Source organism: Thermosulfurimonas dismutans, assembly GCF_001652585.1.
Taxonomy (GTDB): Bacteria; Desulfobacterota; Thermodesulfobacteria; order Thermodesulfobacteriales; family Thermodesulfobacteriaceae; genus Thermosulfurimonas; species Thermosulfurimonas dismutans.
Genome location: NZ_LWLG01000011.1, coordinates 1 through 55,639, shown reverse-complemented (window position 1 = coordinate 55,639; position 55,639 = coordinate 1). Strand labels below are relative to the sequence as shown.

Sequence of the window (55,639 nt, the reverse complement as noted above, 5' to 3'; positions counted from 1 at the left end):
GAGACCGCCGGCCTTTACGATCGACCGCAGCTTACCGAGAAGGAAATGGAAGAAATTCTCAGGAAATGGGCTTACGAGGACGTCATTCGCAGCCGCCGGAGATGAAATTTTTCTATAAAGACAACCCCCCCTTTTTTACGGAAATTGGGCCTTGCCCTGGTTAGGTTTTTCCGAGGGGTTGAAGGATAAGCTCTCTGAGGCCTCGGGTTCGTCGTCAAGATAAAAAACCTCTACCGTGATGCCCGCTTCGGAAAGCTCACGGATCAAAAGGTCCACTTGATGGGCTCTAAGGAGATTCTTTTCAGAATGAGCCGGGATCTTCAAGGCCGTTCGGGGGGGCTGATGAGAAAACACTCTTATTTCGATTTTGAAATCCGGGGGGAGGCCTTTTAATTTCTCTTTTAAAAAGCGTTTCAAAAAAAGCCGCAAATCTTTTTCCGAGAGGAAATTTTTTCTTTTCATACTCAAGGGATTTACAGGAGAAAAAAAATTTAGTAAAGCCAAGGAAGATCTTAAAATCTAAAATAACAGAGGAGATGCGCCATGAAGAGATGGTGGCTCCTGTTTGTGGTTTCCTTTCTATGGCTAGGAGTCCTGAATTCTTTTGCGTCCACGGATAAGCTTTATCTCCATATTTCCGGTCGAGTGCTCGATTCTCATAAGGAACCGGTAAGCGAGGCCGAGATCAAGATTTTGCTTGATGGGAAGCCTCTAGCCTTTCGTAAAGGAGCCCACGGACACCAAGAGATTGAAGCCATCGAGACTGAAAAGGACGGTTCCTTTCAGGTGGTGGCCGAAGTCCCAGAGAGGGCCCTGCGTGAGGGGAAGCTGGAACTGGAGATCTTTAAGAGCAGTTTTAAACCTGTGATTTTGCACATCGAGCCTTCGGAGCTGGCCTTTCATGGGCAAGATGTATTTGTGGTCAAAAACGTGATCCTTGAGCGGCATCTGGGGCCGGCTTTCTGGATCTCAACTATAATTTTTGTGCTGGCCTACATTCTCATAAGCTTCGAGCTTTTGCATCGGACAGTGGCCGCCCTCCTTGGGGCCGCCATCATGCTCATCGTAACCTATACCCTAGGAGTTTGGGATCCGGCCTTCCGAATCATTTCTTACGAGCGGGCCATCGCGGCCATAGACATGAACGTCATTTTCCTCCTCATGGGTATGATGATCATCATAGGGGTTCTCAAGCGAACGGGGATCTTCCAGTGGTGTGCCTACAAGAGCTACCAGCTGGCCCGAGGTAACGTTTTCCTCCTCTGTGTAATTCTGTGCTCTTTTACGGCGGTGGCTTCGGCTTTTCTGGATAATGTGACTACCATGCTCCTTTTGACACCGGTGACCATAGAAATAGCCCTTTCTCTGGGGATTTCGCCGCTGGTCCTCCTCATCCCGGAGATCCTGGCTTCCAACGTGGGCGGTACGGCCACCCTTATCGGAGATCCCCCGAACATCATGATTGGTTCTTATACAGGGCTTACCTTCATGGATTTCGTAAAGAATCTTACCCCGGTGGTAGTCCTTTCGATGGTGGTCCTCTTTTTCTTCTCCAAGATCGTATATGGCCGGGACTATGCCAAAGCTAAAGTGGACGATGTGGAGGCCTTTATCGCCAAACTTCGTGAGGAATACCGTATAACGGATGGCACGCTTCTTACGGTGGGGCTTATAATCATGTTGATAGTCATCTTTTTCTTCGTAACTCACGGTATCTTTCATATGGAAGTCTCCGTAGCGGCCCTTTTCGGGGCTTCTCTCCTCTTTACCTATGCCTTGGTGACCAAAAAAGTGGATCTCCTAGAGGTGGTAGAAAAAGATATTGAATGGACAACGCTCCTCTTTTTCATGTTCCTTTTTGTGCTGGTGGGCTCGGTGGAAGAAACCGGCCTGCTCGCCATCATCGCGGATGGTGTTTACAAGCTTTCGCAAGGCTCCCTTACGGTGGCCATCTGTCTTATTCTATGGGTGGCGGCCATCATGAGTGCCTTTGTCGACAACATTCCTTTTACGGCCACCATGCTGCCTATCACGGCCTATCTTTCTCGGGTGATTCCCGGGGCCGAAAGCAATGTTCTTTGGTGGGCCCTGGCCTTAGGGGCCTGTTTTGGCGGCAACGGCACCATGATTGGGGCCAGCGCCAACGTGGTTACTTTAGGAATTGCAGAGGCCGCCGGGCATAAGATCAAATTTTTCCAGTACATGAAGGTCGGTTTCATCTATATGATCATAAGCGTGGCCATAGCCAATGTCTGGCTACTAATTTTTTACTAGGAGGCCGACTATGCCTCAGAGGTTTTTGCCCCATCTGGAAAAAATTTTGGTTCCTTTGGGTAAGGACGGTTCTTACGAAGCCCTTCTGAACTTTGTGGTCTGTATGCTCAAAGGACTTCCGGAAGGGATTGTGAAGAAGGTCTATCTTCTGCACGTAGTTTCCTCGGATGCCCTCAAGAAAGCCTCCCGCCGAGATCTGCGGCTTGAGAGCTTGGTCAAAGATAGCAAGCTCCTTAAGGAGTTGTATCAAGAGTATCTTAAGAAAGAGGCCGAGCCCTTCTTGGCAGAGGCGTCTGAGAAGTTGAAAAAAGAGCTCCCCAACCTCCCAGTGGAAGAGGTGGTTTTGAGTGGCGATCCGCCCGCAGAGATAGCCCGTTTTGCCTATGAAAAGGCCTGCGGTGCAGAAATCATAGCCCGTAGAGCGCGCTCGCACATTTCTGAAATTGTTCTGGGAAGCTGTACGCAGGCCTTAATTCATCGTCCGGGTGAGCATTCTACTTATGTGGTTGGTAGACTTTTTGCCGAAAGCGGTCACTGTGGTCCCCCTCGCATCTTGGTCTGTTTAGACGGATCTTCTTATGCCTGGAAAGCCCTTGAGGAAGCTGCGGGGGTAGCTCTTTTATGGCAGGCTAAAGAGATAGTTCTTTTCCATGTAGTGGATTTCTTGCCGGTGTTGGAAAAGGGGACCCCTGAAGAAAGCGATGCCATTTTGGTTGCAGCGGAGAAGTTTCTTAGGGAGGCCGGAATCCAAAGTACGATTACCAAAAAGCTGGCCTTGGGTAGTCCGGCGGAAGAGATTATTGAAGAAGCGGAATCCGGACAATACGATCTAGTCTTTTTGGGGCGTCGGGGGATAGGTCATATAAAGGAGCTCCTTATGGGGAGTGTGTTTGAGAGGGTCCTCCATCGTTTGACTTCTCCCACCCTGGTAGTAGTTAACCGGAGTTGAGGGTTGCAAAAAAAGGGAAGAGGTGTAGAAAAGTTTCAAATCTAGGCTAAGGAGGGAGGTGTTATGAGGGTTAAATGGTTATGGCTGTTTTTGGGTTTCCTGGTTTTGGTTTTTGGACTGGGAGGGGAGGCTTTGGCCTCGGAGGCAGCCGCTAAAGGCGGGGGTCTTCCCTGGTGGGCCTGGCCTCTTATTCTTTTTGGATTTACTTTTATTATTGGTCTAATTGCTCCTATGTCAGGCGTAGGGGGTGGAGTGCTATTTGTACCTCTTTCGACGGCTTTTTTCCCTTTTAGCGTTGATTTTATTCGGGGAGCCGGTCTGATTATGGCTTTAACCAGCGCTCTTTCCTCGTCTCCTCAGCTCATTCGCAAGGGATTGGCCAACATCAAAGTCATGGCTCCAGTGGTTTGTGTTTCGATGGTGACTTCTATTATTGGTGGTATCGTAGGCCTTTGGATCACCAACGCCTTTCCTTCTGGGAAATACTACATCACTATTGCTTTGGGGCTGGTGCTTTTCGTTATTTTCGTCGTGATGCTCACTTCTAAGAGGGTGGAGTTCCCGGAGGTCAAGGAGCAGGACGGACTTTCCTCAGCTTTGGGGCTTACGGGGAGCTGGTTTGAGCCCACCTTAAACAAGGTGGTGGAGTACAAGATTACTCGTCTTCCGGTAGGTATTATCTTTTTCGCCTTAGTGGGTTTCATCGCTGGAATGTTCGGTTTGGGAGCTGGTTGGGCCAATGTGCCTGTCCTGAACCTCCTTATGGGGGCCCCCATCAAGGTAGCGACCTCTACGAGTATGGTTATCATTGGGGTCAACGACGCGGCGGCGGCCTGGATTTACATCGCCAAAGGGGCAGTGCTTCCCATGATCGTGGTGCCTTCGGTGATAGGTATTTCCATCGGAGCGCGGATCGGAGCCAAGCTTGCGGTGAAGGCCAAACCGGTCTTTGTAAAATATCTTGTGATGGCTATTATGCTATTGGCGGCGGTTCTTAACATTATCAAGGGCCTCAAGGGCCTCCACGTGATTTAAAAATTCCTAAAAAGGAGGGAAACGATGGAAAAGCAGGTCTATATTGATCCCTTAAATATTAGCTTCGCAAGAGCCATGGAAATAACTACTTATATTGGTCTAGCGGTCATGGTGATCTTCGGTCTGCTTTATCTAGTTGGGCTTTCAGGTTTTGTGGACATGAAGCAGGCCATTGCCAATTGGAACCTCCCGGTAAGCGAATTTTGGAAGGAGGTCAAAGGGATAGAAATCCATGGATATGCTTGGTTCCTTTCTAATCTTAAAGGGATGGACTGCCTGAGCATGCTCGGTATTTGTATACTGGCTTTGGCTCCTTTGTTGGCTTTGGTGGCAGCCCTTGCGCGAGCCGGCGGACAGAAGGCTTATATTATCTTCTTCTTGATCATGATAGCTGAGTTTGTCTTTGCCATTATGAAGCCTATTATCTTGCCGGGCGTAGGAGGCCATTAAGATTAGTTGAGGACCTGCGTACATTCACTCTGTTGACAGGCTAAGCCACCGCCTGAGGCCTCAGGCGGTGGCTTCTAGCTGGTGAAGGGAGCGAGATCCTTTTTGTGCCCTACGAGGTAAAGAAGGTCGTCTTTTTCTATTACATAGTCGGCCGGGGGGAGTAGTTGAATCTTATCTGAAAAAGCCCTCTTGATGCCTATTACATAGACCCGATACCTCTTCCGAAGGTCAAGTTCCTTGAGGGTTTTCCCGACAAAGTCTGCCGGAGGGTAAACCTCGGCGATATAGAAGTCGGGAAGAAGAGGAAGAAAGTCTAGGAGGTTGGGCATCACCAAGGAACGGGCCAGTCTCACCGCCGAGTCTTTCTCAGGGATGATGACCCGATCGGCCCCGATAAGGGAAAGGATCTTCGCCCCCTCTTCGTTGAGGGCCTTGGCGATGATGTAAGGGGTCTCCAGTTCCTTGAGAAACAGAGTTACCAGCACGCTCTGAGCCAGGGCCCCGATGGCCACGATGGCGGTGTCTATTCTATGAAATCCCAGGTGTTCTAGGGTTTCCTTTTTGGTGGCGTCGGCCACCACGGCCTGCGCCACAAGCGGGCTTATTTCCTCAACCGCTTTTTCAGATCGATCGATGCAGATGACCTCCTGCCCCTGCTCGGCCAGGGTGCGGGCTAGATAACTCCCGAATCGTCCCAACCCGATGATACCGAAACGCTTCTTGGTCATTAACCCAGAAGGACCTCCTCTTTAGGATAATAAAACTCTTTGTGGCCAGCGGAAAGGCCCGTAAGAAGTATGGCTAGGGATAAGACCCCCACCCGTCCAATGAACATGGTGCCTATGATCACAAGTTTTTCAAAGTTGGAAAGTTCTGGGGTTAAACCGATTGAAAGTCCCACCGTCCCTAGGGCCGAGGTGACCTCGAAGAGCCTGGCCAGGAAATCAGAGCCCAGGTCCGAAAAGGGGCGGTGGGGTAGAGAAGAGACCAGCAAAAACTGAGCGGCAAAAATGACGAGGGCGTAAAGAGTTACCAGGGTAAGGGCTTTATGGAGGAGCTCTTCCGGGATGGTGCGTTTGAAGGCCATGGTTCGGGAGAGGCCCCTTAAACGACTCACGACCGAGGCCAGAAGGACCCCCAGAGTGGTGGTCTTGACACCACCACCAGTGGAACCGGGACAAGCCCCCACAAACATGAGAGAAATTAAAAGATATAGAGAGGCTTCACTGAAAGCGGTTAGATCTATGAGGTTGAAGCCGGCCGTTCGGGCACTGACACTAAGGAAGAGCGCGTTCATCAGCTTAGAAGGTAAGGGGAGGTTTTGGAAGGCCCCGGCGCGTTCAAACCAAAAAAAGAAGAAGCCTCCCATTAGTATCAGGACCAGGTGTATCGAGAGCGTGAGTTTTAGGTGCAGGGACCAGCTCCGGGGGCGACGGGAGCGTATGCGGTTTACGGTCTCAAAGATGATGGGGAACCCCGTATTCCCGGCTAGGACGGCCAGCATGATAACTCCCGGAAGGTAGTAGTTCCTCCTATAAGCGAGAAGGCCGTCCGGAAGATCTGAGAAGCCGGCGTTACAGAAGGCCGAGACCGCGTGAAAGGCGGCGTGAAACAGGGCTGAAGAAGGAGCAAAAAGCGGCATGAAGCCTAGAAATAATAAAATGGTTACCACGGCTTCTATAATCAAAGTATAGGAAATGATGGTCAGGAGCAGAGGTTTTAATCTTACTCCTTGATAAGGCGTAAAACTTTCCTTGAGGGCCAGACTTTCCTCGATGGGAACAGCCCTTCCAAAAAGGAGAAAAAACAGGGTGGAGAAGGTCATGATCCCGAGTCCACCCACCTGGATGAGCGCAAGCAGGACGATTTTGCCCGGAAGGGTGAAGGTATCGGCGGTATCTACCACTGTGAGACCAGTCACGCAGACGGCCGAGGTGGAGGTGAAAAGGGCGTCGAGAAAGGAGAGATGCCCCCGATGCATCCCAGGGAGAACCAGTAGGAGGCTTCCTAAAAGGGAGGCGATCGCGAAAGAGAAAACCAGATAGAAGGTCGAGCGTATAGGGGGCCGGACGGTAAACATCAGGTTTTCAGGGTCTTAAAGAAGTTTTGTACTTCCTGGAGCTTTTCGTAGGCCTTTCCGGATTCAAGGATCTCACGGGCAAGCTTCACCCCCCCTTTTAGATCCAAGGTCTTTTCCGCGGCGTAGAGGGCCGCTCCAGCGTTCAGTAACACCATGTCCCGCCGGGGCCCCGTATCCTTTCCGGAGAGTATGTTTTTTAGGATCCGGGCGTTTTCCTCTGCATCTCCGCCCTTAAGCTCCTCGGGGTCCTCGCAGCGCTCAAGCCCTACCTCCTCCGGGGTAACATAGTAGGTGGTGATCCGTTCGTCTCGGAGTTCAGAGACCTTGGTCCAGCCGGTCACGGTGAACTCGTCATAGCCTCCCTCTCCGAAGACCACGAGCGCCCGTCTCACCCTCAGGGCATCCAGGGCGTAGGCCATCTTCTCCGTGAGCCGGAAGTCAAAGACCCCGAGTACTTGGGTGTTTGCCAGGGCGGGATTGCAGAGAGGGCCCAAAAGGTTAAAGAGAGTCCGGAATCCCAGTTCGCGTCTTGGTCCCATGACGGCCTTTACCGCTGGGTGATAGGCTGGGGCAAAGAGAAAAGTAAAGCCTACCTCGGAAAGGGCCCTGGCCGCAAATTCCGGCGGGAGTTCGAGCGGGATACCCAAGGCCTCGAGCACGTCTGCGCTTCCCGAGCGGCTGGTGACGGAACGGTTTCCGTGTTTGGCCACCGGAATGCCCGCAGCCGCCACTACAAAGGCCGCTGCCGTAGAGACGTTGAAGGTACCCTTGGCGTCCCCTCCGGTTCCACAGGTATCCACCAGGGGCTGATCCTCAGGAAGACCGTGAGGCACCTTTACCATGCGTTTTCGCATAGCTCGGGCCGCTCCAGCTACCTCCTGCCAGGTTTCTCCCCTTATGCGCAGAGCACAAAGCAGGGCTCCGATCTGGGCCGGAGTGGCCCGGCCGTCCATGATGAGCCCAATGACCTCTGCAGCCTCTTCCTCCGTAAGCTCCTTCCCCTCGACCAGCTTGGCTAGATAGGGCTTGAGGTCTTCCATAAGTCCTTACCTCCCGCTCTTCGAAGTGTGAATAGTATTATAAAAGGTGTTAGCGACTAGTTTAAGTTGCTATCCCAGATTTCCGTTTAAGTGGGAATCTGGGGAACGAAACGATTAAGTGGGGTTCAGGGATTGCTATCTCAAATCGTGGTAAGTTAAGGAAAAATATGGATTTTGGGAAATATAGGTAGGTATGATTTAATAAAAAATTTTTTGAGAATTTGCGAGGTCCTGAAGAAAGTGATAAGAAGGAAGTAAATCCCGCAAAGGGGGGGAACATGGGTAAAAGAATCGTGGTGATCGGGGCGGTGGCTTGCGGTCCTAAGGCCGCTAGTCGGGCCAAAAGGCTTATGCCCGAGGCCGAGATAACTCTTATTGATAAGGACGATCTCATTTCTTACGGGGGATGTGGAATACCCTACTATGTCTCCGGCGATATCCCGGATGAGAACCAACTGCGAGAGACCTCCTTTCACATGTTGAGGGACGAGCACTATTTTCGCAATGCCAAGGGCCTGAACGTGCTGACCAAGACCCAGGCCACCGATATCGATCGGGAACGAAAGGTGGTTAAGGTAAAATGCCTCGATTCCGGTAAACAAGACGAGATTCCTTACGACAACTTGGTACTGGCTACGGGCTCTACCCCATTTATGCCGCCCATTCCGGGAAGAGATCTTGACGGGGTTTTTGCTATCTCCAATCTGCACAAGGCCATAGAGATCAAAAGCAGGCTGGCCCGGGGAGAGGTGGAACGGGTGGTGGTAATCGGAGCCGGGCCCATAGGGCTTGAGATGGCCGAGGCCTTCTCCGATCTATGGGGAGTTGAGACAACGGTGCTTGAGTATTTTGATCAGGTGCTTCCTCGTCTGGTGGATCCACCTTTGGCCCGCATGGTGGAACATCACCTCCGGGAAAAGGGCGTAAAGGTAGTACTTAACGCCCGGATAAAGGAAATCCGTGGAAAAGACGGTAAGGTTACGGAGGTGGTGGAGGAAAACGGTATCTATCCTGCCGATCTGGTGCTATTTGCCACCGGGGTGAGGCCCAATACCGAATTGGCCCAGAAGGCAGGACTTTTAGTTTCGCCGCTTACCCGCGGGATTGTGGTGAACGATCGGCTACAGACCTCAGATCCGGCCATCTACGCCGGGGGCGATTGTGTAGAAATCCCCCACCTAGTGCTGGGGAAAAGAGTGGTCATGCCTCTGGGGTCTCTAGCCAACCGCGAGGGACGGGTGATCGGAGACAACCTTGCTGGCCGACCCACCAAGTTTCCGGGCACTGTAGGGGCCTTCATCATGAAATGTTTCGATCTGGCCATCGGGGCCTGCGGCATCTCGCTTTCAGTGGCCCGGGCCGAGGGTTTCGACGCCATCTACGCCCTCAACAACCAGACCGAGCGGGCCCATTACTATCCCGAGGCCGATTTTATCTTCGTGGAACTGGTGGTGGACCGCGTAACCAGACGAGTGCTCGGCTTTCAGGCTGTGGGGCCCAAGACTGACGGGACGCTGGCCCGTATACACGCTATATCTTCTATTTTACCCCATAGACCCACGGTGGAAGACCTTATAGGGCTCGAGCTGGCCTATGCTCCGCCCTTCAACTCCGCACTCGATCCCATCCATGACGTAGCACACACTGCGGAGAACATTCTGACCGGTCTTCTGGTGCAGATCGATTGGGAGGAGGTCCTACGTAGGCTCCGCGAAGGAGATCCTAATACGGTTTTCGTGGATACGCGTCATCCCAAGGAAGCCGAACCTCTGGTCAAGAAGTATCCGGGACGCTGGATCCATGTGGAATACGATAAGGTGCGGGCCAATTTGGATAAGATTCCGCGGGATAAAGACATAATTCTTATCTGTAATTCTTCCCGACGAGCTTATGAGGCTCAGCGGTGGCTTATGGCTGCGGGGTATAAGAATACTTATGTCCCTCCGGGCGGACTCAACTTCCTTAGACGCTGGGGAGTGGAACTTTAGAGATTTCCCCCGGAGCTAATACCAGCTCCGGGGGTCTCTTTTAGCCTCGCAGGTTAATCCTTTTTCTTGGTCCGGCGTTTGAACTCTACCCAATCCTTCATGGCTTGAAGGTTTTTGTTCAAAAACCAACGGCCGTTAGCAAAGACCCCGTAGTCAGCCCCGCTCATGGCCGAAGCAAAACGCACGGAGTTGGCGTAAAAGAGCCATTGTTCCACCCACATTTTCTCGATGGCCTCATCAAAGATGCTCGAGGGAAGTCCCTGTGCCAGGCCCTCTTTCCAGGCCATTAGCACGATCTGAGTGGCGGCTAGGGTCTGCTGGTTGGTGATCTCGATGGTTTTGTGAAGCCGGGTAAAGAAACCTTCCACCCAGGTGGTGGCGTGGCAGGCGGAGCACACCCTCTTCATACGGGTCTGGCGACGTTTCATCTCTTTTTTGTCGATGAGGAATTCTGTTACAGGCTCTCCGGTAAGTTCGGTGGGAAGAGATAGTCCCGCTTTGTTCTTTATGATAGTAGTGTCAGATTCCTTGGGGTGGGGATGGGCATAGATGAGACCAAAAAGCCGCCAGGCGTTCCTATCGTTCATCTGGTGAGTCCTCTCCACTATTACAGCTCCGTCCTTGTCCACCAGGAGGCTTACGTGACAGGTAGCACAAGTGGGGGCCTTGAAATCCTCGCCTACCTTCCAAGGTACGGCTTTAAAATTCCATTGTTTTCCTTGAGATTGGAAAATGTTCCCGTGTTTGCTCACTACGTAGACTTTATAGGCTGGCACATCCGGGCCTTTGTGACACTGCGCACAGGTGTAGGGTTTTCGAGCAATTTCTATAGAGAAAGAGTGTCGGGGATGACAAGAGGTGCAGGCCCCCTCCGAACCGTCGGGGTTGATCCTGCCCGTTCCCTGGTTGGGCCATCCCGAAAGCACCGGGAATTCCATCTCTCCCATGGGGGTGTCTCGCGAGGTTAACCCTTTGACTTCCACCTTGGTCCCGTGACAGGAAAAACAGGCGTCGGCCTGCGTAAGGGGATGAGAAGGGAGATAGACTAGCCTACCTTTCTCTAGCTTCTGCGGCCCTAAAGAGGTCTCGACGAGCCCGTGATAGACGGGGTTATTCTTGAGGTTGCGATAGGCCTTGGACATGAGATTGTGCTCGTATTCCTTTACCTCCTTGGGATGGCAAGTCTCGCAATCCTTGGGAGTTACCACCACATGAATCCTGAAACCGTTGTGTTCGAAAGTGTCCTGGTGAGAGTCAGGATTGAGGGTATGACACTCGGCACATCCTACCACTACACCTTTCTTGTCTTCGGGGACCTGAGAGGTGCTGATTCGTCTTGCAAGAGGGGCTTTTTTCAGGGCCTCCTCGGGAGTGATCTGGGCATGCAGGCTTTCCCTCCAGTCTGCTACAATACCTGGTGTAAGAGCCTCGTGACATTCCAGACAGGTTTGGGTATCCTCGCTTATCGAAGAATTCGCCCAAGCCTTTCCGGCGAGCAGAAAAAGGGCCAGGCTCCAAACCCAAAAGCTTTTTAATTTCATGGTCGCTCTCCCTAGCGTAGATTTGACTTCAATATTAAGTTATAAACTCATTTATATAAAATACCAAATCTTTTTTGGGCCCAAGGTCTTGAAATATTGTTAAGAAACTTCCTTTTGATAGTTATTTAGGAATATTTCATAATTTTGTAAAGAAAAGTAAAAATTTACAAAAACTTAAAAGTGGTATAAATAAGCCGGACAGCGGTAGGGAGGGATAGATTGAAGTTGATTTACATAGGCCTCGGGGGATGCCTCGGGGCCGTCTGTCGCTATCTGGTAAGTGGTTGGTTTCTCCGTTTTGGGGTGGACTTTCCTTTAGGTACTCTGGCGGTGAATCTCCTAGGGTCGTTTGCCTTGGGTTTTCTCATGAGTCTTGCTACCGGAACGCTTTATGTAAGCCCGGCGGTAAGATTCTTTCTGGCCGTGGGTTTTCTGGGCTCCTTTACCACTTTTTCTACTTTCGCCTACGAGACCAATGAACTTTTGAAGAGTGGAGAATGGCTCCTTACCGCTCTTAACGCTTTGGGTAGCTTTATTTTGGGTATAATAGGGGTAAGATTGGGAGAACTTTTGGCTCAGGTGTTGATTAGATGAAAGAAAAATGTGTGTTGCTTTCCATTTATGTGGACGAAGATGAAAAACTGGGGAAAAAGCCCCTTTATAAGGTCATTTTGGACTTTCTTCGAGAAAGAGATATTCACGGACTTACCCTATTTAAAGGGGTTTATGGTTACGGGCCGGATAAAAAAGTCCACTCTGCAAGCCTCCTTAGGGCTTCGGAGAATTTGCCTCTGAAAATAGAGGTTGTTGAGACCCTAGAGAAGGTGGAGGACATTCTTCCCGAGCTTGAGAGAATCCTTACCCGGGGTATGATTACCGTAACCGAGCTTTATACCATCTGTCATAAGAATCCTCCCTGTGAAAATGATTAAGTCTGTACGAGGATTTAAGGACATTTTGCCGGAAGAAACTCCGGCCTGGAGCTGGCTTGAGGCCCAAGCCCGAGAGATTCTTGTCCGCTATGGATTTCGGGAAATCCGGGTTCCTATTTTGGAAAAGACTGAACTGTTTGCCCGCAGTATTGGCGAGGCCACTGATATTGTGGAAAAGGAGATGTACACCTTTGTGGATCGTAATCAGGAAAGGTTGACCCTGCGGCCGGAAGCCACTGCGGGCATAGTGAGAGCTTTTATTGAACATGGTTTACACAACCGTCCCAAGCCTATTAAACTCTTTACCATTGGTCCCATGTTCCGACATGAACGTCCCCAGAAAGGCCGACTGCGTCAGTTTCACCAGATTGATGTGGAAGTCTTTGGCGCCCAATCTCCGGGTACGGATGCCGAACTGGTAGTGATGGCCTTGGATATCCTTGAAGCCGGTGGAGCCCGGAATTTAAGGCTTGAAATAAACTCATTGGGCTGTCCAGATTGTCGAGTGCCTTTTCGGGAAGAACTGAGAGAGTTTCTCCTTGCTCGTAAAGAGCGTCTTTGTGAGGATTGTCAGAGACGGGCCGAACGCAATCCTTTGCGGGCTTTGGACTGTAAAAACGAAGTCTGCCAGGCTGAGTATCGGGAGGCCCCCGAGCTTACCAATTTTCTCTGTGAAGACTGTCGTGCCCACTACGAAGCTTTTAAAGCCTACCTTTCCGAGGCCGAAGTGAGCTACCAAGTAAATCCTAGGCTGGTCCGGGGCCTGGATTACTACACGCGGACCATCTTTGAAATCAAAGCCCCAGGACTCGGGGCTCAGGATACGGTAGCTGCCGGTGGGCGCTACGATGGATTAGTTTCCGCCCTTGGAGGACCGGATACTCCGGCGGTGGGTTTTGCCATCGGTATAGAGAGGTGGCTTCTGGTTTCTGAGCTTCCTGCGGAACTCGAAAGTCCGCCTGAGCTTTTTATCGCCCCTCTTGGAGAAGAGGCTGCTCGGGTGACTCTCAGACTTGCCCGGAGTCTGCGAGCTAGGGGTATCCGGGTAGAGGCCGACTACGAGGGGCGCCGTCTCAAAGCCCTCCTGCGGCAGGCCGATCGTCTTTCCGCAAGAAAGGTCTTGATCCTTGGCGAGGATGAACTCCAGAAAAAAGAAGCCCTTCTTAAGGATCTTGAGACCAGGACTCAGGAGCCTCTTCCTTTTGAAAATCTTACCGATCTTGTCAATCGTATTTTGATAGATCTGCGATTCTAATGCTTGAGGCCCTGATTCTCTTTTTTTCGGCTTTTGTTCACGGGCTTGCAGGTTTTGCTTTTGCTCTATTGGCTGTCCCTTTACTCTCCCTAATTCGTCCCCTTTCCGAAATTGTTCCGGTGATCGCTCTTTGGGGATTCACCATGAACCTTATTTTATTTTGGCTTATGAGGAGAAGCTTTAGACTGAAACCTGTATTGGGGCTTCTCCTGGGAGCTATTCCGGGGATCTTTCTGGGAGCCGAGGCCCTTAGCCTTTTTCCGGAGAAGATCCTGCGGTTTGTCCTTTTCTTTACGGTCTCAGGATATTGTCTCTGGGAATGTTTCCCTAGATTCAGGAAGATACAGCTTTCACCACTTTGGGGCCCGGTTTTCGGGTTTATGGCCGGTTTTCTGGGCGGGATGCTCAACACCCCTGGGCCACCGGTGGTGATTTATGTCAATCTACTGCGAGTGGGAAAGGACGAGCTCAAGAGTGCTCTTCAGGGGGTATTCATGGTCATGGTGGGTTTTATGATTCTGGCCCATGGACTTTACGGGCGATTGGGGGATTCCACTTTGAAGGCCTATCTGCTCTATCTTCCGGCTGTTCTTTTCGGGATGGCCTTAGGCCAAGGACTTTATCGTCGGATAGGCGAGGTTTCTTATCATCGTGTTATACATCTGTTTCTCTTCCTTTCGGCTCTGGCGGCCCTTCTTAGGGCTTTTTAGCCTTCTTGCGAAAAGACTACAATCAGAATAGATTGAGGGGAAATAAGGAATAAGGGGGCCTATTTTTGAAGGTTAGGCACTGGATGATAAAAAAGGTGGTTACGGTCTCTCCAGAGGACTCCTTGGAGAAGGCGGTGCAGCTCATGAAACTCCATTCCATAAGACACCTTCCGGTGGTGGAAGATGGGCGATTGGTGGGGTTGGTTACCGAAAGTACTATTCGCCAGTATGCCCGGCCAGAGGAGTTAGGGAAACCTCTTAGGGAGATCATGATCCTTAATCCCATCACGGTTTCCCCGGATACCACCATTGATGCGGCGGCCCGGATCATTTATCGGCACAAAATCGGCGGTCTCCCGGTGGTGGAAGGCGATCGCTTGGTGGGGATCATCACTATTACGGATATCCTGGAGGCCTTTATTGAACTTATGGGACTTTTGCGTTCGAGCAGTCGGCTTGACGTTATTCCTCGAGAGCCGGAAGGCCTTGATGGGGTCCTTGAGATCGTCCGCGCCCACGGAGGAAAGGTGATCTCTATTGGCATGGATGTGGAACCGAGTGGCGAGAAGATCTACTTTATCCGCCTTGAACGCATGCCATTGGAACCTTTGGCTTCGGCCCTGGAGGTGGCTGGCCACCGGGTCATATCGGTGGTGGACTGAATATCTTTAGAGGAGGCGTCTTATGGGGGAGTTCAAGGTACGGAAAACCATTGACGAGATCAACGAGAAGATTCGGCGAGGGGAAGCGGTGGTGGTGACCGCGGAGGAAATGGTAAAAATCGTGAAGGAAGTAGGGCCAGAGGAGGCCGCTCGCGAGGTGGATGTGGTCACCACTGGGACCTTTTCGCCCATGTGTTCCTCCGGGGCCTTCATCAACTTTGGGCACACTGTACCCACTATTAAGGCCTACCGGGTGTGGCTTAACGGGGTTCCGGCCTACGCCGGGCTTGCGGCCGTAGACATTTACCTCGGGGCTACGGAGCCTGTGGAGGACGATCCCCTAAATAAAGTTTTCCCGGGCGAGTTCCGTTACGGTGGGGGACACGTAATTCATGATCTGGTGGCCGGCAAGAAGGTTTATCTGAAGGCCGTGGCTTACGGCACTCACTGTTATCCACGCAAAGAATATGAAGCTGAGATCACCCTCAAGGATCTCCCCTACGCCGTGCTCTGCAATCCCCGCAATGCCTATCAGAACTATAACTGCGCCATTAACCTTTCTGATAAAACCATTTATACCTATATGGGGATTTTGCGTCCCAAGGCGGCCAACGCCAATTATGCCACTGCCGGTCAACTCTCCCCCCTTCTGAAAGACCCTTATCTCAAGACCATCGGGATCGGTACTAGGATTTTCTTAGGTGGGGCCAAAGGGTATGTGATCTGGGCCGGGACACAGCACAACATGAAGGTTAAACGCACGGAGAAAGGGGCTCCCCTTACTCCGGGGGCTACCTTGATGGTAATCGGGAACCTTAAGGAGATGGATCCGCGCTGGATCGTGGGCACTAGTCACCTGGGTTATGGTTGTTCCTTGGCCGTGGGGCTAGGTATTCCTATCCCCATTCTGAACGAAGAAGTGGCCATGTATGCCGGTCTGGGTGATGAGGATCTTTTTACCCAGGTAGTGGACTATGCTTACGACTACCCCAACGGCATCAAGCGGAACTATGGAATCGTAAGCTACGCCGAGCTCAAGAGCGGAAAGATCAAGGTCCTGGATAAGGAAGTGCCCACGGTTCCCATTTCGAGTTATGTTCGGGCCAAGGAAATTGCCGAGATCCTAAAAGATTGGATCAAGAAAGGCGAGATGCTCCTTACTGAACCGGTGGCCCCCATACCAGGGGCTGATCTCTTCCCTTTTAGATCTTCAGGCTAGTGATTCCGGAGAGCTTAAAGAAAGTCTTTGAGGGCCACCGTCGAGTGGCGGTGGCCCTGTCCGGAGGGGTGGACAGTGCCGTTCTCCTAGCTTTGGCCATCCGGACTTTGGGAAGGGACTCCGTCCTCGCTATTACCGCCACGGGGCCGATCTTCCCCCCAGAGGAAAGCGAGCTAGCAAGGAGGACGGCAGGCCATCTTGGAGTTGAACATTATGAAGTAAAATTTGAGCCCCTCAGTCTCCCGGCCTTTCGGGAAAATCCTCCTGATCGCTGTTATCACTGCAAAAAGGCCCTTTTTGAGAAATTTTACGAAGTGGCCAGGGCCTGGGGAGCTGAAGCCGTTTGGGACGGGACCCAACTGGACGATCTTTTTGAAGATAGGCCGGGCTTAAGGGCTTTGAAGGAACTGGGCGTAGAAAGCCCTCTTCTTGCGGGAGGGCTTAACAAGACCGAGGTGCGGAAACTGGCTAGAAAACTGGGACTTCCCCAGGCTGAAAAAACGTCCTCGCCGTGTTTGGCTACCCGTTTTCCTCCTGGAGAACCCGTGACCGAGGAGGCCTTGAAAATGGTCTATGAGGCCGAAAGGAAGTTGAAAGACTTATTGAAAGTGCAACCTTTGAGAGTGAGATATCTCAGAGGAGAAGCCCGGGTAGAGGTCCCGGAAGGGGCCCTTGAGAGGGCTTTTTATAATAGAGAAATTTGGGTCAAATCCTTGAAACTACTGGGCTTTAAAAAGGTATCACTGGACTTGGAAGGTTACGGGCGTAAGTCGTGAAATAAGGCTTTTTATAGTTTTTGGGGCATATTCTTTCGGTTCAATAAGCCCTTCTTTTTATATTCTTTAACAAGAACAAGCTCAAACCTTGTCCCGGGGATCAAATTCAGGTAACTTTTTCATAAGGCCGGGTAAGGGGAGCGTTTCGATGAGTGTCCTTTTAGAAAAAAATTTACAGGATATTCGCAACCATCTCCTTGAGATGTGCCGTCTGGTGGTGGAGATGGTGCGATCGGCGGTTACGGCCTTTGAGAAGCGGGACCCGGAGTTGGCCGAAAAGGTCATCGCTCAGGATATGCGGGTGGACGCCCTGGATGTTGCCATTGACAGGCTTTGTCTGGAAACCATTGCTCTTAAACATCCGGTGGCTAGTGATCTTCGTTTCGTGGTTTCTACTCTGGATATGATCCGAGATCTGGAGAGGTTGGGAGATCAGGCAGTAAATATTGCGGAGAGGGTGCCGCGTCTTTTAGCCTTACCGCACGTCTTTACCTGTCCCGTTGATCTTTCAGAGATGGCCCGTAAGGCCCTGCGGATGCTCGAAGAAGTCATCAATGCCTTTGTGGGCCGAGATGCCCAAAAGGCTCGGGAGATAAAGTCCTGGGATGATGAGGTGGATCGTTACAAAAAGTTGGTGATCGAGAAAATCGTGGATTGCATGGAGAAGAATCCTCAGACCACCAGGATCGGGGTGGAGTATATTGTAGTGGCTCAGAATCTTGAGAGGGTGGCGGATCTGGCCACCAATATCGCGGAAGAAATTGTTTACATCGTAGAAGGGAAAGTGGTGAAACATGAGAAGGTCCTTCCTGAGAAAACGGAAGAGAAAGAGAAGCCCTATCTGTTTGATCTTCTTGAAAGGCATGCCAGGCTGGTGATTGAGTGCACGGAGCGTTTGCCCCTGGCTTTGGAGGCCTACTTTAAGGGAGATAAAGAGCGTTTGGAGGAGATTTCTCGGGACATCATTGATATCGAGAGGGAAGCCGATCGCTTAAAACAAAACATAAGAGGACATTTACCCTATGGCATTATTACGCCGGTGGATAAGTTCGAATTGTTTCTGTATCTTAAAGAGCAGGATGCTGTAGCGGATGCTGCGGAAGACATCCTGAAATGGCTAACCTTTAAGCAAGTTGCCGTCCCGGAGGTTCTGTCCTCCAAGATTTTGAAACTTCTTGAAGAAAATGTGAAGACTGCGGAGTTTTTGGGGCCTCTTATTGAGAAATCTCGTTTGTACATCGAGAGGGGGGATGAGGCTTCCAGACAGGATGCCAAGGAAATCGTGCGCGAAATACGACGTCGCGAACACGAAAACGATCTTTTCTCGACCGAGATCAAAAGGGAGGTCTTTGCCCTTGATACCGATTTTTCAAGAGTTTATTTTTTACTCCAGCTACTGGAATACATAGGTGAAATTTCCGGACGCTCGGAAAACGCGGCCGATCTCATGCGGGCCATGATCGCGAAGGCCTAAAGGAGGAGGTTATGAAAGAAGTAGCTCTTCAGCCAGCTGAAATCAAAGCCGAACTTGAAAGGCTTGAAAATAAGCTTTCGGACCTAAGGAGGTGCCTTTGACCCGGAGAGGTTAAGGTCTCGGCTCCAGGCCCTTGAGAAGGAAACCGTTAAACCGGGTTTTTGGGAGTCGTCTAAGGCCAAGGAAGTCCTCAAGGAACGGGCTCGTATATCCGAATTGCTGACTACTTGGGAAGCTATTACTCAAAAGTACGAAGATATTAAGGTCCTGTTTGAATTAGCTCTGGAAGAAAAGGATGAGGGTACTCTTCTTGAGGTTAAGTCCGGGCTGGCGGAGCTCGACCAGGAAGTAGCCGAAGAGGAATTAAAGGTTCTCCTTTCGGGTGAACACGATGCTTCTAGTGCGATCGTGACCATTCATGCCGGAGCCGGAGGAACCGAGGCCCAAGACTGGGTAGAGATGTTACTTAGGATGTATGTTCGCTGGGCGGAAAGGCGGGGTTACCGGGTAAAAGTGGTGGACCTACTTTCTGGAGAAGAGGCCGGGCTCAAGTATGTGACCTTTACGGTAGAAGGGTCTTATGCCTATGGTTATCTCAAGTCCGAGAAGGGTATTCACCGTCTGGTAAGGATTTCCCCATTTGATGCCAGTGGTCGGCGGCATACCTCTTTCGCCTCGGTTTCCGTAATTCCCGAGATCGAGGAGGATATTGAGATCGAGATTCGGCCTGAAGATCTCAAGATAGAAACCATGCGGGCTTCGGGGCACGGAGGCCAGCATGTAAATAAGACCGAGACCGCTGTTCGTATTACCCATCTTCCTACCGGTATCGTGGTTAGCTGCCAGAACGAACGGAGCCAGCACTTGAACAAGGCTACGGCTTTGAAGATATTAAAGGCTAGACTTTACGAACTCGAGCGCCGAAAACTCGAGGAAAAGAAGGCGAAATTGCTTGGTGAAAAGAAAGAAATCGCCTGGGGAAGCCAAATTAGATCCTATATTCTTCAGCCTTATCGTCTGGTCAAAGATCACCGGACGGGCTTTGAGACCGGGAACGTGGAGGCTGTGCTTGACGGAGAGATAGATCCTTTTATTCGGGCCTATCTTCTCTCTCAGGCCGAGAAATCCGAGAAGAAGGAAGAGGAGGTCAAACTTGCAGCCTAAAGAGAGACTTAAAGCCCTGCTGATGCTTGAGGACGGAACCCATTTCTGGGGTTGGTCCTTTACCGGTCCTGGTGAGGCTTTCGGAGAAATGGTTTTCAATACCGCCATGACGGGCTATCAGGAGATCCTTACCGATCCCTCTTATCGGGGTCAGATAGTGGCCATGACTTATCCCTTGATTGGGAATTACGGAGTGAACACCGAAGATTCGGAGAGCTTGAAGATCCAGGTAGAGGCTTTTGTGGTCCGGGAATATCAGCCCCGTTACAGTAACTGGCGGGCGGAAAAGTCTCTGGGTGAATGGCTTTCCGAAAATGGTGTTTTAGGAATAACCGGTATAGACACCCGAGCCCTTACCAGACACCTCCGGCTTTTCGGGGCCATGAAGGCCGGAGTGACCACCGAGGATCTCGATCCCAAGAGGTTTCTTGAAAGGGTAAAGGAAAGTCCGGGGCTTGTGGGAAGGGATCTGGTGAAGGAGGTCACCTGCCCCCAACCTTATCGCTGGGCAGACGGAAAAATTGAATGGGGAGTTTCGGAGTTTCTGGGGGCTGGGGATTACAGAATTGCTATTCTGGATTGTGGCCTCAAGTTCAATCAGCTGAGGCTTTTCGAGGAACGGGGGTGCGAGTGTGTGGTCTTTCCGGCGGACACCCCGGCGCAGGAAATCCTGGCGCGGGATCCTGACGGGATATTCCTTTCTAACGGGCCGGGAGATCCGGCGGCGGTGCCGTACGTGGTGGAAACGGTAAAACAGCTCCTAGGTCGAAAACCCATTTTTGGGATATGTTTAGGACATCAGATGCTGGGGCAGGCCTTAGGGGCTTCCACCTATAAGCTCAAATTCGGACACCGAGGAGCCAACCACCCTGTAAAGGACCTTTCTACCGGGAAGATTGAGATAACCTCTCAGAATCACGGTTTCTGCGTACGGGCCGAAGAACTACCTCCAGAGGTGGAGGTTACCCATATCAATCTCAACGACGGTACCCTTGAGGGTATCCGTCACAAGGAAATTCCGGCCTTTTCTGTGCAATATCATCCTGAAAATGCCCCGGGACCTCACGATGCCGTCTATCTGTTTGACCGGTTCATAGAGACTCTGAAATCGAGCTAAAGCCTCGGATGGAAATCTATTCTCCTGAGGATCTGCCCCTAGAACTGCCGAGCCCGGTAGTTACCCTGGGAAACTTTGATGGAGTTCATTTGGGGCACCAGGTCTTGTTGTCCGAGAGTTTAAGGTTGGCCCATGAACTGCAAGGCACCCCCATGGTGGTGACCTTTGAACCTCATCCCCGCAAGGTTCTCCGGCCTCAGGCTTCTCTGAAGCTCCTTACCACTTTCGAGGAGCGTCTGGCCCTTATAAGAGAATTTGGGCTTAAAGCGGTGCTAGTTATACCCTTTAGCAAGGCCTTAGCCGAGCTTCCCGCAGAGGAGTTCGTAGAAGAGTATTTGCTTTACGGTCTCAAGATCAAAGGGTTGGTGGTGGGGTTTAATTACCGTTTCGGAAAGGGGAGGGAAGGGGATACGGAGCTCTTAAAAACCATGGGGGAAAAATATGGTTTTCGGGTACGAGTAGTTCCACCGAAAGAGGTGGATGGCTTTACGGTCTCAAGCTCCCTTATACGGGAACTTCTTTGTAGAGGGGAGGTCCAGAAAGCTTCCAGGCTTCTGGGCCGTCCATACAGGCTTTCCGGCCGGGTGGTGAAGGGGCACGGCCGAGGGCGAAAATTAGGGTTCCCTACTGCTAATTTAGAGGTTCCGCCTGAGAAACTGATACCAGCTCGAGGAGTTTATGCCGTAAAGGTGAAAGTGAATGACCGGTCTTTCAACGGCGTGATGAACATCGGGCTCAAACCCACTTTCGATGAAAGAGACCTGAGTCTCGAGGTCTTTATCTTTGAATTTCAAGAAGATATTTATGGTCAAAACTTGAGCGTAGAGTTTATAAGATATCTTCGGCCGGAGAAAAAGTTTTCTTCTCCGGCCGCTCTCAAAACTCAGATTGAGATCGACTGCAAACTTGCCAAGGATGTTCTTACTTCTTGAGCTTGCCTTCTTTTTTGAGCTCTTCAACAAACTCATCTATGGGATTACGTCGTTTGCCAGCTTTTTTGGGGATGTCTACGCCTCTTTTCCTGAGTTCGCTTACTACTTTAGTAACTTGAAAGCGGCTAATACCCAGCTTTTCAGCAATTTCTGAGGAAGTCATTTTTGCATAATTTTCATAGATGAACTTTACATCTTCCTTAGTCAAAAGCCTACCTCTTTTCCTAGCCATGCCTTGCCTCCTTTGTGGAGATTTTAGTTATAGAATAAAACGAGCTTTATACTTGTCAAGAGTTAGTATGAGATTTGAATGTTGGCTAGAGTTTGTAAGAGTGAAAAATCTGTTAAATCGTGATTTAGCGGAGTGATGCTAATGAAGCCTTGCTTTATAGCTATGACATCTGTTGAAGGATCTTCTTCTAGAAATTCCTCTCCACATTGCCAGTAATAAATATTTCCATGCGGATCTACGCGTTTTTCAAACCTTTCTTTGAGCTTGCGAGTTCCTTGTCTAGTAAGTTTTACGCCTTTGATAAGGTGTGCCGGAAGATTGGGGACATTGATATTTAGACAAAAAGTTTTGGGCAGTGGCCAATGAATAAGCTCTTCCACTAAAGTTGATATGAAATAGGCCGCAAAACAGTAATCTTCGTTTTGGTAAGCCGCTAGAGACACGGCCAAGGCAGGCGTACCCAAGATAGTAGCTTCCGTAGCCGCAGAAACCGTTCCGGAATAAAGGACATTGATACCAACGTTGGCTCCGCGATTTATGCCTGAGATTACAAGATCCACGGGCCCAACCAGTTCATAGAAGGCTATCTTGACACAATCGGCAGGGGTGCCACTTACCGCATATCCCCAGAATTCCTTCCCTCGCCGAACAATTTTGACTCTCAAAGGATCCGAGAGAGTGATGGCGTGTCCGACGGCACTTCTTTCGGCCTCAGGGGCCACTACTACGACTTCGTGATCTAAGGCCAGACTCCGGTAAAGGGCGCAGAGACCTTCGGCGAAGATGCCATCGTCATTGGTGAGAAGAATCTTCATCTTTTTTTTCTTGGTGCTTTTCCTTCCAGATCAGGTATAAGAAACAGGCCGTGCGGTGAGGACAATAGTCCCTAGGATGGCGGCATCCCTCTTCCAAAGGGACCTCTTCCTGAAATTTGAGGCAAAAACCGGTTTCCATATTGGTTTTGTCACGTTCGGTATTCGGCATTGATCTTAACGTACTCCTTGGAAAGATCACAAGTCAAGATCTCGGCGTCCGCCGCTCCCATTCCCAACTCTATTTTTACGGTGAACTCCGGCCGGGCCATCTCTTTTTGAGCCAGATCTTCTTTATCGGTGGCCAGGCCTCCTTTCACCAAAGGAATGTCATTTATAAATATATTTATTTTTTCTGGAACAAGTCCTAAACCAAGCTTTCCTAAGGCTACCATAATCCTTCCCCAATTGGGGTCCTCGCCGAAAAAGGCGGTCTTGACCAAAGGCGAGTCTGCCGCCGCTCGGGCAAGTTTCAAGGCCTCTTCTTCACTCCGGGCCCCCTCCACTCGGATCTTCACGGTTTTGGTGGCGCCCTCACCGTCCTTTACAATGAGATAGGCGAGCTCCCGAGAGATTTCGAATAGGGCTTCTTTAAAGAGCTCTTCTTCTTTACCAGAGACCTCTCCTGCCAGGCCATTGGCTAGGAGATAAACGGTATCGTTAGTGCTGGTGTCACCATCTACCGTTATACGGTTGAAAGAAAACTCTACGGCTTCAGCGAGCCACTGCCTGAGTTTGTGGGAGGGTATTTTTGCGTCGGTAAGAATGAAGGCCAGCATGGTGGCCATATTGGGAGCAATCATGCCGGCTCCCTTGGCCAGACCCAGGAGTGTTATTTCCGTATTTTGAGTCTTTATTTTTCGGGAAACGATCTTAGGAAAGGTGTCCGTAGTCATCATGGCCCGGGCCACGAGAGCGGCTCTATCCGGGGACAACTCTTCTACCAAATCCGGGAGGATTGCTAGGATCTTTTTTACCGGAAGTCTGCTTCCGATGACCCCGGTCGAGGCCGGGAGGATTTCCTCTGGTGAAAGATTTAAGTTCTTTGCCAATTCGGTTAGAACGATTTCGGCGTCCCGTAGGCCGGCCTCCCCGGTACAGGCGTTAGCGCAACCGCTATTCACCAAGATGGCCCGAATCTTCGATTGTTTTCGGAGGCGTTCAAGACCTAAAATTACAGGGGCAGCTTTAACGTCATTTTTGGTGAAGACTCCGCTCCAAAAAGAGGGCTTTTCAGAAAAGATCAGTCCTACATCCGGCCGTCCCTGGTACTTGATTCCTGCCTCGACTGCATTAAAGGAAAACCCTTTAGGAACTTGCATGTCTTAAATCTTTACCGCTGTGACCCGATTGCGGCCCTTATGTTTAGAATAATAAAGGGCTTTGTCTGCTACCGAAAGAAGTTCTTTTTCCGTCTTTTCACTAGGGGAAGAGATAGAAGCCACCCCTAGGCTTATAGTCACTTTCACCTTTTGGTTTCCATACGAAAATTCTGTTTCTTCTACTTTTTGACGTAGACGTTCGGCTAATCTGGTAGCTCCTTTTAGATCCGTTGAAGGAAGAAGAATGACAAATTCCTCACCTCCATAACGGGCCACGAGGTCACACTCTCTAGTTTCGGTCTTTAAAATAGCCCCCATTTTTTTTAGGACCTCGTCTCCAAAGAGATGTCCATAAGTATCATTGATTTTTTTGAAATGATCAATATCTAGAATTATTACCGAAAGGCTTCCATTGTATCGTTTGAATCGATTAACTTCTTCGGCGAGCCTTTCCTGGAAGTACCTCCGATTAAAAACTCCTGTAAGCCCATCCTTTATAGCCATTTCCATGAGCTTTTGGTTGGCTTCTTTAAGCTTCTGGGCCAAGGCCTCGGCCCGCGCTTTTTCTTCTTTAAGTTTTTGTAGAAGCTGCGCATAATTCAAAGTTAGTTTTTGGAGTTCTCTGTTTGCCTCTTCTAATATTTGGGAATAAGGTTTCAGTTCTCTTACAGGTAGATCGAATATCTCAAGGAGTTCTTGAGATTTTTCTGCCACTTCATCTACTAAGCTCTCTGTTTCCTCAGGAGAAAAAGCCAGATATTTTTGGGCATGATGTAGAATATAGGTATACTTATCCAAGGCGTGAAAAGCAAAATAAATACCAGCCATTTTGTCAGCGAAGGATATTAATTGGATCTCTTTTTGGATCTCTAAAGGGGCTTTTTCGGGAGAGTGATGATATAGTATCATATCTCGCAAATACTCAGGTAATCCCCAGGCAGAGGTTATTTCGGCTCCTACCTGTTGATGGTCAAAACCGAAAATGTTCCGTTCTGCTTCTACGGTAGACAGGTTCTCTGCTCTTTTTTCATCAAAGACCTTTAAGTAATCATCTGGCCGACATAAGAACATAATCACTATTCCAATATCCATAAGAAGAGCAGAAAGGTAAATTTTGTCTCCCGCAAGCCTTAGTTTTTGGGCCATCAGCTCGGCAGAGACGGCGGCTGTGATAGCCCTTTTCCAAAAATTTTCGAAGTCAAATTCGTTTTTTTCTTGGCGTTGGAAGTTTTTGACAAGAATAAAGGAGAGGGCAATATTCTTGATCATTTCAGTGCCTAGCAAAGAAATAGCAGTCTCTAGACTTTCAATTTTTTTTCCCCTCGAAAAAAGAGGAGAATTGGCTACTGAGAGGACCTTGGTTGCTAGAGCCGGATCAAATTTGATAAGATGAGCTAGGGCCTCGAAAGAGTCGTTTTTAACGGCTTCGAGTAACTTTAAAACTACACTGGGAAGAGAGGGTAATTCTATTTCTCCTTCTTTGGTCAACTTTTCAAGGGTATTCATGGCCTAGAAAGGCTAACTTGTTACTAAAACCTGTCAATATCCATTTCGGACATTTAATAAAAGGCTTTTGGGGGCCTTCCTAAAGTCTTGACAAAGTAGAGAAAGTATATTAACTTAAAGACAAAAATAAAGGGGGTTAGCGATGGCGGTTTGGAAGTGCGACAAGTGTGGGGCTACCAAAGAGAGCCGGTGTAAACCTAGAAAGTGTCCCGAGTGTGGGGAGTCCGGAACCATGGTTAAGGAGGGCTGTGAGGCTAAGGCTTCATCCAAATGTAGTCGGAAAAGGTGTTCTTAACTTTCTTACCCCTCCCTGCCTCCCTCCTTTTGCTTGGGGCCCAAGCGGGCCCCAAGCTTTATGTTAGCGGTTTTATTTTGCGGTTTAAGTTTAGAGCTAAGTAGATAACCCTGGCAACCTTTTCCAGAATCAGGCTCAGATTGACAGCTTCCTCCAGGGTTTTGCCCACCGTAAGGGCCCCGTGGCGAGCGAGGATGATAACTCGGCCCTCTTTTATGGCTTCTCCAGCGGCTTCGGCCAGCTCCTGGCTTCCAGGAGGAAAATAAGGGACGGTCGCAATTCTGCGTAGAAGGATTTGGCTTTCGGCCAGGTAGTGTTTTCCAAAATCAAAACCCGCAAGACTCAAGGCCAGGGTGTAGGGGGGATGGGTGTGTACTACTGCGCCAGCCTCCGGGGCTTGTCGATAGATCTCAAGATGCATGGGAAGTTCGGAGGTGGGTTTTCCACTGATAATTTTTCCGGAAAATTCCACTTCCGCCAGGTCCTCTGGAATGATTTCTGATTTTATTACGCCTCCGGGCGTGACCAGAATGCGGTCTGGAAGTTTTACCGAAAGATTGCCTTCGCTTCCAGAAATTAGTCCGGTATTAGCCAGAAGCCTGGTGTAGCGCACCAGGAGTCGATGAGTGTCTCCCATGGACATCAGAGGTGATAATGCCGGAAGTGTTCTCCGAGGTCAACCTTCTTTTCCGGGACAATAACGGCGTCCTCGTAAACCGGTTTTTCGGTCTGGTAGAAAATTCCGATAGGGATCTCTTCGGCTTCAAAACTGTAAGACCATTTGAGGGCCAGCTCCATAGCGGCTGAGAAGTCCCGGGAATCGTGTTCGGGGCTGATTTCTTTTACATGCTGGTTGTAAAACTCGTAAGTGTTGAAGAAGGTGTAGCAGGGCTGAAGGACATCAATAAAGGCAAAACCCCGGTGACGGATAGCCTCGCGGATGAGATTGGCTAGGTGTTCGAGTTTGCCGACATACCCTCGGGCCACGAAAGTGGCTCCGCTGGCAAGCAAAAGTTCAATGGGATTGATGGGGGTCTCGGGGCTGCCCTTAGGGGTGGAGCGGCCCTTAAACCCCTTGGGGCTTGTGGGTGTAAATTGCCCGGTGGTAAGCCCATAGACGGAGTTGTTGTGGACGATAAAGGTGAGGTCGGTATTTCTCTTGGCGGCAAAGATGAGATGGGCTAGGCCCTCCCCATAAGCGTCTCCATCGCCGGCGTGTCCGATCACGGTGAGTTCGGGGTGGGCCAGCTTTATACCCCAGGCCACCGGGAGCACCCGTCCGTGAATAGAATAAAAGCTATTTACCGGTACGTAGTCCACGATCTTTGCGTGGCAGCCGATCCCTGAGACCATCACCAGGCGGTGAAGTTCGTTTTTTTCCCTGAATTCTTTAAGAACCTTCTTTACCGCCGCAAGAAGACCAAAATTTCCGCAGCCCGGGCACCAGGTGTTTTCGGCATAGGTGGCTAGAAGATCTTTTTCTTTGGTGATGGGCATTTTTTTATACTCCCGCGACGCTTCGTTCTAGATCCTCCACTGTAAAGGGGCGGCCGTCGTATTTTAAGATGGTCTTGTCTACGCTGAGCCCGCGGGCTTTAAGAAGACGGGCCAGTTGACCGGTGGCGTTGGTTTCGGCCACAATGAGTCTTTTTACCCCGGAAAGGGCTTTCCGGAGGGCCTCTTCGGGCAAGGGTTCAAGTACCAGAGGCTGAATGTACTTGAGACCGAGTTTGCGGGAGACCTCAAGGGCGGCCCCGCGGGTGGAACCCCAGACGAGAAGCCCTACTTCGCCCTCTCCCTCGATCTTTACCGGAGAAAGGGATTCTATTTCTTCCTTTAAAAGTTTGGCCTTACTCAGTCTTTTTTCTTGCATGCGGGCGATGGTCTCGGGTTCCTCGGTGGTAATACCGTAGGGATCGTGTTCGTAAGAGGAGACCTTGACCACGGCCCCGGGGTCTCCCGGAAAGGCCAAGGGCGAGACCCCGTCTGCGGTAATTTCGTAACGTCTGTATTCTCCCTGGCCATCCCAAGCCTTGAAGGCCACTTTCGGGACCTCGTCAAAAGGTAGTTGCTGGGTGAAAAGACTCTCGCTTACATGTTTATCGGAAAGCACGAAGGCCGGGATTTGATACTTCCAGGCAAGCTTCAGGGAAAGGGCCGTAAGATAGAAGGCCTCCTCCGCATCTCCAGGAGCCACTACCAACCTAGGAAATTCCCCGTGTCCCGCCGAAAGCACGAAATTGAGGTCCGCCTGCATGGTGTAGGTGGGCACCCCGGTGCTCGGCCCGGGCCGCTGGCACTCGGCGATCACGATGGGAAGTTCGGCCTGGCCGGCAAGACTCAAGGCCTCCACCATAAGGGCAAAACCACCACCGGAAGTCCCAACCATAGCAGGTTTTCCGGCATAGGCCGCACCCAAGGCACAGAGAATGGTCGCGATCTCGTTTTCGGGATGGATAGTGGTTACGCCGAGGCTTTCCCCGTGCTGGGCAAGATAGTGGAGGATGGAAGAGGAAGGGGTCATAGGATAGGCTACATATAGTTTAAGCCCTGCAGAAACTGCTCCCAGGGCAATGGCCTCATTTCCGAAAAGGGTGGGCCAGGGATCATTTCCTGGCCTTGAAAGTTTCCGCAGATGCCCTTCCGTAAGTTCATAGGCCCTGTGAGCTACCGAAAGATTAAGTTCTGTTTTTTTGGGGAGGTCTTTTTTGATACTTTCTTCCACTTCCTGAAAGGATATTCCGAAAAGCTTGGCCGTCGAAGCCAAGGCAGCCGTATTCCGCATGATGGGCGGGGCCGAAAATTCCTTAACTATTTCCTTCCAAGGTACACCGAAGCCTTGAGCCTTTACGGCTGTACTATCAAAAACTAAGTCTACCTCGGAAAGGAGACGCCAGGCGTGTTTTTCTACGGCCTCCTGATTTAGGGCCACGATAAGATCTACCTTCTCCCGGTGAGCGAGGATGGGTTCGGTTGAGGACCTTACAATGGTAAAGTTGTGTCCGCCTCTTATAAGGGAAGGGTAGTCGTCGTAGAGGAAGACCCTAAATCCTCGGCGGGAAAGCATCCGGGCCCAGAGCTGCCCCAATTGCCTAATCCCGTCTCCGGCCCGGCCCCCAAAAAGAACGGAAACCTCCACCCTCCCCCCTTAAACCGGGATCTTTTTTAGCCAATCCCGGTTTTCTAAATACCAGGATACCGTTATAGAAAGACCTTTGTCAAGTTCTACTTCCGGTTGCCAATCAAGAAGTTCTTTGGCCTTTCCGATCTCGGCCCAGGTGACCTTCATGTCCGCATTGTGAAATTCCCGGTATTCTACCTGGGCCTTTTTACCGAGAAGATTTTCGATTTTTTCGATGAGGGTGTTGATGGAGACCGGGTTTTTCCCTCCCCCGAGATTTATAATCTCGTAACCTAGGGGCTTTAAGGCCTTTACTGTACCCCGGGCAATATCGTCCACATAAGTAAAGTCGCGAGCCTGGGTGCCGTCGCCGTAAACGATAACCGGACGGCCCTCGTCAATCCACTTGATGAAGCGGAAGTAGCTCATATCCGGCCGACCTGCCGGGCCATAAACCGTAAAGTAACGAAGAACAGAGATATCGAGATCATAGAGGTGATGATAACTGTAGGTCAATACCTCAGCGGCTTTCTTGCTTGCGGCGTAAGGGGAAAGGGGCCGGCTTACCGGAAGATCTTCCCGGTAGGGGAGCGGTGATCCGGCGTAAACGGAAGAGGTCGAGGCCAAGACCATCTTTTTTACGCCCTTCTTGCGCATGAGCTCAAGGAGATTGAGGGTGCCTTCTACATTGGTGCGGTAGTAGACCCAAGGGTCCTCGATGCTGGCTCTCACCCCGGCCCGGGCCGCCAGGTTTATAACGGCCTCGATAGGAAAGGCCTCAAAGAGGAGTTTTAGGGCCCCGTAATTTTCGATGTCTAGGTTGAAGAACTTGAAGTTTGAGTGGCATGCAAGCTGATCCCTTCGCCAGACCTTGAGTCGGATGTCATAATAGTCGTTAAGGTTGTCCACTCCGAGGACTTGATGACCCTCGGCGAGAAGCAACTCACAGGTCTTCCAGCCAATAAAACCCGCTGCACCTGTAACCAGAATCCAAGCCATAAAACCCCCTTAGAGCTTTTAGATGGGCCTATTATAAGCCTTTTTGGAAGGCTTGTCAGATATAACCTATGGCAGGGCGCCGTTCTTGAAAGAGATGACAAGTCCTATAACCACCATAATTCCGATCCAGAGACAACTAAGGGTAACGGCCAATTTACCGAGTCCATGACTTCCTACTTCCTTATGCCCCCGTCCGGCCCTAAAGGCCACCAACCCTACATAGAAAAGGATTACAAGCCCCATAACGAACGTGAGAAGGAAAAGAGCAGTGGAGGACCAGCTGGGGTGGACGGGATAATCGGCAAAGGAGTAACCCGCACGATGAAGATATTTCATACGCAAGGCTTCTCGAGCATAACTCATGAAAAAGACCGTAAGAAAGGCCAGGATGGTAACGGGCCAGGTATAGGCCGAGGGTCTGGCCTGTGCTAGAGCCAAGACCACGATAAGGGTTATGCCAAAACCAGCTCCTATGAGGAAGAGGGGATGAATGTAAAAATGAAAGGTCCTAGGAAGGGTAAGGAACCACCAAATGCCCGCGCCGGCCTGCAGCAGAGAGAAAACGAAAGCCGTTCTGGCGCCTGTCCGTTCTACCCACGCCAGATATTCGGAGGGATAATCTGGTCGGGCCCTGAAATAACGGGCATAAAGCATTAGGAATATGCCGATTATGGCTACAGAGGCTAGAATGAAGTGTAAAATACGCGGCAATTCAAAGGCATAAAGGCCACTTCCGCTGAAATTCACCCGCCCTCCCTTCACTACCCACTCAGACCACCTCTCGGGATGGACAGCTTGAAGTGATAGGGCGTGAATAATGACCGCGACAGTGGATAGAGCCGCCAGTGCGAGGAACACCCAAAGAGGATTTCCCTGTCCCTCGTACCCTCCCCGGAGGTAGTAAACATAGAAGAGGGAAAAGGCCAGAGCGATCAAAGCCAGAAAGGCCAGGGTCCACCAAGCAGAAATGACACTCGAAAAGTACCAGAAGGGGTCATATATGACCTGAATAAAAAGGAGAGGGGCTACCCCTAAGACGATAGCCCAGGAGAGAGAGATGGGTAAGACCCGAGACAAAGATCTGGAAAGTCTTCCTCCATAAGGATTCCCGGAAAGTTTTCCCCAGAGGAGAACGATCGAGCCACCGAGGACGAGGTTTACCAAGAGAATGTGGCATGTGAAGGTGAAGACTAATAGAATGTCAAAAAGCCAGGGATAGAAAGGTAATCCGCTTACATCTCTTAAGGTATTTATGTAATTGGCAAAGCTGTCCATAGACTTCCTCCTTTACTTATTTTCCACCAAAGTGGAAAGATAGGCCCCAGCCGCCAACCGCTCCTCTTCCGTACCCACAAATGGCGGCATATAGGGATAACCATCGAGTCCTTCCAGGAAGCCTGCTAAATCTTCAGGATCTGTCATACCCATTCCAGAGAGGAGTTTCGGTAGGCTACGCAGACCTTTGGCACTGAGAGCGTGGCAGTTGGCACACTGGTGTATTACTAGAATCCGTCCTATTTCTACCTGATTTTCAGGAGTGATTTTTCTTAATTCAGGAGGAAGATATCCTAACCTAGAAAGATAACCTGCCTCGGAAAGGAGCTCCGTTTCGGCCTGTATGCCTTTGGCCGGAAGGTCTGCGGCCACTACCTGATGGCTATACATAAAAAAGTTTACGATATAAGGCCGTCGGAGGCCTTCTCGGAGGCCCTCTCCGGCAAAGATGCCGAAGAAAAGGATCAACATCAACAAGAGGCTTCCGGCCAGAGTGTTGGCTCGAGGAAACAGGGCTCCACAAAGGAGGAAGTAAAGGAGAGCCAGGACCCAGCTAATCCCCGAAACGTAAAGTAGCGTTTTGAGATAAGGCAAGGTGCCTCCAAAAAGGAAATCTTGTGCGGGCTCGGGCAGTTTTTTTAGATACCAATAGGTCATGAGGCCTCCTATAAGGAATCCCAGGATTCCCCAAAGGCCCGCTAACCTGGTGATCTTGTACTGTACAGCCTTGTTTTGAAGCGTGGTTGCCACTACCAAGGCGTAAACGGCCGCGATCCCGAACATGAGGAAGGTGCGCGCAAAAAGTTGAGGCCAGTAGGTAGAATTGAAGAAGCCGTCAAAGAACCTTCCGGTTTCTAACCATTTCCCTGGGGTAAGCATGAAGGCCAGGATACCGGTGATAATGATCATGCTGATCCAAGCGGCCAAAGCATAAAGGTAGCCTATGCGAAGATGGGTTTTCTCATCCACTTTGCCGAAGGTGTAATAATAGACATAGATGGTGGCCACTTCGATCAGAAAAAAGACCCATTCCGTGGCCCAACCCCAAACATAGTTGTGAATGAGAGCCGAGATGCCGCGGGGGCTGGCTACGGTAGCCGAATACCATATACCCACTCCAGATAGGGATCCGAAAACGAAACAAAAAATTAGGATCAAGAGGGTATAGCGCTTGATGAAATCTAAGAGTTCTAGCTGTTTTTCCCTATAGGCCTTGCGTTCTATATACACGTTAAACCAGAAGGCTCCCACTGCCAGATGCGAAGGCAGAATATGAAAAGAAGCGATCAAACCGATTATTAAAGCTGACGAAAAATATGGTACTTCCCAAATAGGGTACATAAACCACCTCCACCAGCAATAACTTTTGAAATTTTAGGATTTTTAATAAGAGTGGTCAACCCTAAAAAGAAGAGTTTTGAGGTGGTTTATGAGCTTAAAAAGGGATATAATCTCTTTTTCTTGTCTTATTTGGATATATTTAAGTTTTTCGATTGGAAGTCTTTCTTTGAACCAGGGGCAGAAAAAGTTTCGGCATAGGATGGGGCGGGCGAGTAAAGTACATCCTTGAGGACCTAGAAAAAAACAGGCTTCAGGAAAACTTCGTTTTTGTGGGAGGTTTGCTTTTAAGAATAAGTTTACGATGAGGAGTTCACGGCTGACTTCGAGTTCCATGTCGTGTCCGCAACAAGTATGGCGGGAAAGGCGAGCGCATTCTCGGCATACGAGGTAGGCTCCGGTTTCTCGATAAGCCCTTTCGCTTTCCTCAAGGCCTTTCATGAGCTCTGCTAAAAGAGCTTTAAAATCTTCGTTCCTTTCGAGTTTGGGCTTTATCCTTTTAAAGAGGCTTAAGGTCGCGGTTAAGCTTTCTTGGAAGAGGTCTTCAGCGGTTTTCACGGACAAGGAGGGACGGCTTCGGGATTGATTTTGAAAATGACGAAGCCGGTAAGTATTTTGGGATAGAAATAAGTGGACTTGTGAGGCATGACCTTGCCGGAGGTGGCTACCTTCTCTAGGACCGAAATCGGCGTTTCAGGAAGTATGAGGGCCCGATTACCGGCCGAAAGATCTTTTTTGATTTCGGAAAGCCAGGGAGTGTATCGAAGGAGGCCTTCTTCCTTGAGGGTCTTTTCGGACTTTCCACAGAGAATTTCGATGATGCGGGCGCACCAGGCCGCAGGAAGCTCGCTTTCCGGAAGACCGGTTTCCTTCTCCCAGGTCGAAAGAATCTCCGGCCGAATCCCTATCGAAAGGACTCCTTCTGGAGCCAGCCATAGAAGCTCGCCCTTAGAGGGCCTCCCGGGGTTCTCTAGGACTGAGGGATTCTCTTCTTTGACTTCCGCAAGGTCTTTGAGCTTGTTCTTTACAGTTTCTTCCGGGATGTCAATCTTAAGGAGGCGGTGCGTGGGTAAAACTAGGAGACCGGGATCCTCAAAGGGACAGAGATACATCATGAGGTAGTGGAAACAGCGAGGGCCATCCGGTTTGAATTTGGCCTCCATTTCCTCGGCATATTTAAGGGCTGTAGTGTATCGATGGTGTCCGTCCGCGATGTAAAGGACTTTTTCCGATAGCTGGAGGGAAAGAGTTTCCTGGACCTCCGGGTCTTCGATCACGTAGAATTCGTGTGCGATTCCCGGCGATTCCTCTACTCGATAGAGGGGCTCTTCAGGAAGGGAAAGTTTTAGGGTTTTTCTCTCTGGATCCCGATAAAGGGCGAAGACCTGACTGAATTGGGCTCCGGTGGCCCTGAGGAGTTGCAGTCGGGCTTCGGTTACCTTGGAAAAGGTCTTTTCATGCGGAAGAATTCGACCCTCGGAGAAGGGACTAAGACGTACCAGCCCGATGAATCCTGTGCGGGTGAAAGTTTGCCCTCGATAGGTGAAACGTAGCCGATAGAGATAAAAGGCCGGACGGTCCTCCCGGACGAGCACGCCTTCCTTTATCCAGTTTTCGAGATGCCTTTTGGCCCGCAGGTAGCGGTTTTCATTCTCGTGATCCCCGGGGAGCTCTTCTCCAAGCTCAAGATGGAAGATGTTGTGAGGATCTTGTCTTAAATAACGACGGGTTTCATCTTCATTGACTACATCATAGGGCGGAGCCACTACCCGGGAAATGTCCACCCGGTCCGGATGATAACGCCAACCATAAAAGGGTTTGAATTCCGGCATGGCAAACTCGCTACTATAAAAATCTTTTCCCGTCAACTTGTTCTTAACTGTGCAATTCTTCTTAGCTCTCCTTGTGGGGCTTCGTTCCCAAACCTCAGTCCTCAACAGAAGGACGGTAGCACTCCCAATTCTAAATTTTTAACCTGTTTGGTTGAATGAATGAAGCTTTAAAACCAAAAGCTTCGGAACCTCTGGTGATGTCGTTAACTTTAACCCGAACCGCTCATGAGCGGTTCGGGTTGCTATTGAGATGATGGTGCTTACTTTAAGAAGAGAATAGACGAGAACTTTCGGAGGAGGAACGAGATGGCGGCTCTTTACGGTTTGCTGGTGGCGGGCGGTATTGTAGCCCTTACGGTCCTGATCTTTGTGCTTTTGAAGGTCAAGTCACTGGTAGAAGAGGGCCAGAGGCTGGTGTCTTCGGCCGAGGGCACCCTTTCTTCGGTTTCCGAAACCTTGGCACACCTGAACAGACTCAGCGAAGAGATAGCGGTTTTACCAGGGGCCATGAAAGAGCTTTCGGACTCTTTTATAGAAATCGCCCGGGATCTTTCGGAAGAGGTTAAGGCCCGGCTTGAGCGTTTGGATGCCCTATCCGAGACCTTGGAGAGGCGCCTTTCTGGGGAGGTGCCGGCGGTGCTTTCTCAAGCCGAAAGGACCCTGGCCGAGGCGGAAAAGATCCTCTCCGGAGTGAACGAAAGGCTTTCGGCGGTGGATGACCTCTTTGAGGCCGTAAAAGGCGTTTCAAAGTCTGTCAAAGAAGTAAGTTCCACGGCTACTTTGGCAGTAGAGACTATCAATCGCGAGGTTCGGGATTTGGTGATTGAACTTTCGGCAGCCACGGCCGGTCTCAAGGAGGGCGTGAGGGTGGTTTCAAAGATCTTTCGTTTCGGAAAGAAAAATTAACAAGGAGGTGATTGGTATGGCGGAGAAGAAATTTTCCATGGGAGCGGTGGGTTTCGCCTTTCTCCTTGGAGGGTTGGTGGGTGCAAGTGTGGCTCTTCTCTTGGCACCGGCAAGCGGGGAGGAAATCAGAGAGAAGATAAAGACCACTACTGAGGAAACCAAAGAGCGTCTGAGAGAAAAGGCGGAGGAGCTTAAATCCAGGGCTGAAGTGGCTAGAGAAAAGCTAGTGACGGCCACCGAGGAGATCAAAGAGATGAGCCTTGAGGCCCTGGAGGAGAAAAAACGGGTACTTGAGGAGGCCATTGAGGCCGGCAAAGAGGCTATGCGCCGGGAAAAGGAAAAGCTTGCGGCTAAGCTCAAAAAAGAAGAGGCCGCCTAGAGTTTGATTTCCCCCCACCCGAGTTTGGTCCTTAAAATTTCGAAGTAGCTCCGGGTGGGGGAAGTCAAAAGTTTTAAGAACCGTTTGGCTTTTTTGATCTTGAATCGTTCGTGAGGCTCAAGTATCAAATTCAGGTTTCCATCTAGTAAGATGTGGACCTCCGGAGAGGGACTGGCGAGTTCGATCTCGATTTCCATTTCCGAAGGTAGAACCAAAGGTCTGGCACTGAGCATGAAGGGACAAACTGGGGTCAGGACTACGGCCGAGGTTTGGGGGTGGATGATGGGGCCTCCGGCCGAAAGATTGTAGGCGGTTGACCCGGTGGGAGTGGCCACGATCAGACCATCTCCGTAGTAAGTGGTGAGATATTCCCCTTGCGCAAAGACCGAAAGATGGATCATGCGGCCTAGAGGACCTTTGAGGACCGCTACCTCGTTTAAGACGTAAAAGACTTCTCTCTGGTGTTCCACTTCGAGAAGTAGCCTTTTTTCGATCTGGAGTTTCCCGGCCACCAGGGCTGAAAGTGCAAGCTCGGCCTCTTCGATAGAGACTTCGGTGAGAAACCCTAGCCTTCCTAGATTGATGCCGAGCAGAGGAAGATCTAAGCGATAGGCTAGGGGAGTTGCCCGGAGAAAAGTCCCATCTCCTCCTAAAACCACTATGGCCTCCGCACCTTCGGGGTTCTCCGGCCCAACTATTTCCACACCTTTTTCGAACAAACTTTTTCTAAGAGCCTTTTTTAGGGCTTCTGGGATCTCAAGCCCTTCTTTCTGGTAAATTATTATGCGTTTCATGACCTCTAGTTGACATTTTAGAGAGCCTGGGTGAAAGGTAAAGTGTGAAATTTTTTAAATTTTCTTTGATCCTCATTTGGGTGGTCCTGCTTTTCCTGTCTGATGGGGCTTTAGCCTCTTGGCGGATAGAGGCCCGGCGGCTTACGGTATATCAGGATTCCCAGGTGATGGTGGCCGAGGGTCAAGTTGTGATCTCGGGGAAAGACCTTACGGTTTTCGCTAATAGGGCTCGTTATCACATAGCTTCTAAGAAGCTCTATCTCTGGGGACCGGTCAAGATCCTGACCCCTCACGGTGACTGGATTAAGGGGAGATGGGCTTTTATTAACTTGCGCTCCGGAGAGGGTGAGATACGCGGAGCGCACCTTTTCATCAAAAAGGATCGAGTCCACGTCAAGGCCAAGAGGATGAAGCAGCTAGGTGAACGTAAGTATGTGGCGTATGAGGCTGTGATCACCACTTGCGAACTCACCTGTAAGGAGTCTCCGCCTTGGAGTTTTCACGCCCGGAAAGTGGAGATAAGCGAAGGTCAAGCGCGGGGCCGCATGGTCTCATTCTGGGTTAAAAGATTGCCGCTGGTCTTCAGTCCCTTCGCAACTTTGGCGGTAAAACGAGAACGCAAAAGCGGAGTGCTCTTTCCTCGCTTAGCTCAAGGGTCACGTACCGGTTTTGGGCTTGAGGTCCCAGTATTCCTGGCCCTACATGATAGCTTTGATCTTACCCTCTATCCTTTCTATACCGGAAGGCGGGGACTCCTTTTCGGGACCGAGGGCCGTTATCGCCTCTCGGACTATAACCGGGGTATCATCCGCTATCGTTATCTCCGGGATAGACTCGAGGACGATGACTATAACAATGACGGTATTATTCGGGAAAACCGAACTCGCTACTGGCTGACCGCCAAACTGGATCACCGAATTTCCCCGCAGACTGATATTCACTTGGACCTCGATCTACTATCCGATCGGGACTTTCTTGAAGAATTCGAGGGCGGAGATTTGGGTTTTTCTAAAAGCCACCAGAGTTATCTTGACTGGTTCGGCCGGGGACTTGAAGAAAAGAATCAGACCTACCGAACCTCTAGGTTCTGGCTGTCTCACCGACGAACAAACACTTACTTTGAGCTTGGAAGTACTTATCACGATAACATGCTTCCCGGGAAGCAGGCCGAGACCCTTTTCCCCCTGGGGCGGCTCTTTGTCTTCTCCGTGACCAGGCCTCTGATAGGCCCCTTTACTTTCGATGTGGGACTGGACACCACTTATTGGTATCGGGAAGAGGGCTCCCGGGGTTTGAGGGCCGACCTTTCCCCGGAGGTTATCCTCAATTTCCCCTTGGGGCCTACAGAAAATGCGCTCTCTTATCGCCTGCTATACACCTACTACCGGGTGGATTGGGACAACGGTACGGAGGAAAGCCTTTACCGTACCCTTTATGAGATTTCAGCCCGGAGTTCCCTTGAGTTCTACCGGGTTTATTACCTCCGAAAGTTTGGCCTTTCGGGGCTGAGGCACAGCCTGAGGCCTTATGTTTTCTATTTTTATCGTCCACCGGAGAACCAGAAAGACCTTCCGGTTTTTGTGAGTGAGGATCGCTTGCCCCCGGCCCATTACTTGGAATACGGCCTCCTTCAATTTTTTACAGCCAAAAAGCGAGAGGCTAACACACTCAAATACTGGGACTTCGCAAGAATCAAGGTTTTTCAGCGCTACGACTTCCGGGAGGCGGCCCGCAAACTTACGGCCGCCGATGAAGAGAGACGCCCCTTTTCAAACCTCTTTTCGGAGTTTGAGATCCGCACCCTTTCAAGGCTTACTCTGCGCTACGATCTGGTCTATAACTTCTATGGCCTGGGCTTGAGCAAACAGGAATTGAGCCTTTCGGTGAACCATCTCTTACTCGATCATTTCTCATTTAACTTTCAACGGGATAAGCTTCGCAATATCAAACAATTTAGTCTTTCGGGAAACAAGACTCTTTGGCAGAAATTCGTTTTTCACGGAAGGGTCTCCCGAAATCTTCTTCGGTCCGAGACTAGTTACGCCGAGCTTGGTCTTACCTATCGTGGCTCCTGTTTCAGTGTAGATTTCACCCTGGGGAGGACACCAGAGGAAACCCGCTTTTCGGTGTGGGTAAATCTCCTAGGCCTTGGAGGCTACGGACGCAGTTTCTCTCAAGAAAACCCTTGACGGCTTGACCGCGGGAGACCTCCGTAATAGTCTTTCCTCCATGAGGATAGCCCTGGCCCAGATCAATCCTACGGTCGGAGATCTAGAGGGTAATTTAAGTAAAATCCTAGCCTTTTACGAGAAAGCTCAGGCCTTTGCGGCGGATTTAGTGGTATTCCCGGAGCTCTCCCTTTGCGGATATCCCCCTAGGGATCTCCTGCTTCGGACGGAATTTCTGGGGGCGGTAGAGAAGGTACTTAAGGGCCTGGTCAAGGAGATAAGCTATCCGGCCATAATCGTGGGCTATCCCGAAAGGAATCAGAACTACGGAAAACCTCTGTTCAACACCGCAGCCGTCATAGTCGAGGGACGCGTTCTATTTCGCTATCGCAAAGCCCTCATCCCTTACTACGATATCTATGAAGAACCACGCTACTTTACCGAAGGCCGGAGCTTCGAGATCTTCGAATTTCAAGGGCGGCGACTAGGGCTTACTATTTGTGAGGATCTCTGGAACGAGCCCGGATACGTGCCGAATCTCTATCCTGTAGATCCTGTGAAGGAACTCCGGAAGTCCGGAGCGGAGATCCTCATCAATCTTTCCTCCAGCCCTTTTCATCTCGGTAAAGGGGAGCTTAGGCGTAATCTCTTTGCAGAAAAGGCCCGCCGGTCTCAGACCTTCATCTTTTATTGTAATCAGGTTGGAGCTCAGGATCACCTTATCTTCGACGGCCAGAGCCTGGTGCTTTCTCCCAAGGGAGATCTCCTTGCCCGGGCAAGAGATTTCGAGGAGGATCTCATCTTTTACGACCTTGAGACCGGTGAAGGACTGATCAATCCGGTCTCGGAGAGGCTCCCCGAGTCCCTTATCAAAGCCTTAGTGCTTGGTCTTCGGGACTTTTTCAGAAAGGTGGGAGCCCGAGGGGCTATTATCGGACTTTCGGGAGGGATCGATTCCTCGGTTACGGCGGTTTTGGCGGTGAAGGCCCTCGGGGCTGAAAACGTGATCGGGGTCATCATGCCTTCGCCCTACAACGCTCCGGAGAGCGAGGAGGACGCCCTAGAACTTGCTCGGAATCTTGGTATCCGAACCTTGAAGTTTCCCATTGAGGAGCCTTTGCGTGTGATGAAGGGGGTGCTTGAGGAGGGGCTGGGGGAAGAGGTTTCCGGGGTTGTGGAGGAAAACCTTCAGGCCCGGATCCGTGGTAATCTCCTCATGGCCCTCTCCAACCGGTTCAAGGGGTATCTGGTGCTCAATACCGGTAACAAGAGCGAGATCGCGGTGGGCTATTGCACCCTTTACGGTGACACTTGTGGGGCCCTTTCGGTTTTGGGGGATCTTACCAAGGATTGGGTCTATGAGCTGGCCTTTGAAATCAACCGGGAGCGCCCAATTATTCCCGAAAGGGTGATTCGTAAACCCCCTTCGGCCGAACTCCGTCCAGATCAGAGGGACGAGGACGATTTACCACCCTATCATCTGGTAAACAATGTGGTTCGAGCCTATGTGGAGGAGGGAGTTTCGCCGGAAGAGATCGTTGATCGTGGCATCTCCCGGGAGGTGGTGCGGGAGGTCTTGCGGCGTTTGAGACGGTCTGAATTCAAGCGTTGGCAGCTTCCACCTACCCTGCGGGTATCCCCTCAGGCCTTCGGCTATGGCTGGTGTTACCCCATTGCTCATCGTTTCAAGATGGAGGAAAGTTGAAGGATTTCAAAGGTTACATCCAAGTCTATACCGGAAACGGCAAGGGGAAGACTACGGCTGCGTTGGGGCTTGCCTTGAGGGCCCTTGGGGCGGGTCTTAAGGTGGCTTTTATCCAGTTCCTCAAAAAGGGCGAGTATAGCGAGATTCGAGCCCTTTCTACCTTTAGGCCCCAAGTAGAGATCCTCCAGTTCCACGAAGGGGGCTTCGTCCGGGGGCAGCCGGATGAGGCCGTAAGACGGGCGGTTACCGAAGGCTGGCGTAAGGCCCGAGAGATTATTGCCAGCGGCGAGTTTCAGGTGGTGGTGCTTGATGAAATCAACATGGCCCTGTCTATGGGACTGGTTACCCTGACGGAAGTCCTCGAGACTTTAAGGAAGAGGCCTTCTTCGGTGGAAGTAGTTTTAACCGGCAGAAACGCCCCGGAGCCTCTATTGGAGATGGCTGATCTCGTCACAGAAATGCGAGAGGTCAAACACTATTACCGGAAAGGGGTTCCCGCACGGGTGGGGATAGAGAAATAGTTATTTCAAGACCTCCCGGGATAGTAAGGCCCGTTTTAGAGTGAGGTGGTCGGCGTAGCGGACTTCCATCCCCAGGGCCAGCCCGCAGGCCAGCCGCGTGACTCTCACCGGGAGGTCGTTTAGCAGTTCGACAATGTAAGCCGCGGTGGCCTCTCCGGCTGCGGTAGGAGAAAGACCTATCAGAACTTCTTGCACGTTGTCCTTTCTTACCCGCTCAAGAAGTTCCGGGATCCTAAGTTCTTCCGGGCCAAGACCATCCCGGGGAGAGAGCACCCCGTGGAGCACGTGATAGCGACCGTGAAAGACCCCGGCGGACTCAATGGCCGAAAGGGCTGCGGGATCCTCCACCACGCAGATTACCGAACGGTCCCGATCAGGGCTGGCGCACAGGCCGCAAAGTTCGGCTTCGGTGAAGTTTCCGCACTCCCGGCAGAGTTTAATGCGGGATAGAGCCCTCAAAGCGGCCGCCAGTTCCTCGGCCCGTTCCGGTCGCCGAACCAGATAGAGAGCCAGCCGGGTGGCGCTCTTTTCCCCCAGCCCCGGAAGAAAGGCCAGAGCCTTTATAGCCTGCCTAAGGGGTTCTGGAAATACCCCCTCCATGCCTTAAAACAGCCCTGGGATCTTCAATCCTCCGGTGATCTTGGCCATCTCCTCTTGAACCATCTCTTGCGAGCGCCGTAAGGCTTCGTTGACCGCGGCCACGATGAGGTCCTCGAGCATCTCCTTGTCGTCGGGATTCAGAACCTCGGGTTCGATCTTTAAGGAAACCAGTTCCTGACGACCGTTTACAACCGCGGTTACCATCCCGCCTCCGGCACTGGCCGAAATTGTCTTTTCAGCCAGCTCCTCCTGGAGCTCAGCCATCCTCTTCTGGATCTTCTGGACCTGTTTCATTAGCTGTTGCATCTGAGGTGGTATCATGTTTCACTCCTTTGATGGGGTTTTATCCAGGCTATTTTGCCCCCGAAAATGGCCAGAGCTTCTTTAACCTCCGGCCTTTCGAGAAGCTTCTCCCGGAAATTATGTTCTTCGGTTTTGGTTCTGATCTCTAGCTCGCGACCAGTTTTTTTGAAGACCAGCCCTTTGAGCCTTTCGCGGAGGTCTTCGTCTTCGAGTAGCCCCCCTGGGGGTACGGAGAGGACCAGACGATCGCCTTCTTCCAGGGGAGCCTCAAGAGTCGAGAGAAAAGCCGCTAAGGCCGGGCTTTCATTCTTTATTTCCGATAAGATCTCTTCCCATGAGAGGGAGGACTTTGGATAGGGGGATTTTTCACTCCGCCGGGAAACTCCAGTTTGTGCAGGAATCTCTGGATATTTTTCGGAAAGTTCTTTAAGTTTTTGAAAGATCTCCCTCAGAGAGACCACCTTTCCTATTTCGCAGATGCGGGCCAGGGTGAGCTCAAAGGAGAGATGGGGATAATGGCTACGCTTCAAGGCTTCCGTGCCTTTGAGGAGGTGCTGGAAGAGAAGGAGAGCCTCTTCGGTTTCCACGTCCATGGAAAACTCTCGCAGGAGAGCGGCTTCCGCCGGAGATAAATCTTCCTTCAGACCCTCGGGGCTTATCTTGAAGCTCAAAAGATTGCGGAAAAATTCTGTAAGGTTTTCAGAAAGATAGATCAGATCCACGCCCTTACGGTAGGCCTCCTCCGAAAGCCGGAAGACCTCCGCAAGATCCCGCCGAATTAAGGCCCGGGCGAGGGCTTCCACCATTTCGGTTTCCGCAAAGCCGAAGGCCTGAAGCAGTTCCTCTCTGGTTTTAACTCCATAGGCCAGAGCTTGATCTAAAAGCGAGAGGGCGTCACGAAGGCTTCCCTCGGACTCCCTGGCAATGAGGACCAGGGCCGTCTCCTCTATTTCCACGCCTTCACTAGTGCATATCTCTTTGAGATACTCCACCAGGGTATTTATCGGCAGGCGTTTGAAATCGTAACGCTGGCACCGGGAAAGAATGGTGACCGGGAGCCGGTGAGGCTCGGTAGTGGCCAGGATGAAGTACACATGAGGTGGAGGCTCCTCAAGAGATTTGAGTAAGGCGTTTGCGGCCTCACGGGTAAGCATGTGGGCCTCGTCTATGATGTAAACCTTGGCCCGGCCTCGGGTGGGCATGAACTTGAGGTTTTCCCGTAGTTGACGGATTTCATCTATTCCGCGGTTGGAAGCGGCATCTATTTCAATGACATCCATGGATCGACCTTCTGTGATCTCCCGACAGGGGATACAGGTGTTGCAAGGTTCATCAGGCTCCCCGTTTTCACAATTTAAGGCCTTGGCTACGATACGAGCGACCGTGGTTTTTCCCACCCCCCGTATACCGGAAAAAAGCAAGGCGTGAGCCAGGCGACCCATCCGCAGGGCGTTCTGCAGAGTGCGGACCACATGCGGTTGCCCCACCACCTCGGAGAACTTCTGCGGACGATATTTCCGGGCAAGCACTAGGTAGGCCATTTCAGGGTTTTATTTTAAACTTCTCTGAGGGGAAAACCAACCTGAAGGGAGGTAAAGTGCAGGCAAAGGCTCTGGCCTTCGTGGGCACCATGTCTTCGGTAGGGAAAAGTCTTCTTGTGGCCCTTGCCTGCCGATACTTCGCCAGTAAAGGGCTTCGGGTGGCCCCCTTCAAGGCCCAGAACATGTCCTTAAACGCACTCGCCACCGAGGAGGGGGAGATGGCTTGGGCCCAGGCCTATCAGGCCCTGGCTGCCGGCCGCAAACCCTCTGTACGCATGAACCCCCTGCTCTTGAAGCCCCTTGCCGAAAGAAAGGCCGAAATTATCTATTTGGGTCGCCCTCAGGGGGTGCTTCCTGCCGGAGAATTTAGGGAATTCCGCCGGGCCTACCGGGAGAGGGTTTTCGGTATCTTCGAGGAGCTTCTAGCCGAAAACGACCTCGTGGTGGTAGAAGGGGCCGGGGGTCTCGCAGAGCTCAACCTCTTAGAGGGGGATCTCGCTAACTACGAACTCCTCAAAACTTACCGCATACCTTATGTCCTCATCGGAGAAATAGATCGGGGTGGGATTTTCGCCCAGATCTGGGGTACCTATGAGCTGGTGTCGGAGCTTAAGGCCCAATCTATAGGCTTTGTGGTGAACAAGTTTCGGGGTGAACCGGCCCTCTTTGAGGAGGGGCTCAAGATCCTTGAGGAAAAAACCGGAAAACCGGCCTTGGGGCTTCTTCCCTATCTCTCCGAACATTTCCTTGAGGAGGATAGCGCCTCCCTTGAATTTTCAAACCGGGGATTTTCCGGTAATGGCCTGAAGGTGGCAGTCTTGGCCTATCCCTACCTCGCCAATTTTTTGGATCTTGACCCCTTAAGACACGAGGAAGGGGTAGAGCTACTCTTCACCACCGAGCCCCGGGTGCTCGCAGAGGCCCACCTCATTATCCTTCCGGGTTCTCGAAATACCGCCAAGAGCCTCCGTTGGCTTAAGGAAACCGGAGTCTTTGAGCTCCTCCGGGAGCTCTCCCGGGAGAAGTTCATTTTGGGTCTCTGTGGGGGGTTTCAGATTCTGGGGCGCCTAATTCGGGATCCTGAGGGCCTAGAATTTTCCGGAGAGGAGGAAGCCCTGGGCCTTCTGCCCCACGAGACTATCTTTCGGACCCCCAAGAGGGCTGGTCGTATTGAGGACCAACCGGATTTTCCTTTCTGGCGGACCTCTTTATCAGGTTTTGAGATCCGTTACGGCCGAAGCTTCCTCGATGGCCGGGAGATCCTCAGTCTTTCCGACGACCGAATTTTGGGGACTTACCTCCATGGAATCTTCTTTAATGATCGCTTTCGGGAGGCCCTTTTGAATTACATACGGCAAGCGGTTGGCCTTCCGGAAAGGCCTACCAGAGCCTACTCCGAAACCGTAACCGCTAATCTTGACCGGGTCTTCGAACACCCGGCCTTCCGGGACTTTTTTAAGCGGCTTGAAAAGCTGTTGTGAGGGGGCCTAAGCCCCCTTTTTTCTTACTTGATTTCGATAAACTTGGAACCTTCAGCCCAGCAAACCTTGCATTTGTCCGGTCTTGAGCCCTCCACGGTGTAACCGCAAACTGGGCAGACATAAATCTGATCCACGGGAGCGTCTTTTCCTTCCTTAATGTACATGAGGGCCCGTTCAAACATGGCCGCGTGCATCTTTTCGGCCTCGTTGGCGTAGAAGAAGCTCCGCTTGGCCTCTTGGTTACCCTCCTTCTCCGCGATCTCGATCATTTCCGGATACATGGTCTTGAATTCGTAGGTTTCACCATGTATGGCGGCCTGCACATTTTCGGCGGTGGACTTGATCCCCCCCATGGCCCGGAGGTGGTTCAGGGCGTGGATGGTCTCGGCCTCGGCCGCTGCCCGGAACATCTTGGCAATGCCGGGAAAGCCCTCTTCCTCGGCTTTCTTCGCAAAGGCCAAATACCTGCGGTTTGCCTGTGATTCCCCGGCAAAGGCCTCTTGCAGTTTTTCCTCAGACTTGCTCATGACATCCTCCTTATTTGAATTTTATTCCTAAATTTTAGGCTTAATTTCTAGCTATTGGCAAATAGCTAGATGCGTTCTAGGAAAAGCACTTGGGTTTTTCCCGGACTTTGGGTAAGGCCGACTTCGGGATAGGCTAGGAGGGCTTGAGGGGCAACAGGATATTCAAGATAACGAACACTTGCCGAACATCCTTCAAGTTCGAATATTTCGACTTCTTGAGGGCCGAAATCCCTCCATTCTTCAAGGATTTCTGATTGGTCAACGAGGAGGACTTCGGGAATTTCTGAAAGTGCCGGGACAAGCCTGGCCCAGGCGAGCATCCTTTCTGGGAGGGCGTGAAGTTTCCAGGAGGGCTCCCTGGTTTCCACCACCCAGCGCGTAAACCTTGTCTGGGGAAGATCCTCTCCTATGATCATACGGGAAAGGAGACGGCTTTTTTCTTCCAGGTTTTTGAGCTCGCGGTCCAGGGATTCTAGTTTCTGGTCCAGGCGCTCGGCAAGGGCCAAGACAATCCTGGCCGAAAGCATAGGATCTTCCCTTTTTTCTTCACCGAGAAGAGCCCTTTTAATGTCCGAAACGCTCTCCTCAAGAGGTTCTGAAAACCCTTTGAAAAGGGCCACATTCTCCGGAGTGCGCATCATGAGGCCCCATTCCTCGTAGCCCAAAACCAAGTCGAGAAAGGTTTTGAGTTTCTCTCCGAGAGGGGGAGGATAGAGGAACCTCACCCGGTCCTCTTCGGAGAGCTTTCGAGCCACGCCTTCGGGAGGATATTCCGCCGGCCGGAGCAGAACGAGCCGTTCTAATACCCGGAAGGCAAGCTCTGCAAGATCCTCCCGTAAATAGGTCTGGGGATAAAGAATGGCCTCTGAAAATCTGGTCATTTACCGAACCTCAGCCAGAGATCCCAGGCAATAGCCGCCAGGGAGCAAATAAATATTATCAGATAATTCCAGCGCTCTTTAGAGATTTTAACGCTTGATACGATGTAACGTAAGGCCTCGATGTCTGTAGAGGAAAGTTCCTCTCGTCTTTGCAGTTTTTCTAGGAGATTGAGTTCTTCAATGGTTCGGCGTCGACGGCCGGTAATATAAGCCCGGAACATAAAAAAGATCGTGTTTCCGCAGACCCCCAGATACCACAGAAAAGTTATGAGTTCAGGATTGTAGGCCTTGGCAATGAGAATAAGCCTGAGGGAAATGGAGCCGGTGAGTCCGATACCGAAGACCAGCCAGGTCACCCACTCCGGGAACCGATGGGGAACGTGAAAGGTTTCCCTGTCTTTCATTATTTTTCCAGTTTAATCGGGTGTCTTGCCTCGGCAAGGACCTCCTAGATCTCTAAGTTCTCCTTATGAAAAGATCCCTAGGTGTTAAAATTGGGATCGATGCCCGAGCTGTTAGAGCTTCCACTTTATCCTGAGCCCCGGGGGATCTTCCGGGTTTCGGCCTCGGCCGGGGCCGGAAAGACCTATCGTCTGGCCCTCCACTATCTGAGACTTCTTAAATCTCAGGGGTGCCCTTCGGAGGCAGGACTTTCCGGGATCGTGGCCTTGACCTTCACCAATCAGGCCGCGGCCGAGATGCGGGAACGCATCATCTACTTTCTCAAGAACATCGCCCTTTTCACGGATCTAGGAAAGAAACTATCGGCCGAGACCGGGCTGTTTCCCGAGGAGGCCGCCGCCTGGCTTGAGACCATCTTCAACCACTATCATGTGTTTCAGGTGCGGACCATTGATAGCCTCATCTTCACTCTCATCCGGGGTCTCGCCATAGAACTCGGCCTTCGTCCCGAGCTTTCGGCTGAGATTCGGGAAGACCTCTTTTTGAATAGAGCCTTCGATAGATTGCTTCTAAGGCTCCGGGAGGATCCGAAACTTGAGGAGGTCTTCGCCCGGGCCCTTTTCACCTTTCTTGAGATCGAGGGCCGGGGAGGTTTCAACCCCGAGAAACACTTTCGTCGGCGGATGCGGGAGATCTACGGCCTTCTAAGCCAGAGGGCAGGGGGCAGGCTTCTAGAAGCCCGGGATCCAGGCGAGGACCTCTCCGCACTCGAGGAGGAACTGCGGAGGCTTGGAAGGACCCTTTGTGAAAGGGTCCTTTCCGAAAGGGGAGAGTTCGCCTATCCTAGCTGGGAGACCTATATCCTTGATCCCCCCCGTTACTACTGGAGCAAGGTCTTTAAAAAAGATTCCTTCAGAGAGGTGCTTAAGGCCCGCTGCCGCAAACTCGCCGAGGCCTTGGATGGAGATTATCAGAAACTCAAAGGAAAACTTTCGATCTACCTTACTGCTAAAGCGCGGGCGGAGGTGGCTCCCTATGAGAGGCTCTTCCGGGAGCTTTCCGGAGAGCTCCTCTCTCTGAGAGAGGAGGAGGGGCTTCTTCAGGTGGGAAGCTGGACGGAATTGCTGGTGAGGTTTCTTTCCGAGAATCCCCCGCCCCTCATTTACCTTAAGATCGGAACCCGTATCAGGCATTTCCTGATTGACGAGTTCCAGGATACCAATCGCCTTCAGTGGCAGGCCCTTTATCCCCTGGTGGAAGAGGTTATCTCCTCAGGCGGTAGCCTTCTTTATGTGGGGGATGTGAAACAGGCCATATACATGTGGCGGGGTGGGGATCCGGCTCTCTTTTTTGAGGTTCCGCAAGGACTTCCGGGGGAGGTTTTTTCCGAAAGCCTGCCACACAATTTCCGTTCGGCCCAAAGGATCGTTGCGTTCAACAACCGTTTCTTCTCCACTTTAGTCGAGCGGGCCCACGAGGTGGTGCGCAAACTCCTGCACGGGAGAAAACCTCCGAAAGACTGCGAGGTCTCCGAGGAGTTGGCCTCAAAGTTGGAAACGGCCTTCTCCGATCTTGAGCAGGAGATCCTTTCCGAAGCCCCGGAGGGGGAGGTGGAGATCGTTACCGTGCCTTCGGATGAGGACCGGGAAAGGTTCCGGGAGGGGATCTTTGAGAAGCTTGCAGAGCTTATCCCCGGACTTTACGAGACCTATGTGAGGACCGGGGGGACGGTGGCGATCCTGGTAAGGGAAAACCGGGAGGCCGAAGAGATTGCCACTTTCCTTTTCGAAAGGGGGATCCCGGCGGTAACCGATCGGGCCCTGAGGCTCGAAAATTCTCCCCTCGTAAAGGGCATCCTATCCCTCCTCCAGTACCTCAATTACCCTGAGGACGAGACCGCCCTGGCCGGTTTTCTGAAAAGCCCCCTTCCAGAAAGAGGTGAGGGGCTCCTAGAGGCCTATCTTGCGGAGAAGAGAAATGGGGCCCCCGGTCTCAAGGCCTATCTCGAGGCGAGGGCCGAAGCCCTGGTTGACCTTCTTGATGGGCTTTCCCGCGACCTCGAGCGTTTATCCCTCTATGAGTTGGTACAGGCCATCGTGGAGAGGTTCCGCCTCAGGGAGCGTTTCCCAGAGGAAGATCTTTATCTTTCGAGGTTTCTCACCGCGGTCCTGAGATATGAAGAGGAGGCCCTGAGTCTTTCGGATTTTCTTGCCCTCTGGGAGGAAGAGGGGCTTGAGGAGAAAGTGGGGCTGCCGCGCGAGCTTCAGGCTGTGAGGGTTTTTACCATCCACGCCGCCAAAGGACTTGAGTTTTCCGCGGTGGTGGTGCCTTACCTTACCTGGGGGCCCAAGGGGAAGGACGAACTCGTGGTTACGGAAAGAGGGCTCATTCGGGCCCGTAGGGAGTCCTCCGAGGAGGTCTCCCGGGCCAAACTGAGGGAGAAAGGGCGGGAGGTGCTCGAGAGCCTTAATCTCCTCTATGTGGCCTTTACCCGCCCGCGGGAGAGACTTTATATCTTCCTCCCAGAAAAGACCAGATACTACACCGTTGGATCCGTGGTAAGAGATATTCTTGGAAAATGAGGGTTCGTATTTTTCAGCAAAGACGGGCGCTTAAGGTGCTCGGGGAGATGGATCGGGAGCGAGTCCTGGGGGAGATGGCCCATCTGGCCCTTTATTTTCTTCCGGCCTTCAGTGGAGTTCGCGAGGAGGTCGAGGAGGCCGTAAGGCGGGCCCTTGCCCTCTACCCCGAACCTTTGACGGAGAGGGAGACCTATTTCAGGGAGCTTACGGAGATTCTTTTTTCCGCTCTCAGCCTCCCGGCGGCAAGGCCCTTCTTTAGCCCGGGTTTGAGGGACCTCCGCGAACACCCCTTCGTGACCGTGGGAGAAAACGGTCCCGAGGGGCACCGGCCGGACCGTATCGTGTTTTTGCCCGAGGGTCCGGTGGTGTTGGAGTACAAACTCTCCGGCCCGAGCACCGAACATGAAAAACAGGTGCGGGAGTACCTCAGGGGACTTTCCGCGATATGGGGATCTCCGGTAAGGGGCTATCTTTTTTATTTGAGACCACCTGAACTCAGGGAGGTTCCTCTTTGAGGCCCGCCTATTTCATTCCGCCTGAGGCCGGTTTTTTGAAGACCCTGGCTGGGGAGCTCGCCGCCAGACACGGCCGTGAACTCGCCCGGGTGACCGTAGTCCTTCCTACCCGCCGGGCGGCCCTCTACCTGAGGTATTATCTCTACCATAACCTGAGAGGTCCCTTCCTTTCTCCGCGGATCTACGCCTTCTCGGATCTGGTGAACGAGCTTGCGGTAAGACTCGACCCCCGGCCGGTGATCCCTCCGGCCGAGAGGGCCTGGTGGCTCTATGCCATCGTGAGGGATTCCCCGGTTTTTTCCCGGACAGCCGAAAGTTTTGACCGTTTTTTGCCCTGGGGGATCAGGCTTTCGGAGGTCCTGGAGGAATTCGAGAAGGAAATGGTCCCGGTAAAAGATCTGCTCTATCCCCCGGAGGACCTTCCACAGGAGGCCCGAAATCTTCTCGCCCATCTTTCGGAAGTGGCCACCCGCTACCGGAAGCTCCTGAGAGAGAAGGGCTTTACCACTCCGGCCGAAAGGTTGCGGCTCCTTGCGGAAAGGATTGAGGAATGCTTCTCCCCGGATGGGCCCTGTTATCTTTGCGGGTTTGCGGCCCTATCCCGTGCCGAGGCGGAGGTCTTCCGGGCATTTATCTCCGCCGGAGCCGAGGTCTTTTTCGAAGGCCGCCCCGAGGACATTCCGGATTTTCTGGAGGAGACCCTTTCTCGTCTCGGACTTGACCCTGTGCCTTTTAAGAAATTTCCGGTCAGGCGCCCGCGGATAACCTTCCGGGTAGCCGCGGATGTGCATCAGGAATGCCGGGCGGCGGCCGATCTCCTTCCTAAAAAGATCCTCACCCCGGACGAAGTCCTGATCCTCCTTCCCGTGGCCGGTCACCTCCTGCCGCTCCTATACAGTCTTCCCGAGAGTCTTCCTGTGAACATCACCCTGGGATACCCGGTAAAACGCTCTCTTCCGGCCTCCTTCCTTCTGCTCCTTATGGAACTTCACGAAAAGCGCCTCGGGGAACGCTATCCCGTGATGACCTATCTGGCCCTGCTAAAACACCCTTACATCCGGGGAAGCTTTGTGGCCCTAAAGGCCCGGGAAAAGTCCCTTGAGGCCCTCCTCAGGGAACACGGAAGTCCCTACCTGTCCCTTTTCGAGATCGAGGAGCTTGCCGGTGGAGACCAGGCCCTTGAGGATTTCCACCGGCGATTTATTCGGCCGCTTGCAGTGGTGAACACCCCCCGGAGGTTTGCGGAGGTCCTCTTTGAGATCCTTGAGAGGGTAGTTGCGCCCCGGAGGGAAAGGTTGCGCGAGGCCCGCGATAACCAGGACATCCTGGCCCGGCACTTTCTTTACGCCCTAGAGTCCGAGATCCTGCCCCTCTTTGCGGCCTCTTCCTTCGCGGACGAACCCCTCAAACCCGAGACCCTTTTCAGACTTTTCCGAGAACTACTCTCAGGCCTCAAGGCCCCCTTTGAGGGAGATCCCCTCTGTGGTCTTCAGGTGATGGGGCTCCTTGAGACCCGTCTGCTTTCCTTCAGGAAGGTCATCGTGCTTGACGCCAATGAGGGGTCGCTCCCTTCTCCGGAGGAGATAAACCCCCTTCTTCCAGAGGGGGTGAGGCCGGCCCTTTCGCTTCCACCCCGTTCGAGGCAGGAGGCCTTGGAGAGATATCACTTCCGGCGTCTAATTGCGGCCGCCCGGGAGGTGGATATTTTCTATCTCTCGGTTACGGAGACCTCCGCAAGACGCCCTCCTCAGGTGAGAAGCCGTTATGTGGAGGCCCTTCTCTGGGAAGAGGAACGCCGGCGGAAGAGGCTCTTTACGGAAAACGACGAACTTTTGAAGCATCTTCCCCTGTTCTTAAAACCCCGGAGCCCGGAGACCGCGATTCCGCGGGGACGGGCTGAGCGAGAGGAGATAGAGCGCATCCTTTTCGAAAGGGAGATCAGTGCTACCTTCTTAGAGACCTATCTGGAGTGCCCGGCGCGGTTCTATTTCCGGTACCTCCTTGAACTTAAACCCCCGGCCCGGATTACGGACTACGACGCCGCTGAGCTCGGAACCGTCATACACGCCGTGCTCGAGAGATACTTCAAGCCTTTTGAGGGACGCCACTATGAACCTCGTCGGGACAATGACCCCGAACGGCTGCTTGCGCTTTTCCGCGAAGAGTTTGAAAGAAGTGTCCTTTCCCGGAGGCTCGGTCCGGAAAGGAGATTTTTCATTACCCGAACCGCGGAGTTCCGCCTCAAGCGCTATCTAGAGGTCCTGAGGGAGATACCGGTCTTCAGGATCGTCTCTTTGGAGAGGTCGGTAAGGAGAGAACACCCCTCCCTGGGCCTCAAATTCTACGGACGGCTTGACCGGGTGGACGAATTCGAGAGTGGTCTGGTGATCCTGGACTACAAGACCGGGGGCAGCGTCCGGTCGCTTAGCCTGAAGCGTCTGCGGGAGTTGCTCGAGGAGGATTTCTCGGCTCCGCCTACCCTGGAGGGACTCTCGGCCCTGAGAGAGAGGATGCCGGATCTCCAGCTCCTTCTCTATCTCTTCCTCAAGGAGGAGGCCCAGGACGCGGCCTATGTCCAGCTTGCCAGCGGAAAGGACCGGGAGCTCTTCAAACCGCTCCTTTACCGGGCGCCCTTTAATACCAGAGACGGGGGGCTTTCCGAGGAGGATCTCTTACGCCTGCGGGGAGAAGTCTTCCCCAGGCTTCTGACTCTTCTTATAGAGCACATGTTATCTGCGGAGGCCTTCTTTATTCCGGAGAAACCGCCCGGCTGCCGCTTCTGCGACTATCTCTACGCCTGCCCGGGGCGGAAACCGGTTTAGATATAAAATCCGCGCCGTAGTTTTTCGGCCTCTACCCCAAAGAGGATGGCGGCCTCGGAAAGGGTCCTACGCAGGGGACCTTCGGGAAGATGGGAAAGAAGCTCGTCAAGCTGTCTGGCCCTCTCAGAGAGGATGTCCGCCAGGGTTTCGGCCTGACTACGAGAGATTGGATCCTCGGAGAGGCGATCTAGGAGAGGGAGCATCTCCTCCACCAGGGCCACGGCTTGGGAGAAGTCCTCCCGCGAGGCCTCGTTCCGGGAGAGGGCCTCCCTGAAATAGACCTCAAAGTTTTTTTCTACTTTGCCGGTCTTCCGGCCCGGGGTAAAATCTAAAGGAGCGTTGGGGTCCCAAAATATTTTCATGGCCGATCTCCTTGTCTTTAATCCTAAATACTTTTTCGGAAGGAGGCAAGAAAACATGAAACCCTATTTGAAAGGGTTGTTTCTCCTGCTGGTCCTGCCCCTCCTCTGGAGTTGCGGAGCGGCGGTGGTGGCTGGTGGAGCTACCGCTGGTTACAAGGTGGCCACCGATCCCCGCTCGGTAGGGACCCAGACGGACGATGCCACTATCACGGCTCGGGTAAAGATGGCCCTGATAAAAGACCCGGTGACCAAGGCCCGTAAGATTGATGTGGATACCGTGAACGGGATCGTGACTCTTACCGGGATGGTAGAGACCGAGGCCGAAAGAAAGAAGGCCGAAGAGGTGGCTAAGAGGGTAAATGGGGTAAGGGGCGTAAGGAACAACCTGATGGTGGGGCACCGGAGTTTCGGACGGAGCCTGGATGACAAGCTCCTTACCGCCCGTATCAAGACCAAGCTCATTGCCGAACCCGGTATTCGTTCCCTTTCGATTGATGTAGACACGGTAAACGGCGTGGTTACCCTTACCGGTATGGTAAAAAGTGAAGAGCAACGCCGGCGGGTGCTTGAAATCGTCCGGACTACCAAAGGGGTAAAGGACGTCGTTGACAATCTTACCATAGAGAACGAACCGTGAGTGTCTATCCGGAGACTTTTGATGTCATAGTGATTGGTGCCGGGCACGCCGGTATTGAGGCCGCGCTTGCGGCCTCGCGGATGGGCTGCCGGGTGCTGGTCCTTACCGTGAACCTAGAGCGCATCGGGGCCATGAGCTGCAACCCGGCCATCGGTGGGCTGGCCAAGGGACATCTCGTAAAAGAGATCGACGCCCTTGGCGGGGAGATGGCCCGGGCTATCGACGAGACAGGGATCCAGTTTCGGAAGCTCAACACCCGGAAGGGACCGGCGGTGAGGGCCACCCGAGCCCAGGCCGACCGCATGCGCTACCAGGCCCGCATGAAACGGGTGCTAGAGAGAGCTCCTCGTGTGACCGTGAAGCAGGCTATGGTCTCCCGCCTTCTGGTGCGCGACCGGAGGATCTATGGCGTCGAGACCAGGGTAGGGGAGGTCTATCATGGAAAGACCGTGGTGGTGACCACCGGGACCTTCCTGCGCGGCCTCATACATATCGGTCTTGAACACTTTGCGGCCGGCCGAATGGGAGATCCGCCCTCGAATCGCCTCTCGGAGTGTCTCCGGGAACTGGGTTTTGAGATAGGCCGGCTCAAGACTGGAACCTGTCCCCGCCTTGACGGCCGAACCATAGATTATTCTCGGCTTGAGATCCAGTGGGGGGACGATCCTCCGCCACTTTTCTCCTTTCGCAATAAGGGCAAAAGGCCGCCGCTTCCCCAGGTGCCCTGTTTCATTACCTATACCACCCCGGAGACCCACGAGATCATAAAGGGAGGCGTAGATCGCTCCCCTCTTTTCACCGGGATCATAAAAGGGGTGGGAGCCCGTTATTGTCCTTCCATAGAGGACAAGGTCTTCCGGTTCCCGGACCGGGAAAGACACCAGGTTTTTCTCGAGCCCGAGGGGCTTGATACGGTAGAAGTTTATCCCAATGGGATTAGCACTAGTCTCCCGGTGGATGTGCAGTGGCGGATGGTGAGAAGTATTCCGGGGCTTGAAAAGGCCGAAATTCTAAGACCCGGCTATGCCATCGAATACGACTATGTTGATCCCATCCAGCTCAAACACACCTTGGAGACCAAGCTCGTCGCGGGGCTCTTCCTTGCGGGCCAGATCAACGGGACCTCGGGTTACGAGGAGGCCGCGGCCCAGGGCATCATCGCCGGCATCAACGCTGCCCTCTATGTCCGGGAAGAAGAGCCCTTCGTGCTCGATCGTTCGCAGGCCTATATCGGGGTCCTCATAGACGATCTCGTGACCAAGGGCACCAAGGAACCATACCGCATGTTCACTTCCCGGGCCGAGTACCGGCTTCTTCTTCGAGAGGACAACGCGGACTTGAGGCTTATGCCCCTTGCCAGAAGGCTCGGTCTCATCTCCGATGAAGACTGGGCCCGGTTCGAGCGCAAAAAGACCTTGCTAGAGAAAGGGTTCCGGTTACTTCGCGAGATCAAGGTCCGGCCGGAGGAGGTAAACAGTGTCCTCGAGTCCATAGGGAGCGCCCCCCTCAGGGAGTCGGTAAAACTCTACGATCTCCTTAGGCGTCCCGATGTCCCCCTCGAAAGGATAGTTCCTCTCTATCCCGAGCTTGGGGAACTTCCCGGAGAGGTCCTTGAAGAGCTTGAAATCGAAACCAAGTATGCGGGCTACATCGAGCGGCAACGAGCAGAGGTGGAGCGTTTCCGGCGCTGGGAGCATATGCGCCTCCCTGAGGATCTCGACTATTGGAAGATCCCCGGGCTTTCAAACGAGGTCCGGGAAAAGCTCTCCAAGGTGAGACCGGCCTCTTTCGGACAGGCCTTAAGGATTTCCGGGGTCACGCCGGCGGCCATCGCGGCCATCCAGGTCTACCTCCGCAAACATGGTTATAGAATTTGAGATCTAAATCGGTATAATTAATTCCATGGGCCGAAAAGAGGATAAACTTTTGGACGAAAACCAGGTTAAAGAGACTCTTCCGGTTTTAGCTGAGGAAAAGGAGGGTCTGCCTTCTTCGGTTGACCCCCTTCAGCGGTATCTGGCCGAGATAAGCAAGTTTCCGCTCCTTTCTCGGGAAGAGGAAGAACGCATCGCCAAGGAATATTATGAGACCAGGGATCCCCGTCTGGCCTATAAACTGGTGACTTCCAATTTGCGGCTGGTAGTAAAGATCGCCCTTGAGTTTCAGCACTTCTGGAACCGGAA

At 52.0% G+C, this 55,639-nt stretch carries 55 protein-coding genes (1 of these 55 cut by a window edge); 30 read left to right on the top strand and 25 right to left on the bottom strand.

The window, feature by feature from the left end:
• Nucleotides 1-105: the 3' portion of a TrmH family RNA methyltransferase gene (locus TDIS_RS07450; protein ID WP_279614541.1), read on the top strand. It extends 525 nt beyond the left edge of the window; the window shows 105 of its 630 coding nt (coding positions 526-630); the start codon falls outside the window, past its left edge; the stop codon is at nt 103-105.
• Between the two features lie 30 nt (nt 106-135).
• Here TDIS_RS07450 and TDIS_RS07445 read toward each other — a convergent pair whose 3' ends face one another.
• A complete protein-coding gene (locus TDIS_RS07445) occupies nt 136-462 on the bottom strand; it encodes a hypothetical protein (protein ID WP_153303805.1) in 327 nt (108 codons plus the stop codon).
• 81 nt (nt 463-543) lie between these two features.
• Here TDIS_RS07445 and TDIS_RS07440 point away from each other — a divergent pair, with 81 nt between their 5' ends.
• The 4 genes from TDIS_RS07440 to TDIS_RS07425 all read left to right on the top strand — a co-directional run bounded on the left by TDIS_RS07440 (nt 544) and on the right by TDIS_RS07425 (nt 4,708).
• Nucleotides 544-2,274 carry an ArsB/NhaD family transporter gene (locus TDIS_RS07440; protein WP_068670902.1) on the top strand — a complete coding sequence of 577 codons (1,731 nt, stop codon included), beginning with the start codon at nt 544-546 and terminating at the stop codon, nt 2,272-2,274.
• Nucleotides 2,275-2,284: 10 nt separating this feature from the next.
• Nucleotides 2,285-3,223 carry a universal stress protein gene (locus TDIS_RS07435; protein ID WP_068670900.1) on the top strand — a complete coding sequence of 313 codons (939 nt, stop codon included), beginning with the start codon at nt 2,285-2,287 and terminating at the stop codon, nt 3,221-3,223.
• Between the two features lie 63 nt (nt 3,224-3,286).
• Nucleotides 3,287-4,258 carry a sulfite exporter TauE/SafE family protein gene (locus tag TDIS_RS07430; protein ID WP_068670898.1) on the top strand — a complete coding sequence of 324 codons (972 nt, stop codon included), beginning with the start codon at nt 3,287-3,289 and terminating at the stop codon, nt 4,256-4,258.
• 24 nt (nt 4,259-4,282) lie between these two features.
• Complete coding sequence (locus TDIS_RS07425) at nt 4,283-4,708, top strand: hypothetical protein (RefSeq protein WP_068670896.1); 426 nt, start codon at nt 4,283-4,285, stop codon at nt 4,706-4,708.
• A 74-nt stretch (nt 4,709-4,782) separates the two neighbouring features.
• On the opposite strand, the gene TDIS_RS07420 is transcribed toward TDIS_RS07425, so the two are convergent.
• The 3 genes from TDIS_RS07420 to trpD are packed head-to-tail and all read right to left on the bottom strand — an operon-like array spanning nt 4,783 to nt 7,828.
• Entirely contained in the window at nt 4,783-5,436 is a 654-nt protein-coding gene (locus TDIS_RS07420) for a potassium channel family protein (RefSeq protein ID WP_068670894.1), read from the bottom strand.
• Complete coding sequence (locus tag TDIS_RS07415) at nt 5,436-6,788, bottom strand: TrkH family potassium uptake protein (protein WP_068670892.1); 1,353 nt, start codon at nt 6,786-6,788, stop codon at nt 5,436-5,438. Before TDIS_RS07415 ends, TDIS_RS07420 begins: the two co-directional genes overlap by 1 nt.
• Nucleotides 6,788-7,828, bottom strand: coding sequence for an anthranilate phosphoribosyltransferase (gene trpD, locus TDIS_RS07410; protein WP_068670890.1), 1,041 nt, complete (start codon nt 7,826-7,828; stop codon nt 6,788-6,790). The genes TDIS_RS07415 and trpD overlap by 1 nt, the downstream gene beginning before the upstream one ends.
• 278 nt (nt 7,829-8,106) lie before the next feature.
• Here trpD and TDIS_RS07405 point away from each other — a divergent pair, with 278 nt between their 5' ends.
• Nucleotides 8,107-9,816 (top strand): FAD-dependent oxidoreductase, encoded by a 1,710-nt coding sequence (locus TDIS_RS07405; RefSeq protein WP_068670888.1) that lies wholly within the window; start codon nt 8,107-8,109, stop codon nt 9,814-9,816.
• A gap of 53 nt (nt 9,817-9,869) precedes the next feature.
• Here TDIS_RS07405 and TDIS_RS07400 read toward each other — a convergent pair whose 3' ends face one another.
• Nucleotides 9,870-11,357 carry a multiheme c-type cytochrome gene (locus TDIS_RS07400; protein WP_068670886.1) on the bottom strand — a complete coding sequence of 496 codons (1,488 nt, stop codon included), beginning with the start codon at nt 11,355-11,357 and terminating at the stop codon, nt 9,870-9,872.
• A 219-nt stretch (nt 11,358-11,576) separates the two neighbouring features.
• Between TDIS_RS07400 and crcB the strand changes: the two genes are divergently transcribed.
• The 11 genes from crcB (at nt 11,577) to TDIS_RS07345 (ending at nt 21,598) form a co-directional block, all read left to right on the top strand.
• Nucleotides 11,577-11,951 (top strand): fluoride efflux transporter CrcB, encoded by a 375-nt coding sequence (gene crcB / locus TDIS_RS07395; protein WP_068670884.1) that lies wholly within the window; start codon nt 11,577-11,579, stop codon nt 11,949-11,951.
• Nucleotides 11,948-12,289 carry a DUF190 domain-containing protein gene (locus TDIS_RS07390; RefSeq protein ID WP_068670882.1) on the top strand — a complete coding sequence of 114 codons (342 nt, stop codon included), beginning with the start codon at nt 11,948-11,950 and terminating at the stop codon, nt 12,287-12,289. The genes crcB and TDIS_RS07390 overlap by 4 nt, the downstream gene beginning before the upstream one ends.
• Entirely contained in the window at nt 12,282-13,544 is a 1,263-nt protein-coding gene (gene hisS / locus TDIS_RS07385) for a histidine--tRNA ligase (RefSeq protein WP_068670880.1), read from the top strand. The genes TDIS_RS07390 and hisS overlap by 8 nt, the downstream gene beginning before the upstream one ends.
• Complete coding sequence (locus TDIS_RS07380; RefSeq protein WP_068670878.1) at nt 13,544-14,254, top strand: sulfite exporter TauE/SafE family protein; 711 nt, start codon at nt 13,544-13,546, stop codon at nt 14,252-14,254. Before hisS ends, TDIS_RS07380 begins: the two co-directional genes overlap by 1 nt.
• Nucleotides 14,255-14,319: 65 nt before the next feature.
• The gene (locus TDIS_RS07375; protein ID WP_068670876.1) at nt 14,320-14,916 is read left to right on the top strand and encodes a CBS domain-containing protein; all 597 of its coding nucleotides are present in this window, start codon (nt 14,320-14,322) and stop codon (nt 14,914-14,916) included.
• Between the two features lie 22 nt (nt 14,917-14,938).
• A complete protein-coding gene (locus TDIS_RS07370; RefSeq protein WP_068670874.1) occupies nt 14,939-16,135 on the top strand; it encodes a homocysteine biosynthesis protein in 1,197 nt (398 codons plus the stop codon).
• Entirely contained in the window at nt 16,135-16,911 is a 777-nt protein-coding gene (gene larE, locus TDIS_RS07365) for an ATP-dependent sacrificial sulfur transferase LarE (protein WP_068670872.1), read from the top strand. The genes TDIS_RS07370 and larE overlap by 1 nt, the downstream gene beginning before the upstream one ends.
• Before the next feature lie 148 nt (nt 16,912-17,059).
• Entirely contained in the window at nt 17,060-18,385 is a 1,326-nt protein-coding gene (gene phoU / locus TDIS_RS07360; RefSeq protein ID WP_068670870.1) for a phosphate signaling complex protein PhoU, read from the top strand.
• 11 nt (nt 18,386-18,396) lie between these two features.
• A protein-coding gene (prfB, locus tag TDIS_RS07355) for a peptide chain release factor 2 (RefSeq protein ID WP_208595685.1) occupies nt 18,397-19,549 on the top strand; the annotation gives its coding sequence in 2 pieces (ribosomal slippage) (nt 18,397-18,474 and nt 18,476-19,549; 1,152 coding nt in all).
• 22 nt (nt 19,550-19,571) lie between these two features.
• A complete protein-coding gene (gene carA, locus TDIS_RS07350) occupies nt 19,572-20,666 on the top strand; it encodes a glutamine-hydrolyzing carbamoyl-phosphate synthase small subunit (RefSeq protein WP_068670933.1) in 1,095 nt (364 codons plus the stop codon).
• Between the two features lie 8 nt (nt 20,667-20,674).
• Nucleotides 20,675-21,598, top strand: a complete 924-nt coding sequence (locus TDIS_RS07345; protein ID WP_068670868.1) for a bifunctional riboflavin kinase/FAD synthetase — start codon at nt 20,675-20,677, stop codon at nt 21,596-21,598.
• On the opposite strand, the gene TDIS_RS07340 is transcribed toward TDIS_RS07345, so the two are convergent.
• The 4 genes from TDIS_RS07340 to TDIS_RS07320 form a co-directional block, all read right to left on the bottom strand.
• Complete coding sequence (locus TDIS_RS07340; protein ID WP_068670866.1) at nt 21,588-21,830, bottom strand: HTH domain-containing protein; 243 nt, start codon at nt 21,828-21,830, stop codon at nt 21,588-21,590. The genes TDIS_RS07345 and TDIS_RS07340 overlap by 11 nt on opposite strands.
• A gap of 62 nt (nt 21,831-21,892) precedes the next feature.
• Nucleotides 21,893-22,645 carry a 5'/3'-nucleotidase SurE gene (gene surE / locus TDIS_RS07335; RefSeq protein WP_068670864.1) on the bottom strand — a complete coding sequence of 251 codons (753 nt, stop codon included), beginning with the start codon at nt 22,643-22,645 and terminating at the stop codon, nt 21,893-21,895.
• 149 nt (nt 22,646-22,794) lie between these two features.
• Nucleotides 22,795-23,964, bottom strand: coding sequence for a bifunctional glutamate N-acetyltransferase/amino-acid acetyltransferase ArgJ (argJ, locus tag TDIS_RS07325; protein WP_068670860.1), 1,170 nt, complete (start codon nt 23,962-23,964; stop codon nt 22,795-22,797).
• 3 nt (nt 23,965-23,967) lie between these two features.
• Nucleotides 23,968-25,470 (bottom strand): sensor domain-containing diguanylate cyclase, encoded by a 1,503-nt coding sequence (locus TDIS_RS07320; RefSeq protein WP_068670858.1) that lies wholly within the window; start codon nt 25,468-25,470, stop codon nt 23,968-23,970.
• A gap of 142 nt (nt 25,471-25,612) precedes the next feature.
• Between TDIS_RS07320 and TDIS_RS11500 the strand changes: the two genes are divergently transcribed.
• Nucleotides 25,613-25,765: an RCKP-type rubredoxin-like domain-containing protein gene (locus TDIS_RS11500; protein ID WP_341833155.1), complete on the top strand. Its 153-nt coding sequence runs from the start codon at nt 25,613-25,615 to the stop codon at nt 25,763-25,765.
• 58 nt (nt 25,766-25,823) lie between these two features.
• On the opposite strand, the gene TDIS_RS07315 is transcribed toward TDIS_RS11500, so the two are convergent.
• The 8 genes from TDIS_RS07315 to TDIS_RS07280 form a co-directional block, all read right to left on the bottom strand.
• Entirely contained in the window at nt 25,824-26,402 is a 579-nt protein-coding gene (locus TDIS_RS07315) for a class II aldolase/adducin family protein (protein ID WP_161939499.1), read from the bottom strand.
• A gap of 5 nt (nt 26,403-26,407) precedes the next feature.
• Entirely contained in the window at nt 26,408-27,262 is an 855-nt protein-coding gene (locus tag TDIS_RS07310; protein ID WP_068670854.1) for a thiamine pyrophosphate-dependent enzyme, read from the bottom strand.
• Nucleotides 27,263-27,266: 4 nt separating this feature from the next.
• Entirely contained in the window at nt 27,267-28,904 is a 1,638-nt protein-coding gene (locus TDIS_RS07305; RefSeq protein WP_068670852.1) for a 2-oxoacid:acceptor oxidoreductase subunit alpha, read from the bottom strand.
• Nucleotides 28,905-28,913: 9 nt separating this feature from the next.
• Nucleotides 28,914-29,885 carry an SDR family NAD(P)-dependent oxidoreductase gene (locus TDIS_RS07300; protein WP_068670850.1) on the bottom strand — a complete coding sequence of 324 codons (972 nt, stop codon included), beginning with the start codon at nt 29,883-29,885 and terminating at the stop codon, nt 28,914-28,916.
• Between the two features lie 66 nt (nt 29,886-29,951).
• Nucleotides 29,952-31,160, bottom strand: a complete 1,209-nt coding sequence (locus tag TDIS_RS07295) for a hypothetical protein (RefSeq protein ID WP_068670848.1) — start codon at nt 31,158-31,160, stop codon at nt 29,952-29,954.
• Between the two features lie 12 nt (nt 31,161-31,172).
• The gene (locus tag TDIS_RS07290; protein ID WP_068670846.1) at nt 31,173-32,501 is read right to left on the bottom strand and encodes a cytochrome ubiquinol oxidase subunit I; all 1,329 of its coding nucleotides are present in this window, start codon (nt 32,499-32,501) and stop codon (nt 31,173-31,175) included.
• A 42-nt stretch (nt 32,502-32,543) separates the two neighbouring features.
• Nucleotides 32,544-33,062 (bottom strand): hypothetical protein, encoded by a 519-nt coding sequence (locus TDIS_RS07285; RefSeq protein ID WP_153303804.1) that lies wholly within the window; start codon nt 33,060-33,062, stop codon nt 32,544-32,546.
• Nucleotides 33,053-34,330: a DUF1015 domain-containing protein gene (locus TDIS_RS07280; protein ID WP_153303803.1), complete on the bottom strand. Its 1,278-nt coding sequence runs from the start codon at nt 34,328-34,330 to the stop codon at nt 33,053-33,055. Before TDIS_RS07280 ends, TDIS_RS07285 begins: the two co-directional genes overlap by 10 nt.
• Before the next feature lie 306 nt (nt 34,331-34,636).
• Between TDIS_RS07280 and TDIS_RS07275 the strand changes: the two genes are divergently transcribed.
• The gene (locus tag TDIS_RS07275) at nt 34,637-35,236 is read left to right on the top strand and encodes a DUF948 domain-containing protein (RefSeq protein WP_068670839.1); all 600 of its coding nucleotides are present in this window, start codon (nt 34,637-34,639) and stop codon (nt 35,234-35,236) included.
• A gap of 16 nt (nt 35,237-35,252) precedes the next feature.
• The gene (locus TDIS_RS07270) at nt 35,253-35,615 is read left to right on the top strand and encodes a YtxH domain-containing protein (RefSeq protein WP_068670837.1); all 363 of its coding nucleotides are present in this window, start codon (nt 35,253-35,255) and stop codon (nt 35,613-35,615) included.
• Here the strand turns inward: TDIS_RS07270 and TDIS_RS07265 are convergent.
• The gene (locus TDIS_RS07265; protein WP_068670835.1) at nt 35,612-36,409 is read right to left on the bottom strand and encodes an NAD(+)/NADH kinase; all 798 of its coding nucleotides are present in this window, start codon (nt 36,407-36,409) and stop codon (nt 35,612-35,614) included. The genes TDIS_RS07270 and TDIS_RS07265 overlap by 4 nt on opposite strands.
• Nucleotides 36,410-36,453: 44 nt before the next feature.
• Between TDIS_RS07265 and TDIS_RS07260 the strand changes: the two genes are divergently transcribed.
• Genes TDIS_RS07260 through cobO form a run of 3 tightly spaced genes read left to right on the top strand, consistent with a single transcriptional unit; the run spans nt 36,454 to nt 40,803 of the window.
• Nucleotides 36,454-38,598: an LPS-assembly protein LptD gene (locus TDIS_RS07260; protein ID WP_068670833.1), complete on the top strand. Its 2,145-nt coding sequence runs from the start codon at nt 36,454-36,456 to the stop codon at nt 38,596-38,598.
• Nucleotides 38,558-40,282, top strand: coding sequence for an NAD+ synthase (locus tag TDIS_RS07255; protein WP_208595684.1), 1,725 nt, complete (start codon nt 38,558-38,560; stop codon nt 40,280-40,282). Before TDIS_RS07260 ends, TDIS_RS07255 begins: the two co-directional genes overlap by 41 nt.
• Nucleotides 40,279-40,803 (top strand): cob(I)yrinic acid a,c-diamide adenosyltransferase, encoded by a 525-nt coding sequence (gene cobO, locus TDIS_RS07250; RefSeq protein WP_068670831.1) that lies wholly within the window; start codon nt 40,279-40,281, stop codon nt 40,801-40,803. The genes TDIS_RS07255 and cobO overlap by 4 nt, the downstream gene beginning before the upstream one ends.
• Here cobO and recR read toward each other — a convergent pair whose 3' ends face one another.
• From recR to dnaX, 3 genes are read right to left on the bottom strand one after another with little or no spacing between them, the layout of a single operon-like run.
• Nucleotides 40,804-41,403, bottom strand: a complete 600-nt coding sequence (gene recR / locus TDIS_RS07245; protein WP_068670829.1) for a recombination mediator RecR — start codon at nt 41,401-41,403, stop codon at nt 40,804-40,806.
• A 3-nt stretch (nt 41,404-41,406) separates the two neighbouring features.
• Complete coding sequence (locus TDIS_RS07240; protein WP_068670827.1) at nt 41,407-41,724, bottom strand: YbaB/EbfC family nucleoid-associated protein; 318 nt, start codon at nt 41,722-41,724, stop codon at nt 41,407-41,409.
• On the bottom strand, nt 41,721-43,247 hold the full coding sequence (gene dnaX, locus TDIS_RS07235; RefSeq protein WP_068670825.1) for a DNA polymerase III subunit gamma/tau: 1,527 nt from the start codon (nt 43,245-43,247) through the stop codon (nt 41,721-41,723). The genes TDIS_RS07240 and dnaX overlap by 4 nt, the downstream gene beginning before the upstream one ends.
• A gap of 56 nt (nt 43,248-43,303) precedes the next feature.
• On the opposite strand from dnaX, the gene TDIS_RS07230 reads away from it, so the two are divergent.
• Nucleotides 43,304-44,728, top strand: a complete 1,425-nt coding sequence (locus TDIS_RS07230; RefSeq protein ID WP_068670823.1) for a cobyric acid synthase — start codon at nt 43,304-43,306, stop codon at nt 44,726-44,728.
• A 23-nt stretch (nt 44,729-44,751) separates the two neighbouring features.
• Here TDIS_RS07230 and TDIS_RS07225 read toward each other — a convergent pair whose 3' ends face one another.
• From TDIS_RS07225 to TDIS_RS07215, 3 genes are all read right to left on the bottom strand, one after another.
• Nucleotides 44,752-45,255 carry a rubrerythrin family protein gene (locus tag TDIS_RS07225; protein WP_068670821.1) on the bottom strand — a complete coding sequence of 168 codons (504 nt, stop codon included), beginning with the start codon at nt 45,253-45,255 and terminating at the stop codon, nt 44,752-44,754.
• A 65-nt stretch (nt 45,256-45,320) separates the two neighbouring features.
• On the bottom strand, nt 45,321-46,136 hold the full coding sequence (locus TDIS_RS07220) for a hypothetical protein (RefSeq protein ID WP_068670820.1): 816 nt from the start codon (nt 46,134-46,136) through the stop codon (nt 45,321-45,323).
• Nucleotides 46,133-46,540 carry a hypothetical protein gene (locus TDIS_RS07215; protein WP_068670818.1) on the bottom strand — a complete coding sequence of 136 codons (408 nt, stop codon included), beginning with the start codon at nt 46,538-46,540 and terminating at the stop codon, nt 46,133-46,135. Before TDIS_RS07215 ends, TDIS_RS07220 begins: the two co-directional genes overlap by 4 nt.
• 99 nt (nt 46,541-46,639) lie before the next feature.
• Here TDIS_RS07215 and TDIS_RS07210 point away from each other — a divergent pair, with 99 nt between their 5' ends.
• The 3 genes from TDIS_RS07210 to TDIS_RS07200 are packed head-to-tail and all read left to right on the top strand — an operon-like array spanning nt 46,640 to nt 52,457.
• Entirely contained in the window at nt 46,640-49,120 is a 2,481-nt protein-coding gene (locus tag TDIS_RS07210) for a UvrD-helicase domain-containing protein (protein WP_068670816.1), read from the top strand.
• A complete protein-coding gene (locus TDIS_RS07205) occupies nt 49,117-49,635 on the top strand; it encodes a PD-(D/E)XK nuclease family protein (RefSeq protein WP_068670814.1) in 519 nt (172 codons plus the stop codon). Before TDIS_RS07210 ends, TDIS_RS07205 begins: the two co-directional genes overlap by 4 nt.
• Nucleotides 49,632-52,457, top strand: coding sequence for a PD-(D/E)XK nuclease family protein (locus tag TDIS_RS07200; RefSeq protein WP_068670812.1), 2,826 nt, complete (start codon nt 49,632-49,634; stop codon nt 52,455-52,457). The genes TDIS_RS07205 and TDIS_RS07200 overlap by 4 nt, the downstream gene beginning before the upstream one ends.
• On the opposite strand, the gene TDIS_RS07195 is transcribed toward TDIS_RS07200, so the two are convergent.
• A complete protein-coding gene (locus TDIS_RS07195; protein WP_068670809.1) occupies nt 52,454-52,819 on the bottom strand; it encodes a hypothetical protein in 366 nt (121 codons plus the stop codon). The genes TDIS_RS07200 and TDIS_RS07195 overlap by 4 nt on opposite strands.
• A 55-nt stretch (nt 52,820-52,874) precedes the next feature.
• Between TDIS_RS07195 and TDIS_RS07190 the strand changes: the two genes are divergently transcribed.
• The 3 genes from TDIS_RS07190 to TDIS_RS07180 all read left to right on the top strand — a co-directional run.
• Nucleotides 52,875-53,456 (top strand): BON domain-containing protein, encoded by a 582-nt coding sequence (locus TDIS_RS07190; protein WP_068670929.1) that lies wholly within the window; start codon nt 52,875-52,877, stop codon nt 53,454-53,456.
• Nucleotides 53,453-55,333 carry a tRNA uridine-5-carboxymethylaminomethyl(34) synthesis enzyme MnmG gene (gene mnmG, locus TDIS_RS07185; protein WP_068670807.1) on the top strand — a complete coding sequence of 627 codons (1,881 nt, stop codon included), beginning with the start codon at nt 53,453-53,455 and terminating at the stop codon, nt 55,331-55,333. The genes TDIS_RS07190 and mnmG overlap by 4 nt, the downstream gene beginning before the upstream one ends.
• A gap of 49 nt (nt 55,334-55,382) precedes the next feature.
• Nucleotides 55,383-55,639, top strand: a 257-nt coding sequence (locus TDIS_RS07180) for a sigma-70 factor domain-containing protein (RefSeq protein ID WP_279614540.1), incomplete at its 3' end; no start/stop codon positions are given.

Excerpts from the sequence above, each read along its gene's own strand:
- TDIS_RS07280 (WP_153303803.1), bottom strand. The coding sequence starts at position 34,330 with ATGCCGGAATTCAAACCCTTTTATGGTTGGCGTTATCATCCGGACCGG.
- TDIS_RS07215 (WP_068670818.1), bottom strand. The coding sequence starts at position 46,540 with ATGAAAGACAGGGAAACCTTTCACGTTCCCCATCGGTTCCCGGAGTGG.
- hisS (WP_068670880.1), top strand. The coding sequence starts at position 12,282 with ATGATTAAGTCTGTACGAGGATTTAAGGACATTTTGCCGGAAGAAACT.
- TDIS_RS07435 (WP_068670900.1), top strand. The coding sequence starts at position 2,285 with ATGCCTCAGAGGTTTTTGCCCCATCTGGAAAAAATTTTGGTTCCTTTG.
- TDIS_RS07400 (WP_068670886.1), bottom strand. The coding sequence starts at position 11,357 with ATGAAATTAAAAAGCTTTTGGGTTTGGAGCCTGGCCCTTTTTCTGCTC.
- TDIS_RS07210 (WP_068670816.1), top strand. The coding sequence starts at position 46,640 with ATGCCCGAGCTGTTAGAGCTTCCACTTTATCCTGAGCCCCGGGGGATC.
- TDIS_RS07310 (WP_068670854.1), bottom strand. The coding sequence starts at position 27,262 with ATGCCCATCACCAAAGAAAAAGATCTTCTAGCCACCTATGCCGAAAAC.
- TDIS_RS07295 (WP_068670848.1), bottom strand. The coding sequence starts at position 31,160 with ATGGACAGCTTTGCCAATTACATAAATACCTTAAGAGATGTAAGCGGA.
- TDIS_RS07340 (WP_068670866.1), bottom strand. The coding sequence starts at position 21,830 with ATGGCTAGGAAAAGAGGTAGGCTTTTGACTAAGGAAGATGTAAAGTTC.
- surE (WP_068670864.1), bottom strand. The coding sequence starts at position 22,645 with ATGAAGATTCTTCTCACCAATGACGATGGCATCTTCGCCGAAGGTCTC.
- TDIS_RS07425 (WP_068670896.1), top strand. The coding sequence starts at position 4,283 with ATGGAAAAGCAGGTCTATATTGATCCCTTAAATATTAGCTTCGCAAGA.
- TDIS_RS07420 (WP_068670894.1), bottom strand. The coding sequence starts at position 5,436 with ATGACCAAGAAGCGTTTCGGTATCATCGGGTTGGGACGATTCGGGAGT.
- recR (WP_068670829.1), bottom strand. The coding sequence starts at position 41,403 with ATGGAGGGGGTATTTCCAGAACCCCTTAGGCAGGCTATAAAGGCTCTG.
- TDIS_RS07390 (WP_068670882.1), top strand. The coding sequence starts at position 11,948 with ATGAAAGAAAAATGTGTGTTGCTTTCCATTTATGTGGACGAAGATGAA.
- TDIS_RS07205 (WP_068670814.1), top strand. The coding sequence starts at position 49,117 with ATGAGGGTTCGTATTTTTCAGCAAAGACGGGCGCTTAAGGTGCTCGGG.
- TDIS_RS07300 (WP_068670850.1), bottom strand. The coding sequence starts at position 29,885 with ATGGCTTGGATTCTGGTTACAGGTGCAGCGGGTTTTATTGGCTGGAAG.
- TDIS_RS07380 (WP_068670878.1), top strand. The coding sequence starts at position 13,544 with ATGCTTGAGGCCCTGATTCTCTTTTTTTCGGCTTTTGTTCACGGGCTT.
- TDIS_RS07225 (WP_068670821.1), bottom strand. The coding sequence starts at position 45,255 with ATGAGCAAGTCTGAGGAAAAACTGCAAGAGGCCTTTGCCGGGGAATCA.
- carA (WP_068670933.1), top strand. The coding sequence starts at position 19,572 with ATGCTTGAGGACGGAACCCATTTCTGGGGTTGGTCCTTTACCGGTCCT.
- TDIS_RS07195 (WP_068670809.1), bottom strand. The coding sequence starts at position 52,819 with ATGAAAATATTTTGGGACCCCAACGCTCCTTTAGATTTTACCCCGGGC.
- TDIS_RS07345 (WP_068670868.1), top strand. The coding sequence starts at position 20,675 with ATGGAAATCTATTCTCCTGAGGATCTGCCCCTAGAACTGCCGAGCCCG.
- TDIS_RS11500 (WP_341833155.1), top strand. The coding sequence starts at position 25,613 with ATGGCGGTTTGGAAGTGCGACAAGTGTGGGGCTACCAAAGAGAGCCGG.
- TDIS_RS07415 (WP_068670892.1), bottom strand. The coding sequence starts at position 6,788 with ATGTTTACCGTCCGGCCCCCTATACGCTCGACCTTCTATCTGGTTTTC.
- TDIS_RS07440 (WP_068670902.1), top strand. The coding sequence starts at position 544 with ATGAAGAGATGGTGGCTCCTGTTTGTGGTTTCCTTTCTATGGCTAGGA.
- phoU (WP_068670870.1), top strand. The coding sequence starts at position 17,060 with ATGAGTGTCCTTTTAGAAAAAAATTTACAGGATATTCGCAACCATCTC.
- TDIS_RS07405 (WP_068670888.1), top strand. The coding sequence starts at position 8,107 with ATGGGTAAAAGAATCGTGGTGATCGGGGCGGTGGCTTGCGGTCCTAAG.
- TDIS_RS07220 (WP_068670820.1), bottom strand. The coding sequence starts at position 46,136 with ATGACCAGATTTTCAGAGGCCATTCTTTATCCCCAGACCTATTTACGG.
- TDIS_RS07270 (WP_068670837.1), top strand. The coding sequence starts at position 35,253 with ATGGCGGAGAAGAAATTTTCCATGGGAGCGGTGGGTTTCGCCTTTCTC.
- TDIS_RS07445 (WP_153303805.1), bottom strand. The coding sequence starts at position 462 with ATGAAAAGAAAAAATTTCCTCTCGGAAAAAGATTTGCGGCTTTTTTTG.
- TDIS_RS07275 (WP_068670839.1), top strand. The coding sequence starts at position 34,637 with ATGGCGGCTCTTTACGGTTTGCTGGTGGCGGGCGGTATTGTAGCCCTT.
- TDIS_RS07315 (WP_161939499.1), bottom strand. The coding sequence starts at position 26,402 with ATGGGAGACACTCATCGACTCCTGGTGCGCTACACCAGGCTTCTGGCT.
- TDIS_RS07370 (WP_068670874.1), top strand. The coding sequence starts at position 14,939 with ATGGGGGAGTTCAAGGTACGGAAAACCATTGACGAGATCAACGAGAAG.
- dnaX (WP_068670825.1), bottom strand. The coding sequence starts at position 43,247 with ATGGCCTACCTAGTGCTTGCCCGGAAATATCGTCCGCAGAAGTTCTCC.
- TDIS_RS07290 (WP_068670846.1), bottom strand. The coding sequence starts at position 32,501 with ATGTACCCTATTTGGGAAGTACCATATTTTTCGTCAGCTTTAATAATC.
- argJ (WP_068670860.1), bottom strand. The coding sequence starts at position 23,964 with ATGCAAGTTCCTAAAGGGTTTTCCTTTAATGCAGTCGAGGCAGGAATC.
- TDIS_RS07320 (WP_068670858.1), bottom strand. The coding sequence starts at position 25,470 with ATGAATACCCTTGAAAAGTTGACCAAAGAAGGAGAAATAGAATTACCC.
- TDIS_RS07240 (WP_068670827.1), bottom strand. The coding sequence starts at position 41,724 with ATGATACCACCTCAGATGCAACAGCTAATGAAACAGGTCCAGAAGATC.
- TDIS_RS07430 (WP_068670898.1), top strand. The coding sequence starts at position 3,287 with ATGAGGGTTAAATGGTTATGGCTGTTTTTGGGTTTCCTGGTTTTGGTT.
- trpD (WP_068670890.1), bottom strand. The coding sequence starts at position 7,828 with ATGGAAGACCTCAAGCCCTATCTAGCCAAGCTGGTCGAGGGGAAGGAG.
- TDIS_RS07265 (WP_068670835.1), bottom strand. The coding sequence starts at position 36,409 with ATGAAACGCATAATAATTTACCAGAAAGAAGGGCTTGAGATCCCAGAA.
- TDIS_RS07190 (WP_068670929.1), top strand. The coding sequence starts at position 52,875 with ATGAAACCCTATTTGAAAGGGTTGTTTCTCCTGCTGGTCCTGCCCCTC.